62 protein-coding genes, 1 tRNA gene and 5 pseudogenes (1 of these 68 running past the window's edge) are annotated in these 57671 nt (G+C 37.7%); 39 read left to right on the plus strand and 29 right to left on the minus strand.

Going from position 1 to position 57671, the window contains the following annotated elements; genetic code table 11:
• Nucleotides 1-133: 133 nt before the first annotated feature.
• Together GN217_RS19410 and GN217_RS13405 are read left to right on the plus strand one after the other, a co-directional pair.
• Nucleotides 134-685, plus strand: a pseudogene (locus GN217_RS19410) (condensation domain-containing protein); the annotation flags it as partial.
• Between the two features lie 66 nt (nucleotides 686-751).
• Nucleotides 752-6283, plus strand: coding sequence for an amino acid adenylation domain-containing protein (locus GN217_RS13405; RefSeq protein ID WP_370459789.1), 5532 nt, complete (start codon nucleotides 752-754; stop codon nucleotides 6281-6283).
• Nucleotides 6284-6449: 166 nt separating this feature from the next.
• Here the strand turns inward: GN217_RS13405 and GN217_RS13410 are convergent, their stop codons facing one another.
• The 6 genes and pseudogenes from GN217_RS13410 to GN217_RS19415 all read right to left on the minus strand — a co-directional run bounded on the left by GN217_RS13410 (nucleotide 6450) and on the right by GN217_RS19415 (nucleotide 10171).
• Nucleotides 6450-6689: a hypothetical protein gene (locus GN217_RS13410; RefSeq protein ID WP_156857175.1), complete on the minus strand. Its 240-nt coding sequence runs from the start codon at nucleotides 6687-6689 to the stop codon at nucleotides 6450-6452.
• Between the two features lie 553 nt (nucleotides 6690-7242).
• Nucleotides 7243-7656, minus strand: a pseudogene (locus tag GN217_RS13415) (C40 family peptidase); the annotation flags it as partial.
• A gap of 127 nt (nucleotides 7657-7783) precedes the next feature.
• Nucleotides 7784-8110, minus strand: a complete 327-nt coding sequence (locus GN217_RS18725) for an HNH endonuclease signature motif containing protein (protein ID WP_198042661.1) — start codon at nucleotides 8108-8110, stop codon at nucleotides 7784-7786.
• A gap of 683 nt (nucleotides 8111-8793) precedes the next feature.
• On the minus strand, nucleotides 8794-8928 hold the full coding sequence (locus tag GN217_RS19250) for a hypothetical protein (RefSeq protein WP_255454400.1): 135 nt from the start codon (nucleotides 8926-8928) through the stop codon (nucleotides 8794-8796).
• A gap of 5 nt (nucleotides 8929-8933) precedes the next feature.
• Complete coding sequence (locus tag GN217_RS19030; RefSeq protein WP_232334445.1) at nucleotides 8934-9461, minus strand: reverse transcriptase domain-containing protein; 528 nt, start codon at nucleotides 9459-9461, stop codon at nucleotides 8934-8936.
• Nucleotides 9462-9799: 338 nt separating this feature from the next.
• Complete coding sequence (locus tag GN217_RS19415) at nucleotides 9800-10171, minus strand: UPF0715 family protein (protein WP_156857176.1); 372 nt, start codon at nucleotides 10169-10171, stop codon at nucleotides 9800-9802.
• A 144-nt stretch (nucleotides 10172-10315) separates the two neighbouring features.
• Here GN217_RS19415 and GN217_RS13430 point away from each other — a divergent pair, with 144 nt between their 5' ends.
• Entirely contained in the window at nucleotides 10316-11653 is a 1338-nt protein-coding gene (locus tag GN217_RS13430) for a hypothetical protein (RefSeq protein WP_156857177.1), read from the plus strand.
• A gap of 231 nt (nucleotides 11654-11884) precedes the next feature.
• On the opposite strand, the gene GN217_RS19420 is transcribed toward GN217_RS13430, so the two are convergent.
• Complete coding sequence (locus GN217_RS19420) at nucleotides 11885-12028, minus strand: response regulator (protein WP_156857178.1); 144 nt, start codon at nucleotides 12026-12028, stop codon at nucleotides 11885-11887.
• Between the two features lie 367 nt (nucleotides 12029-12395).
• Between GN217_RS19420 and GN217_RS13440 the strand changes: the two genes are divergently transcribed.
• Nucleotides 12396-13655, plus strand: coding sequence for a cation:dicarboxylate symporter family transporter (locus GN217_RS13440; RefSeq protein ID WP_370459790.1), 1260 nt, complete (start codon nucleotides 12396-12398; stop codon nucleotides 13653-13655).
• Between the two features lie 218 nt (nucleotides 13656-13873).
• Here GN217_RS13440 and GN217_RS13445 read toward each other — a convergent pair whose 3' ends face one another.
• Nucleotides 13874-14368 carry a DUF4306 domain-containing protein gene (locus GN217_RS13445; RefSeq protein ID WP_198042662.1) on the minus strand — a complete coding sequence of 165 codons (495 nt, stop codon included), beginning with the start codon at nucleotides 14366-14368 and terminating at the stop codon, nucleotides 13874-13876.
• A gap of 152 nt (nucleotides 14369-14520) precedes the next feature.
• Nucleotides 14521-14844, minus strand: coding sequence for a hypothetical protein (locus GN217_RS13450; protein ID WP_156857181.1), 324 nt, complete (start codon nucleotides 14842-14844; stop codon nucleotides 14521-14523).
• Between the two features lie 791 nt (nucleotides 14845-15635).
• Here GN217_RS13450 and GN217_RS13455 point away from each other — a divergent pair.
• The 3 genes from GN217_RS13455 to GN217_RS13465 all read left to right on the plus strand — a co-directional run bounded on the left by GN217_RS13455 (nucleotide 15636) and on the right by GN217_RS13465 (nucleotide 17281).
• Nucleotides 15636-16142 (plus strand): reverse transcriptase domain-containing protein, encoded by a 507-nt coding sequence (locus GN217_RS13455; protein WP_232334446.1) that lies wholly within the window; start codon nucleotides 15636-15638, stop codon nucleotides 16140-16142.
• A gap of 30 nt (nucleotides 16143-16172) precedes the next feature.
• The gene (locus tag GN217_RS19035; protein ID WP_255454403.1) at nucleotides 16173-16403 is read left to right on the plus strand and encodes a reverse transcriptase domain-containing protein; all 231 of its coding nucleotides are present in this window, start codon (nucleotides 16173-16175) and stop codon (nucleotides 16401-16403) included.
• A gap of 590 nt (nucleotides 16404-16993) precedes the next feature.
• Nucleotides 16994-17281: a YolC/YozM family protein gene (locus GN217_RS13465; protein WP_156857182.1), complete on the plus strand. Its 288-nt coding sequence runs from the start codon at nucleotides 16994-16996 to the stop codon at nucleotides 17279-17281.
• Between the two features lie 117 nt (nucleotides 17282-17398).
• On the opposite strand, the gene GN217_RS13470 is transcribed toward GN217_RS13465, so the two are convergent.
• The 5 genes and pseudogenes from GN217_RS13470 to GN217_RS13490 form a co-directional block, all read right to left on the minus strand.
• Complete coding sequence (locus GN217_RS13470; RefSeq protein ID WP_156857183.1) at nucleotides 17399-17710, minus strand: hypothetical protein; 312 nt, start codon at nucleotides 17708-17710, stop codon at nucleotides 17399-17401.
• A 199-nt stretch (nucleotides 17711-17909) separates the two neighbouring features.
• Nucleotides 17910-18029, minus strand: a complete 120-nt coding sequence (locus GN217_RS13475; RefSeq protein ID WP_370459784.1) for a YvrJ family protein — start codon at nucleotides 18027-18029, stop codon at nucleotides 17910-17912.
• Nucleotides 18030-18107: 78 nt separating this feature from the next.
• Nucleotides 18108-18177: transfer RNA gene (locus GN217_RS13480), tRNA-Cys, on the minus strand.
• A 167-nt stretch (nucleotides 18178-18344) separates the two neighbouring features.
• Nucleotides 18345-18993: pseudogene (locus GN217_RS13485) on the minus strand (IS66 family transposase); the annotation flags it as partial.
• 513 nt (nucleotides 18994-19506) lie between these two features.
• Nucleotides 19507-19686: a hypothetical protein gene (locus GN217_RS13490; protein WP_156857184.1), complete on the minus strand. Its 180-nt coding sequence runs from the start codon at nucleotides 19684-19686 to the stop codon at nucleotides 19507-19509.
• A 199-nt stretch (nucleotides 19687-19885) separates the two neighbouring features.
• Here GN217_RS13490 and GN217_RS13495 point away from each other — a divergent pair, with 199 nt between their 5' ends.
• Nucleotides 19886-20407 carry a hypothetical protein gene (locus GN217_RS13495; RefSeq protein ID WP_156857185.1) on the plus strand — a complete coding sequence of 174 codons (522 nt, stop codon included), beginning with the start codon at nucleotides 19886-19888 and terminating at the stop codon, nucleotides 20405-20407.
• A 68-nt stretch (nucleotides 20408-20475) separates the two neighbouring features.
• Here GN217_RS13495 and GN217_RS13500 read toward each other — a convergent pair whose 3' ends face one another.
• Both GN217_RS13500 and GN217_RS19430 read right to left on the minus strand, forming a co-directional pair.
• Nucleotides 20476-21534 (minus strand): glycoside hydrolase domain-containing protein, encoded by a 1059-nt coding sequence (locus GN217_RS13500; protein ID WP_198042663.1) that lies wholly within the window; start codon nucleotides 21532-21534, stop codon nucleotides 20476-20478.
• Nucleotides 21518-21664: a glycoside hydrolase domain-containing protein gene (locus GN217_RS19430; protein ID WP_370459792.1), complete on the minus strand. Its 147-nt coding sequence runs from the start codon at nucleotides 21662-21664 to the stop codon at nucleotides 21518-21520. The genes GN217_RS13500 and GN217_RS19430 overlap by 17 nt, the downstream gene beginning before the upstream one ends.
• A 144-nt stretch (nucleotides 21665-21808) precedes the next feature.
• On the opposite strand from GN217_RS19430, the pseudogene istA reads away from it, so the two are divergent.
• A pseudogene (gene istA, locus GN217_RS13505) lies at nucleotides 21809-23315 on the plus strand (IS21 family transposase).
• Nucleotides 23315-24037: an IS21-like element helper ATPase IstB gene (istB, locus tag GN217_RS13510; protein WP_156857187.1), complete on the plus strand. Its 723-nt coding sequence runs from the start codon at nucleotides 23315-23317 to the stop codon at nucleotides 24035-24037. The pseudogene istA and the gene istB overlap by 1 nt, the downstream one beginning before the upstream one ends.
• Here istB and GN217_RS13515 read toward each other — a convergent pair.
• Nucleotides 24018-25091, minus strand: a complete 1074-nt coding sequence (locus GN217_RS13515; protein ID WP_198042665.1) for a peptidoglycan-binding protein — start codon at nucleotides 25089-25091, stop codon at nucleotides 24018-24020. The two genes, istB and GN217_RS13515, sit on opposite strands and share 20 nt — an antisense overlap.
• Before the next feature lie 310 nt (nucleotides 25092-25401).
• On the opposite strand from GN217_RS13515, the gene GN217_RS13520 reads away from it, so the two are divergent.
• Both GN217_RS13520 and GN217_RS13525 read left to right on the plus strand, forming a co-directional pair.
• Nucleotides 25402-26190 (plus strand): hypothetical protein, encoded by a 789-nt coding sequence (locus tag GN217_RS13520; protein ID WP_156857189.1) that lies wholly within the window; start codon nucleotides 25402-25404, stop codon nucleotides 26188-26190.
• A 250-nt stretch (nucleotides 26191-26440) separates the two neighbouring features.
• Nucleotides 26441-26956, plus strand: a complete 516-nt coding sequence (locus tag GN217_RS13525; protein WP_156857190.1) for a hypothetical protein — start codon at nucleotides 26441-26443, stop codon at nucleotides 26954-26956.
• A 293-nt stretch (nucleotides 26957-27249) separates the two neighbouring features.
• Here GN217_RS13525 and GN217_RS13530 read toward each other — a convergent pair whose 3' ends face one another.
• Together GN217_RS13530 and GN217_RS13535 are read right to left on the minus strand one after the other, a co-directional pair.
• Entirely contained in the window at nucleotides 27250-27768 is a 519-nt protein-coding gene (locus GN217_RS13530; protein ID WP_156857191.1) for a hypothetical protein, read from the minus strand.
• A 445-nt stretch (nucleotides 27769-28213) separates the two neighbouring features.
• The gene (locus tag GN217_RS13535; protein WP_370459785.1) at nucleotides 28214-28438 is read right to left on the minus strand and encodes a YvrJ family protein; all 225 of its coding nucleotides are present in this window, start codon (nucleotides 28436-28438) and stop codon (nucleotides 28214-28216) included.
• Between the two features lie 94 nt (nucleotides 28439-28532).
• Here GN217_RS13535 and GN217_RS13540 point away from each other — a divergent pair, with 94 nt between their 5' ends.
• Both GN217_RS13540 and GN217_RS13545 read left to right on the plus strand, forming a co-directional pair.
• Nucleotides 28533-29114: an RNA polymerase sigma factor gene (locus GN217_RS13540; RefSeq protein ID WP_156857192.1), complete on the plus strand. Its 582-nt coding sequence runs from the start codon at nucleotides 28533-28535 to the stop codon at nucleotides 29112-29114.
• Between the two features lie 14 nt (nucleotides 29115-29128).
• Nucleotides 29129-29332 carry a hypothetical protein gene (locus GN217_RS13545; protein WP_156857193.1) on the plus strand — a complete coding sequence of 68 codons (204 nt, stop codon included), beginning with the start codon at nucleotides 29129-29131 and terminating at the stop codon, nucleotides 29330-29332.
• 135 nt (nucleotides 29333-29467) lie between these two features.
• Here the strand turns inward: GN217_RS13545 and GN217_RS13550 are convergent, their stop codons facing one another.
• Nucleotides 29468-29794: a four-helix bundle copper-binding protein gene (locus GN217_RS13550; protein ID WP_156857194.1), complete on the minus strand. Its 327-nt coding sequence runs from the start codon at nucleotides 29792-29794 to the stop codon at nucleotides 29468-29470.
• Between the two features lie 162 nt (nucleotides 29795-29956).
• Between GN217_RS13550 and GN217_RS13555 the strand changes: the two genes are divergently transcribed.
• The 10 genes from GN217_RS13555 to GN217_RS13600 all read left to right on the plus strand — a co-directional run bounded on the left by GN217_RS13555 (nucleotide 29957) and on the right by GN217_RS13600 (nucleotide 40925).
• Nucleotides 29957-30889 (plus strand): ABC transporter permease, encoded by a 933-nt coding sequence (locus GN217_RS13555; RefSeq protein ID WP_156857195.1) that lies wholly within the window; start codon nucleotides 29957-29959, stop codon nucleotides 30887-30889.
• Between the two features lie 4 nt (nucleotides 30890-30893).
• On the plus strand, nucleotides 30894-31844 hold the full coding sequence (locus GN217_RS13560) for an ABC transporter permease (protein WP_156857196.1): 951 nt from the start codon (nucleotides 30894-30896) through the stop codon (nucleotides 31842-31844).
• A gap of 8 nt (nucleotides 31845-31852) precedes the next feature.
• A complete protein-coding gene (locus GN217_RS13565) occupies nucleotides 31853-32857 on the plus strand; it encodes an ABC transporter ATP-binding protein (protein WP_156857197.1) in 1005 nt (334 codons plus the stop codon).
• Between the two features lie 18 nt (nucleotides 32858-32875).
• Complete coding sequence (locus GN217_RS13570; protein WP_156857198.1) at nucleotides 32876-34558, plus strand: peptide ABC transporter substrate-binding protein; 1683 nt, start codon at nucleotides 32876-32878, stop codon at nucleotides 34556-34558.
• An 803-nt stretch (nucleotides 34559-35361) separates the two neighbouring features.
• The gene (locus GN217_RS13575; protein WP_156857199.1) at nucleotides 35362-36282 is read left to right on the plus strand and encodes a S66 peptidase family protein; all 921 of its coding nucleotides are present in this window, start codon (nucleotides 35362-35364) and stop codon (nucleotides 36280-36282) included.
• Nucleotides 36283-36453: 171 nt separating this feature from the next.
• Nucleotides 36454-37464, plus strand: a complete 1011-nt coding sequence (locus GN217_RS13580; protein WP_156857200.1) for an ABC transporter ATP-binding protein — start codon at nucleotides 36454-36456, stop codon at nucleotides 37462-37464.
• 625 nt (nucleotides 37465-38089) lie between these two features.
• The gene (locus tag GN217_RS13585) at nucleotides 38090-38635 is read left to right on the plus strand and encodes a histidine phosphatase family protein (protein ID WP_156857201.1); all 546 of its coding nucleotides are present in this window, start codon (nucleotides 38090-38092) and stop codon (nucleotides 38633-38635) included.
• A 32-nt stretch (nucleotides 38636-38667) separates the two neighbouring features.
• On the plus strand, nucleotides 38668-39507 hold the full coding sequence (locus GN217_RS13590; protein WP_198042666.1) for an ABC transporter ATP-binding protein: 840 nt from the start codon (nucleotides 38668-38670) through the stop codon (nucleotides 39505-39507).
• Nucleotides 39508-39540: 33 nt separating this feature from the next.
• Nucleotides 39541-40245 carry a hypothetical protein gene (locus GN217_RS13595; RefSeq protein WP_156857203.1) on the plus strand — a complete coding sequence of 235 codons (705 nt, stop codon included), beginning with the start codon at nucleotides 39541-39543 and terminating at the stop codon, nucleotides 40243-40245.
• A gap of 107 nt (nucleotides 40246-40352) precedes the next feature.
• Nucleotides 40353-40925: a DUF6434 domain-containing protein gene (locus tag GN217_RS13600; protein WP_156857204.1), complete on the plus strand. Its 573-nt coding sequence runs from the start codon at nucleotides 40353-40355 to the stop codon at nucleotides 40923-40925.
• 66 nt (nucleotides 40926-40991) lie between these two features.
• On the opposite strand, the gene GN217_RS13605 is transcribed toward GN217_RS13600, so the two are convergent.
• The 3 genes from GN217_RS13605 to GN217_RS13615 form a co-directional block, all read right to left on the minus strand.
• Entirely contained in the window at nucleotides 40992-41240 is a 249-nt protein-coding gene (locus GN217_RS13605) for a hexameric tyrosine-coordinated heme protein (protein ID WP_156857205.1), read from the minus strand.
• 75 nt (nucleotides 41241-41315) lie between these two features.
• Nucleotides 41316-41630 carry a DMT family transporter gene (locus GN217_RS13610; protein ID WP_156857206.1) on the minus strand — a complete coding sequence of 105 codons (315 nt, stop codon included), beginning with the start codon at nucleotides 41628-41630 and terminating at the stop codon, nucleotides 41316-41318.
• Nucleotide 41631: 1 nt separating this feature from the next.
• Nucleotides 41632-41988 carry a DMT family transporter gene (locus tag GN217_RS13615; RefSeq protein WP_156857207.1) on the minus strand — a complete coding sequence of 119 codons (357 nt, stop codon included), beginning with the start codon at nucleotides 41986-41988 and terminating at the stop codon, nucleotides 41632-41634.
• A 109-nt stretch (nucleotides 41989-42097) separates the two neighbouring features.
• Here GN217_RS13615 and GN217_RS13620 point away from each other — a divergent pair, with 109 nt between their 5' ends.
• The 6 genes and pseudogenes from GN217_RS13620 to nadX all read left to right on the plus strand — a co-directional run bounded on the left by GN217_RS13620 (nucleotide 42098) and on the right by nadX (nucleotide 45125).
• On the plus strand, nucleotides 42098-42664 hold the full coding sequence (locus GN217_RS13620) for a DUF4256 domain-containing protein (RefSeq protein WP_156857208.1): 567 nt from the start codon (nucleotides 42098-42100) through the stop codon (nucleotides 42662-42664).
• A gap of 7 nt (nucleotides 42665-42671) precedes the next feature.
• Nucleotides 42672-42888 (plus strand): annotated as a pseudogene (locus tag GN217_RS19545) (IS91 family transposase); the annotation flags it as partial.
• On the plus strand, nucleotides 42878-43054 hold the full coding sequence (locus GN217_RS19550; protein ID WP_483310468.1) for a hypothetical protein: 177 nt from the start codon (nucleotides 42878-42880) through the stop codon (nucleotides 43052-43054). The pseudogene GN217_RS19545 and the gene GN217_RS19550, both read left to right, overlap by 11 nt.
• A gap of 138 nt (nucleotides 43055-43192) precedes the next feature.
• Nucleotides 43193-43522, plus strand: coding sequence for a PadR family transcriptional regulator (locus tag GN217_RS13630; protein WP_198042670.1), 330 nt, complete (start codon nucleotides 43193-43195; stop codon nucleotides 43520-43522).
• Nucleotides 43506-44261, plus strand: a complete 756-nt coding sequence (locus GN217_RS13635; protein WP_198042667.1) for a DUF1129 family protein — start codon at nucleotides 43506-43508, stop codon at nucleotides 44259-44261. The genes GN217_RS13630 and GN217_RS13635 overlap by 17 nt, the downstream gene beginning before the upstream one ends.
• A gap of 87 nt (nucleotides 44262-44348) precedes the next feature.
• A complete protein-coding gene (gene nadX / locus GN217_RS13640) occupies nucleotides 44349-45125 on the plus strand; it encodes an aspartate dehydrogenase (protein WP_156857212.1) in 777 nt (258 codons plus the stop codon).
• A 466-nt stretch (nucleotides 45126-45591) separates the two neighbouring features.
• Here the strand turns inward: nadX and GN217_RS13645 are convergent, their stop codons facing one another.
• Entirely contained in the window at nucleotides 45592-45933 is a 342-nt protein-coding gene (locus tag GN217_RS13645; protein WP_156857213.1) for a hypothetical protein, read from the minus strand.
• Between the two features lie 169 nt (nucleotides 45934-46102).
• Here GN217_RS13645 and GN217_RS13650 point away from each other — a divergent pair, with 169 nt between their 5' ends.
• The 5 genes from GN217_RS13650 to GN217_RS13670 all read left to right on the plus strand — a co-directional run bounded on the left by GN217_RS13650 (nucleotide 46103) and on the right by GN217_RS13670 (nucleotide 51685).
• Nucleotides 46103-46615, plus strand: a complete 513-nt coding sequence (locus tag GN217_RS13650; RefSeq protein ID WP_198042668.1) for a GNAT family N-acetyltransferase — start codon at nucleotides 46103-46105, stop codon at nucleotides 46613-46615.
• 117 nt (nucleotides 46616-46732) lie between these two features.
• Nucleotides 46733-47482 (plus strand): DeoR/GlpR family DNA-binding transcription regulator, encoded by a 750-nt coding sequence (locus tag GN217_RS13655; protein ID WP_156857214.1) that lies wholly within the window; start codon nucleotides 46733-46735, stop codon nucleotides 47480-47482.
• Nucleotides 47479-48381: a 1-phosphofructokinase gene (pfkB, locus tag GN217_RS13660; RefSeq protein WP_156857215.1), complete on the plus strand. Its 903-nt coding sequence runs from the start codon at nucleotides 47479-47481 to the stop codon at nucleotides 48379-48381. The genes GN217_RS13655 and pfkB overlap by 4 nt, the downstream gene beginning before the upstream one ends.
• A gap of 15 nt (nucleotides 48382-48396) precedes the next feature.
• Nucleotides 48397-50292, plus strand: coding sequence for a PTS fructose transporter subunit IIABC (locus GN217_RS13665; protein ID WP_156857216.1), 1896 nt, complete (start codon nucleotides 48397-48399; stop codon nucleotides 50290-50292).
• A gap of 880 nt (nucleotides 50293-51172) precedes the next feature.
• Nucleotides 51173-51685, plus strand: a complete 513-nt coding sequence (locus tag GN217_RS13670) for a DUF6944 family repetitive protein (protein WP_156857217.1) — start codon at nucleotides 51173-51175, stop codon at nucleotides 51683-51685.
• 4 nt (nucleotides 51686-51689) lie between these two features.
• Here the strand turns inward: GN217_RS13670 and GN217_RS13675 are convergent, their stop codons facing one another.
• From GN217_RS13675 to GN217_RS13685, 3 genes are all read right to left on the minus strand, one after another.
• A complete protein-coding gene (locus GN217_RS13675; RefSeq protein WP_370459786.1) occupies nucleotides 51690-52403 on the minus strand; it encodes a class I SAM-dependent methyltransferase in 714 nt (237 codons plus the stop codon).
• 17 nt (nucleotides 52404-52420) lie between these two features.
• Complete coding sequence (locus GN217_RS19435) at nucleotides 52421-52645, minus strand: YppG family protein (RefSeq protein WP_156857219.1); 225 nt, start codon at nucleotides 52643-52645, stop codon at nucleotides 52421-52423.
• A gap of 90 nt (nucleotides 52646-52735) precedes the next feature.
• Nucleotides 52736-52993 carry a hypothetical protein gene (locus GN217_RS13685; protein WP_156857220.1) on the minus strand — a complete coding sequence of 86 codons (258 nt, stop codon included), beginning with the start codon at nucleotides 52991-52993 and terminating at the stop codon, nucleotides 52736-52738.
• Between the two features lie 417 nt (nucleotides 52994-53410).
• On the opposite strand from GN217_RS13685, the gene GN217_RS13690 reads away from it, so the two are divergent.
• The 4 genes from GN217_RS13690 to GN217_RS19320 all read left to right on the plus strand — a co-directional run bounded on the left by GN217_RS13690 (nucleotide 53411) and on the right by GN217_RS19320 (nucleotide 55932).
• Nucleotides 53411-53521, plus strand: coding sequence for a YjcZ family sporulation protein (locus tag GN217_RS13690; RefSeq protein WP_156857221.1), 111 nt, complete (start codon nucleotides 53411-53413; stop codon nucleotides 53519-53521).
• 261 nt (nucleotides 53522-53782) lie between these two features.
• Nucleotides 53783-55129, plus strand: coding sequence for an alpha/beta hydrolase (locus GN217_RS13695; protein WP_198042669.1), 1347 nt, complete (start codon nucleotides 53783-53785; stop codon nucleotides 55127-55129).
• A 21-nt stretch (nucleotides 55130-55150) separates the two neighbouring features.
• Nucleotides 55151-55612 carry a DUF3887 domain-containing protein gene (locus GN217_RS13700; protein WP_156857223.1) on the plus strand — a complete coding sequence of 154 codons (462 nt, stop codon included), beginning with the start codon at nucleotides 55151-55153 and terminating at the stop codon, nucleotides 55610-55612.
• Between the two features lie 203 nt (nucleotides 55613-55815).
• A complete protein-coding gene (locus GN217_RS19320; RefSeq protein WP_156857232.1) occupies nucleotides 55816-55932 on the plus strand; it encodes a GntR family transcriptional regulator in 117 nt (38 codons plus the stop codon).
• Between the two features lie 610 nt (nucleotides 55933-56542).
• On the opposite strand, the gene GN217_RS13710 is transcribed toward GN217_RS19320, so the two are convergent.
• Nucleotides 56543-57445, minus strand: a complete 903-nt coding sequence (locus GN217_RS13710; RefSeq protein WP_156857224.1) for a glycine betaine ABC transporter substrate-binding protein — start codon at nucleotides 57443-57445, stop codon at nucleotides 56543-56545.
• Nucleotides 57446-57512: 67 nt separating this feature from the next.
• Nucleotides 57513-57671: the final stretch of an ABC transporter permease gene (locus GN217_RS13715; RefSeq protein ID WP_156857225.1), read on the minus strand. It continues 705 nt past the right edge of the window; the window shows 159 of its 864 coding nt (coding positions 706-864); its start codon lies off the right edge, out of view — the gene reads right to left on this strand; its stop codon occupies nucleotides 57513-57515.

Raw genomic sequence — 57671 nt, forward strand, 5'->3', positions numbered from 1 at the left:
ATAGTAGAGAAATAGCGTGCATATTCTTTTTCACATATGAAATAAAGTGAAAATAATAGCACATTACCCCAGATAAACAGCTGAATTAGTTTGAAATAGATGACCTGGAATAATGTGCTAGTTTACATTATTACTACAAAAATATAATAATAGTGAAGATGTCGTATTTGGTAGTATAGTATCCGGGAGGACAGAAGAAATTCCTGATATTGAAAGCATGATTGGTTTATTTATAAATACGGTTCCGGTACGTGTCCAGAGTGAAGAAGGAATGACATTCACTGAGTTAACGAAAAAGATGAAAGAATTAGCAATTTCATCAACTTCCCATAGTACTTATCCATTATATGAAATTCAAGCGCAAACAGAACAGAAACAGGACTTAATTAATCATATTATGGTATTCGAAAATTATCCAATTAAGCAAATCACTAATAGGGAACAATCTGATGAGAAAATCTTAGAGATTGCTAACTTCCGTGGGATTGAGCAAACCAACTATGATTTTAATGTCATAGTAATACCTGGAGATAACTTAGAAATACGTTTCCAATTTAACCAAAACGTGTATGATAAAATAAATGTTGAACAAATAAGTAGTCATTTTTACAATTTTGTAAAACAAGTAGTATTAAATCCAGATATATCATTAGAAAAACTTAGTTTGATTTCAGTTGAGGAAAAAACTAAAATTCTTACAGATTTTAACGATACGAAAACAGACTATCCGAGTGCTAAGACGATTCAAGAATTGTTTGAAGAACAAGTTGAACTGGTTCCTAATCAAATAGCCGTGATATATAAAGGTCAACAATTAACGTACAAAAAGTTGAACGAGCGAGCAAATAAATTAGCACGTATGTTGAAATCAGAGGGAATAGGCTCTGATCAATTAGTCGGTATTATAGTGGAGCGCTCTCTAGACATGATTGTCGGGATATTAGGCATTCTCAAGGCGGGTGGAGCATATCTGCCGATTGATACAGACTATCCGGAAGAACGGATCCGTTATATGCTAGAGGATTCAGGCGCGGAATTGTTATTAAGTCAGAGTCATTTACAGAAAAATATACCGCAAGGGAGAAAAGTGTTCTATTTAGACGAACAGTCTAGCTATTATCAAGATGGGTCAAATCTGGAAAGTAAGGCAGAACCTACTCATTTGGCATATGTAATTTATACGTCTGGAACAACTGGTAAACCAAAAGGTGTAATGACTTTTCACCGTAATATAGTCAGAGTCGTTAAAAACACTAATTATATTGATATAACTAAATCTGACAATGTTTTGCAACTGTCTAGTTATGCATTTGATGGGGCAACATTTGATATATTCGGAGCGTTATTAAATGGTGCGAAATTGATAATTGCTCCTAAAGAAACAATGTTAAACATCCACCTGCTAGCTGATTTAATAAAAAGTCACCGTATATCAGTTATGTTTATCACGACGGCGTTTTTTAATGTTCTTGTTGATATTGATGTAAGTTGTCTAAGTAGTGTTAGAAAAATTCTATTTGGTGGAGAGCAAGTTTCGGTGAAACATGTTCGTAAAGCATTTCAAGTTCTCGGTCCAAACAAAATAAAGCATGTATACGGTCCGACAGAGAGTACTGTATTTGCGACATATTATGATGTGAATGAAATGCAGGATGGAGCGCTTAACATTCCAATTGGAAAACCTCTTAGTAATACAGCGATATATATTGTTGATAAAGCCAATCATTTACTTCCTGTTGGCGTAGCAGGAGAACTTTGTATAAGTGGTGATGGTTTAGCGCGTGGATATCTAAATCGTCCTGATGTTACAGAGGAAAAATTCGTAGAAAACCCATACATTTCAGGAGATCGTATGTATCGAACGGGTGATTTGGCACGTTGGCTACCAGATGGGAATATCGAATACCTAGGTAGGATTGACCATCAAGTAAAAATACGTGGCTATCGTATTGAAATTGGGGAAGTTGAAACTACCTTGTTAAATATAAAAGAGGTACAGGAGGCCATTGTCATTGCGAATGAGGACGGAAATGGTGATAAAGCACTTTGTGCCTATTTCGTTGCAGAGCGTTCTTATCCAATAAGTGAGATAAAAGAACAACTATCAGATCAGTTGCCTAGTTATATGGTTCCTTCCTATTTTGTACAGTTGGAACAGATGCCTTTAACACCGAATGGAAAAATAGACCGTAATTCGCTTTCTAAACCTAAAGGAGAACTACATACAGGAAATGAGTTTGTAGTTCCTCGCAATCCAGTCGAGGAAGAATTATCTAAGATTTGGCAAGAGGTTCTTGGTATAGAGCGAGTTGGAGTGAAAGATAATTTCTTTGATATCGGTGGTCATTCTCTTAGAGCAACGAACTTAGTTGCGAAAATTTATAAAAAGTTGAAGATAGATATATCGCTTAGGGAAATATTTAGCAGTCCAACGATAGAGCAATTAGCAACAATTATTGAAAATAGGGAAGATGAGAACTATGTTTTTATCCCAGCTGTAGAAGAGAAAGAGTACTATCCTGTATCGTCCGCACAAAAAAGAATGTATATCTTAAATCAACGAGAAGGCGGCAAGCTTAGTTATAATATACCCACTATGTTAGTAATTGATGGGGATTTAGATGTTACAAAATTACAGTCTGGATTGGTAAAGCTAATTGAACATCATGAGTCATTACGAACATCTTTTGAAATAATACAGGGAGAGCTCTTACAACGTATTAACCCTAATATCAACTTTACATTAAGTGTTAAAAAAATTAACCAGGAAGAAATAGATGAATATACTCGCAACTTCATCCGTCCATTTAATTTAATGCAAGCCCCTCTTTTTAGGGTTGAACTATTAAAGATAGAATCCAAAAAGCATATTTTATTGATTGATATTCACCATATTATTTCAGACGGAATATCAATGAATGTATTCATGCAGGATTTGTTTAAATTATATGAAGAAGGAGAGTTATCAGTACTACCAATACAATATAAAGATTATGCGGTTTGGCAGCAAAAGGAATTAAACCAACAATATATTATGCAGCAAAAAACGTATTGGTTAGAAACGTTAAGTGGAGAAATTCCTGTCCTGCAAATGCCGATTGACTTTGCAAGACCAGTCATGCAAGATTTCAATGGAGATATACTCGAATTTGTAATTGATGAGCATACGAGTAATGCATTAAGAGATTTAGCTGCGCAAACAGGTACTACACTTTACATGGTGCTGTTGGCAATCTATTCAATGATGTTATCAAAGTATAGTAATCAAACAGATATTATTGTGGGTAGTCCAATTGCAGGGAGGTCAAATCCCGATTTAGACCGTATTGTTGGTATGTTTGTTAATACGTTAGCAATGCGTAATTATCCAGAAGAAGAAAAAACATTTATCAATTATTTAATGGAAGTGAAAGAAAACACTTTAAATGCTTTTGAAAATCAAGATTATCCATATGAAGAGTTGGTAGATAATTTAAATATTCCAAGAGATATGAGTAGAAGTGCAATATTTAGTACGATGTTTGCACTGCAAAATATGGAACAAGATTTTGGAACAATAGAAAACTTGGATATCACTCCAAGTAAACTTGATTATAAAATTTCAAAATTTGATTTAACTTTAACCGTAATCGAACAAGATAAGAAAATTCACTGTATGTTTGAATATGCGACCTCGCTATTTAAAGAACAAAGCATAGAATTAATGGGAAAACGCTTTAAGCAATTAGTAAATGAGGTTATTTTGAGTCCGCATAAGAAACTTGGATATATATCGATGATTGTAAAGGAAGAGAGCGAGCAAATTCTTGAGAAATTTAACGATACGACAAACGATTATCCGAGAGAAAAGGTGATTCAAGAATTGTTCGAAGAACAAGTAGAACTTATGCCTGACCGAATAGCATTAGTATATGAGGACCAACAACTGACATATAGAGAACTGAATAAACAGGCAAATCAGTTAGCTCGAACTCTACGAATAGAGGGAATAGGTCCTGATCAGATGGTAGGAATTATGGTAGAACGCTCTCTAGACTTGATTATTGGGGTACTTGGTATTATCAAGGCAGGCGGAGCTTATGTACCGATTGATCCTGAATATCCAGAGGAACGGATTCACTATATGTTAAAGGACTCGGGTGCAGAACTATTTCTAAGTCAGAGTCATTTACAGAAAAATATACCACCGCAAGGGACAAAGGTATTCTATTTAGATGAACAGTCTAGTTATCAGCAAGATGGAACCAACCTTGGAAAATCCGTGGACCCAACCCATTTGGCATACGTGCTTTATACGTCAGGGACAACTGGTAAACCGAAAGGGGTTATGATAGAACATCGCAATGTTATACGATTAGTCAAACAGACAGATTATGTGACGTTAAACGAAGGGACACGTATACTTCAGACCGGAAACATTGTCTTCGATGCCTCTACATTTGAATTCTGGGGGTCTCTTCTAAATGGTGGTCAGCTTTATTTGACGCAAAATGAACAGATACTAGATGTTGACAGCTTAAAGCAATTAATTGAGCGTTACCATATTAATACCATGTGGTTAACATCGCCTTTGTTTAATCAACTTACAGAACAAGATGGTCATTTGTTTGAGCATTTAGAGACATTAATTATAGGTGGCGATGTACTATCAGTATCTTATGTCAATGAGATAAAACGAAATTATCCAAGATTAAAATTGGTTAATGGCTATGGTCCAACGGAAAACACTACATTCTCTACTACATTTCCTATACACGGTGAGCAGATTGATTCAGTGCCGATTGGAAGACCTATCGCCAACTCCAAAGCTTATATATTGGATCGTTCCATGAATTTACAGCCCATTGGAGTATGGGGTGAATTAGTAGTGGCAGGCGACGGGGTGGCCCGAGGATATTTAAATCGCCCCGACTTAACAGCTGAGAAGTTCCTAGAAAGTCCGTATGTTTCAGGAGATAGGATGTATCGAACGGGGGATTTAGCCCGGTGGCTGCCGGATGGGAATATCGAGTACTTAGGAAGGATTGACCACCAAGTAAAAATACGTGGCTATCGTATTGAAATCGGTGAAGTTGAAACTGCCTTATTAAACATAAAAGAGGTACAAGAGGCAATTGTCATTGCGAATGATGATGGAAATGGTGATAAAGCACTTTGTGCCTACTTTGTCGCAGGTCGTTCATATCCAATAAGTGAGATAAAACAAGCATTAGCAAAACAGTTACCTAACTATATGATTCCGTCCTTTTTTGTACAGATGGAACAAATGCCTTTAACACCAAATGGGAAAATAGACCGTAATTCTCTTCCTGAACCTAAAGGTGAACTTCAAATAGGAAATGAGTTTGTAGTTCCTCGCAATCCAGTCGAGGAAGAGTTATCTAAGATTTGGCAAGAGGTTCTTGGTATAGAGCGAGTTGGAGTAAAGGACAATTTCTTTGATATCGGTGGGGATTCAATCAAAATACTAAAATTAATTAAATTTACTAATGACCAAATGAATGTTGAACTGAACTTCCAAACAGTTTTTAAGCATCCCACAATAGAATTAATGGCATTGCAATTGATGAATGAAAATTCAAATAATTGCAGGAATATAGGATTTGTTCCTTTAAATCAATATGGAGAGATAAATGTGTTCTGTTTTCCACCTCCAACTGGACTCGGAATGATTTATTTTGAGATGGCTAAGTTGTTGGAAAATGAGTGTCTTGTGTATGTAACTGATTTTATTGATGATTATGATAACCATGATGAGATGTTAAACAGATATGTAGATCATATTACAACTGTTCAAAAAGAAGGTCCATACATTCTCTTAGGATATTCTGGTGGAGGTAATTTAGCCTTTGAAGTCACTAAAACAATGAAAAAAAGAGGTAAACAGGTATCCGACATTGTAATGTTAGATACGACACCTTGGAACGAGGAAGTCCAAGAAATAGCCTCTCAAATACTTAGTGACCCTGTGAATATAAAGCACTTAGATATGTTACAATGGACGACAACTCCTTACGCTAAAAACAAACGTACTAATTTTCTGATGTACATGCAGACTTTAGTAAATTCAGGATTAGTAGAAGCAAATATTCATAATATAGTTGTTGATACTGTAACAACGTTATTTAAGAAAAATTGGAAAAATAATACTACTCAAACATATGTTGAGTATGAAGGATTTGGTAAACATGATGATTTATTAAATTCCGGTTATATTCAAGAAAACGTAAAGGTCATTCAAGAAATTTTAAATAAGGTCAAAGATAAAGAAATTTTTTTCTAGAGTTATAGATAATATACTGTGTAAGAAAGAACAGGTCGCATGCTTGCTCATACAGTTAACATTAAAAGGAGATAATGTAGTAACACACAAATATCGTGAAGGAGTTATTCACTTGTGTGGAAGAGAATTCTCTTTTTTATATTCTAAAGGTATTTACCGATAATGTTTATATCGAAATTATGGTGTTCGTGAAAGTGTGTATAATACAATAGAAAGAAACTCGGTCATCATTTAAAAATGGTGGCCGTTTTTTATATAAAAAAGCTTTATTACAATCAATCAGTTCAACAAATCTTGTAATAATTCCTAGTGGCCCCGTTTCTCTTACCGGATTACAGCCATCCGATTGAACCATGTGTACCATCTGAGCCATCCGTGCCAAGAAATTGAAGTGCCTAATAGACATTATTTGCACCTCACGTGTGATAAATCCACTACACGGACAAAAGTTAAGTCAATGGTGACGTACTAGCTTATTAATACTATATTATTTAGCTTACTATCACCGTGGTGGCACTCAGGCTGAACAAACCGTCCGCAATACTCATGACCGCCGTGCAACTTCATAAGTGATCGTTGAAAGAGGCCGAGGCCCACCAGCGAAACTTGGAAGTGATTGTCATGGAAGACTGCTGATGCGAATGCTAAGGCTAAACTTCTTCCATTCGCCATCAAAACCGCCACAAACACAAATAAGGTCAAGGCTGGCGAGGTTGTTGCTCTATCAATATTTAGTATAATGGATCCATTTTTGGTAGCGGTTGATCAAAAACCTGTCATAAGTGGATCAAAAAGATGACAAGGATGGCTTACTATGAATGCTAAACTAAGACTAGCCATAAAATAGTCACTGTTTTTTTGCGTGTAACAACAGTCCGTACTTTCGTTTTTTTAGGTTTTGTTTTCAGTGTTTGTTTTTCTTTTTTCTTAAAAAAGCTTTTCACCTGCTTCAATCCTTTCTATTGTTTAATATGTCCAGCTCCAATGAGGTGTTTTTGCCAGTATGAAGAAGTCAAATCGGCATAACCAATCGGATCTCCTGCGTTATACATTTGGTTGTTTCCAAGGTAGATTCCATCATGGGTGACATATGTTCCTGCATTATAAGTAGAATGAAAGAACACTAAATCCCCTGGTTTAGCTTCAGATAAAGATATATGCTCGGTCGCATCATACTGCTGTTGCGCTGTTCGGGGTAAGTTAACCCCTGCTTTCTGGTAACTCCATTGTGTCAGTCCACTACAATCAAACTAGGTGCTTGAATTGTCTCCGCCAAAAACATAGGGATATCCCTCATGCTTTAAAGCTTCATCCATAACTCTCTGAACTAATTCATTATCAAATTGTGGTGAGATAAAATATTGACTCACTAAATCGAATAGCGATAGGTAACTCTTTGAAACTATCTCCAAGTTTTCCCTTGCTTCACATCGTGCATGCAACTTTCACCGCACACGGCGTTCCATCAATCTTTTTCTTACTTGCTATATATTTTTTAAGTTAAACTGCAATAACACCATTTTTGACCTTTATTCTTAATTCATTTGTTTTTTCAAACTGTTTTTGAGTAGGTTGAAATTGTTTAATAACTCTATTGATTACTTCATGCGACGTCTCATGAATCAGTCTATGAATGTCTTTATGGACAATAATTAGGTTTTGAAACTTATCTGTACCGCCATCTGCACTTGGTTTGATATGATGGCAATGGATTTCTCCACATGAAAGTATTTTTCCTGTGACCGCACATTTTCCTAATTGTGCAGTATATTCGGAAATTCGATTGTCATTGTATTCAATCGATCTATCCTGTACAGGATTTCTCATAAGTTGGGTGAGCACACCTACATCTAAGTTAAGTGAATTGTGTATAAGTTGTCTGCTCTGTGAATTAAATTTACAAATACCTTTTTTAAGGATATGGCTCTGCTGCGTTTTACATATCCAATGATTATGATAGGACAGTTATTCAGCCATCGTATTTGCTTGCTTTTCCCATACTTTTTCGATAAATACTTGTTATAAATTACTCCTTGTTTCGTTATATTCAACCTATTATCTATCCAGTTACTTATAGTGTAATTGATTTTTGAGCAATCAAATGCTATGAGCGTTGCCTTACTATAATAATTGTGAATACCAACTACCATTGAGTTGTAAATTCCGATTTCCTTGGCTTGTTCTTTGTCAGTAGCGGGATGATTGTATTCTTTTAATCAATCTGTTCTTTCAGAGTATTTTCCACCTTTTTCATTACCTTTTTACTCATGTGAGATTCCACTACATCCTTATCTGATTTCCGAACTAATTTCATTTCAAATCCAAGAAATTCAGATTTATGTTTTTTCAGATTTACAATCTTCGATTTTTCTTTACTAATCAAGCAAAAGCCTTTCTTTTAGCCATTGAGTGACTGCATGAAAAATCTTATTTGCGTCATTGCGTTTTCGACAAAATATTTTGAAGTCATCAGCGTATCTGACTATATAGATTTCTTTGAGATTAGATTTTCACAGTTCCTTGTATTTATTGCCTTTGTCAATGCCCTTTCCTTTATCTCGCCTGTCAATTACTCGTGCCGATTTACTTTTTGCTGGTAGCTCTTCCCATTGGGAAGCAATCCACCAATCCAGTTCGTTAAGCACAATATTTAATAACAATGGTGAGAGAATTCCACCTTATGCAAAGCTTTGCATAACCCTCCTTGTGGAGTTCCTCTCTTTGGATGTTCCACATTTCCATCTGGCAAGATTATCGGTGCATGAAGCATGGCACGTATAATACCTAATAAATGCTTATCTCTAATTCCTAAAGCCCACATTTGTTGAATCAGCTTTGCATGATTTACATTGTCAAAGAAAGACTTAATATCTATATCTACAACATAATGTAATTTGCTTCGATTCATCAATCTGTAACATTGTGCAATGGCATGATGAGCCGAGCGATTTGGACTGAAACCATAACTGTTGGTATGAAACTTCGCTTCACAAATCGGTTCTAATACTTGAAGAATACACTGTTGAATAATTCTATCCCATATAGACGGTATCCCTAGAGGTCTTTGTTTTCCATTGGGTTTAGGAATGTTTACTCGTTTGACTGCTCTAGGTTTATAACAACAGAACATTTCCTTAATAATGTAAACTAGCACATTATTCCAGGCTCTGTATTTCAAATTAATCCATCCTATTATCTGGAATAATGTACGATTATTTTCACTTTATTTCATATATGAAAAAGAATATGCACGTTATTTCTCTACTTTTTCAAGAAAAAAGGGGCTGTTGCACAATCAGTTATCTGATTGTGCAACAGCCCCATTTCATTCCGCGTATGTTTTTTTAGGATGTACTCTTGTTTCCCGACTAAAGCTTCTCTTCTTCTCACCAGTTCGAATAGATTACGTCATTTGAACCGTATGAGAAACAACATGAGCATACTTTTCTTTGTCTGGGGTACGAAGCTCTGGTAATTGGTTTATATTTGAGTTTACGTTTTCCTTTATTTAAATATTTATTCTTTTTGAAGTAGAATTGAATCAAAAAACCAAAATAAAATGGCGGCTAGAGTACTAAATATATAATGAGATAACATACTAAAAGGCTTTTCTCCCAAAAGTATCATAGCGAATGCTGTAGCAATGAACGCGACAGTTGCATAGATTAAGAGGTAAAGTATATTGAATCTCTTAGGTTTTACGTTCAATACAAATTGAACTGGTGCTGTAAAAATCAAGGAAAAGATCAAATAAAAAAAAGTTAAGTACAGAGTACCAATCAAAGAAAAGGTAGATAGCGAAAGAGTTATAATACTTAAAATTATAGATGTACATAAAGCACACAATATAGCAAAACATAAGTACCGCAAAGTAAATATTCTCTTCATAAAAACACGACCCTCTAACTAGATTTAACTCTAATACTAAAACAATAATAAGAAAAATAAAAGTAATATGGTTAAATGTAAATTATTTTGAAAAGAGGGAATTATTGTGTTACCCTAGACGTAAATAAATGGGAGGGATGTAAAATGAAACAGATTAAAAAGTTTTGTACTTTAGCTATTTTCTTTGTAGCATTGTTTCTTCTACTACCAATTAGTGTTTTTGGGTTTGATGGAAACGATGATGTAAAGATTACTAAAGGCAATGGCGAAGTGACTCTTGAAGTTTTAGAAACAGGGGACAAGTATGAAATTTTTAAAGATGAGGAACTAGTTTATGAGGGGAAGGAAAATGTTTTTAAGGAGACTATGGATTACGATATACAGAAATATAGAATAGGAGTTTATAGTGGAAAAGAACTTATAAAAGTTATTTCCATGAAGGTGACAAACGATGAAGAGACAAAATCTATTAATGTTGAGAAGAAAAGTAAAGAAGAGTTTATTAAAGAAACAATACAAAACACTAAACTTGAAGCTGTAATAGGGGATAGTTATGTTTCACTAAAATGGCCGGAACTTCCCGATGAAGATAAGAAGTATATCCTTTATAGAGATGGGGAAAAAATAGCGGAGACTAAAGAACTAAGCTTTATTGATGAGACAGTTGAACCTGGGACAATATATAAATATACAGTAAGGGTAGATAATGTCTTATCGGATAATGCGAAAAGGGAAATAATGAAAATGTCAAATGATGGTAGTATAGATTTAAATGATATAGAGCAGACCTATAGTGGTACAATTTCAACATTGGTTATTACGCCAGATAATACTAAGGAGTCGTTGGAAAAGGATCAAATTATGAGTCCCTTAGTAGAGAATGATAATAATTCAAATGAGGCATTAGCTAACGTACCACCATTTTTTGATATGGTCTATAGAACATTTATACCGTTTAAATCAGTTAAAAACCCTGTAAATTGGTTCAGCAAACACAAGTATTTAAAAGGTGATGACAGGACACAATATCTACCGTATACAGATAGATATAGAACAGAGTCGGTAGTTTATGGTCAATTTGATTTCCCGCCAGCTTTAGCACATACCCCTGACGTTAGCGGAACTTATGCATGTAATGCTTCGTCATGTGCAAGTCCTATATATATTGATACTGCAAGTACTTCGGGGATTCAATTTAATATAATAAATGCTAGTAAAAATAATTTACATTGGCAAGTTAGACATTCCGTTGGAATTCCAATAAATAGTTTGTACCCAAATATAGACTATAATTATGTTGTTAAAGCAACACCAAGTTCTTTACATGCGTTCGGATCACATGACGGAGCGCCCAGTCAAGAAATGTGGTTACGTCATCCCGCGGGAGAAATTAGAATACATGAATATATGGTAACAAAAGAAATCGATTTTTGGAAATTATTCCCTGGCATTGGATATGAATCATGGACGTATGACATGTAAATTTTCTAGAATATTAGTTAGATAATATACTTTAAGACTTAGATAGTTCACGCCTGAAATATGGGAGTGGACTATTTTGTTGCATTTATATATTTAGGGGGCAATGGGATACGTAAGAGTGATTAGATCTGTATCCCCGCCTTTCGAACTGATGAAAAGGATTGGAATATCTGTCTCTTTTCGTACCATTTGACATAATTCAAAGCCATCTATATGGGGCAGAAGTTACATCTAATATGATATTAAATCGGGTTGTTTATTTTTAATAATTTCTATCTTCGAGCGGCCATGACGAGTCGTCGCCACTATAAACCCTTCTTTTTTCAGGTAAAGACCGAGAACCCCTAACATATCAAGATCATCGTCTACTATCATAATTTTTCATTACCCATTCTATCCCACCCTTTAAGGAGAATCCACTTTCTGAAGATTAATTATCTAAATGTATTAGATCATAATATACATGCTTTATATACTTCTTGAAATCAAAATTTCCTAACATCTTGACAAGCAAACTTCATTTTTATATTTTTTCAATAAAACTAAAAAATGGAAAAAATGGTACATCGCAAACCTACATGAAAAATGTTGATAATTGACTAAAATTGTAGTATATTTACAAAGTATATTTTTTTATCTTCTTTCTCTAATATGGTATAAAGGGCTAGTTTAACGTTTTTTAATTGCTGCTAATACGGTCTAGTGGGTTTAACAGAAATAAAGAGGTGAATATATGAAAAGAATAATAAAAATTCCTTTAGCATATCAAATTCTGATTGGATTAGTCCTTGGGATTATTGTAGGGGCTATTTTTTATGGAAATCCTGCGGTGGAAACTTATTTACAGCCGCTTGGAACAATATTTCTTAATATGATCCGCATGATTGTCGTTCCGATTATTATTTCTACACTAATCGTCGGTGTGGCGGGAACAGGAGACTTAAAACAATTAGGAAAACTTGGAGCAAAAACGATGATTTATTTCCAAGTTGTTTCCCTTGTTGCTATTGTAGTCGGACTGGCAGCAGCAAACATTTTTCAGCCTGGTAAAGGGATCGATATGTCTTCTCTTGCTAAAACTGAAATCAATGAGTATGTTGAGACATCTGAAAGTGTGCAGAATGAAGGGATTATGGATGTCATTGTAGGTATTGTGCCTAGTAACATTATCCAATCAATGGCAGAAGGGGATATGTTGCCCGTTATTTTCTTCTCTGTATTGTTTGGATTAGGTGTGGCGGCAATTGGTGAAAGAGGTAAACCTGTACTTGCATTTTTCCAAGGCACGGCAGACGCGATGTTCTGGGTGACAAATTTCATTATGAAATTTGCTCCAGTTGGTGTATTTGGATTAATCGGTGTATCTGTTTCTAAATTCGGTTTAGAATCATTAATTCCCTTAGGTAAGTTAATGCTCCTTGTATACGGGGCAATGATTTTCTTTGTTTTAGTTGTCCTAGGGACAATTGCGAAAGTGGTAGGTTCGAGCATTATTAATATTATAAAAGTATTGAAAGAAGAACTGCTTTTGGCATATTCTACTTCAAGTTCCGAGACTGTTTTACCAAAACTGATGGAGAAACTGGAGAAGACAGGATGTCCAAAAGACATTGTTTCTTTTGTTATTCCAACCGGTTATTCGTTTAACTTGGATGGTTCTACATTATATCAGGCGATTGCGGCTATCTTTATAGCGCAGTTATATGGAATAGATTTAAGTATCATAGAACAAGTTACATTAGTCTTAGTATTAATGATTACCTCTAACGGAATTGCTGGTGTCCCAGGTGTTTCGTTTGTTGTTCTCTTGGCAACACTTGGAACAGTTGGAATTCCGCTAGAAGGACTTGCTTTCATTGCTGGTGTGGACAGACTGCTTGATATGGGACGTACTGTGGTGAATGTTCTTGGAAATGCGTTGGCTGCGGTAGTTATGTCGAAGTCTAGCGGCAGATTTGAAGTGAATAAACGGGATGCATATCTGGCAGCACTTCGGAAGTAGCATTCAATTTAATAGTTGCAGAAATAAAAAAGCTGGAGGATAGGTTTCATACCTGTCTTCCAGTATTTTTTGTCTATGCAAACATTTTTGTTTGCGAGTGATGAAATCCATAAATTGCTTCCGAGATTGTTTTGGTAATTTGTGTTCGGAACGGAGCTTTTTCAAAAGGCGTGGGATCTACACTTTTTAGTGTAAGCTCCAACGCCTTAATATTTTATTTACTGGAGTTTTGTCCCAGCGTCCTTTTTTGTAACGTTCTTTTTCTTTATTAGCCAGAGAATTAAAGCAATGGTTATGTATAAAATACTCATCGATAATGATGTTTTAAAAAAAGTAATTCCCCCTATTGTAACCGAATTAGAAAGCAATAAAGAGAAAACGAAGAGCATTGAACCAATAAAAAATAAAAAGTAATTAAACCACTTACAGTTATGTTTAAATATTACATATCCGATTAATGTTAACAAATATACAATACTTATTAAAGCAAGTATCGGAAAAAATGGTTTGAATTTAGCAGCAAACACAAGATAATCAAGGTGCAAAATATCCTCAGGAAATATTACTTCACCTTTAAATAAATGAGTGAAAGGTGTCGAATATGCCCATTCATCTGTATAAATGATGATTTCACTTCCTTCATACAATGTTGAGAAAATAGAAACTAACAATAGGATGATTCCAAGCCCAAATAGTAGAATTAGTCTATTCAAAATAAATCCCCACCTTTTTAACAACATTTTCTTATAAAGATTGAAATATTATAAGCTAATGATTTTCTCTTATAAGTTTAACATATACAATCATGTATTTATAAAAAAGGTTGGAAAAGATTTAAAGTCTTTTCCAACCTTCTAATAATCATCTAAGCTGCTGTTAAAAGTTGTTCATAAGCAAGCTGACCTTGTAGAAGTTGTACTGTTCCGCTACCGGAATTAATTAATTTTAATTTATATCGTTTACCACGAGGTAGCCCAGAAAGATTGGCACTTTGCCAATGGTAGCCTTTAGGAAATGAACGTTTACCTTGGTATTTGTCTTGAGAATCATAGATTTCTAAAGTCATTGGTTGGTTAGTTATTTTTTCAATGTCAATATGACGCGGGTTGAAAAAAGCAAACCCTCCACTAATCCAAATATAATTTGAAAAAGTTGTTCTTCCGAAATCGTAAAATGCTTGTCTGCTCATTTTAAATTCCTCCTAATAATTATTCCAACCGGCTGGTAGTATATAAAGAGAGGAAGATCTAAAAAAACAACTAAATAAGTTATTCTTTCTATTTTTTTATGGTTGATTTACGGTTGATTAAAATGAAAAATACACTTATTTTCTTAATTGAATAAGAAAAAATAGGGAGAACCCCATTCTATGTTGATCTAGTGCATAACTAGATCAACATAGAATGTACATAGAATGGGTTTTTTGTATTTAGCGTGCCCAGCAAGCCGTTAATTGCTAGTTGGTAGAAGTCCAATCTGGTAAGTACCAAGACGCTCAGTAGCTGACTGGCAACTGGTGGAGAAATCCTAAGGTTGAAGCCCTGTGACAAAGTAACTCAAAGTTGAGTGCGGGCAACCTAGCAGGTCGTAACATAAAGTGAATCCTGCCGCCTTGTCAATTACAACCCTCGTTGAGGACAAAGGGAAGTTGAGCCTGGTGAATATGGGCGAAAACCACGGAAGGTATGAGGAACTTGGAATTCAGCACCGAAGAATCCCTTGGGGTATGGGGAGAACGACATGTTAGGAAAGTAGTTAACGGAACTGGGGATACCCTCCTCGGTCACTTTCTTATGAAAGTAAAACAGAAACTTATAAGCCCCAAGTGAGGTGGTGGATGGACTGAGAGGGAGTCGAAGGGGTCATAGTACCAATGATGACAAAGACAACACAACATTGTCTAGGGAAGGACGGCAAAAAGCCAATACCCTACTTCGTTCATATGTTTGGAAGGAGGTAAGAGTCAGTGAATGCAAGAAAATGGCTAACTACACCAATCATGCAAAAGCTCAAGAACTCTGGAAAACATTATACCTTTGTGCCAAGGAAAGCAAGACACGTCGATTTCATGCCTTATATGATAAGATTTATCGACCTGATATCTTGTGGGAATCATGGCAAAGGGTAAAAAGAAAGCGAGGGAGTGGCGGGGTAGACTATCAGACGCTGGAGGATATTGCGTCCTATAGCAAGAAAAGATTTCTTAATGAGATCTATCTGGAGTTAAAGGAAAGTCGATATCATCCTCGACCGGTCCTACGCACGTACATTCCGAAAGATGATGGAAAGAAACGTCCATTGGGAATCCCAACTATCAAGGATAGGATTGTACAAATGGCAACCAAGTTGGTCATAGAACCTATTTTTGAAGCTGACTTTAAAGATTGTTCTTATGGTTTCCGTCCCAAAAGGAATGAACATCAAGCCATAGCGAAAATCAGAAAAGAGAGTAAGAAAAGTTATTTGAATGTAATGGATTCCATCTGAGAAAAGAAATTCAGCCGTCTAGGCTCTCTTATACGTTATGCGGATGACTTTGTCATCTTGTGTAGGACAAAACCGCAAGCGCTAGAAAGTATACGAGTAATCCAAGCAATCATGGGAAAATTTGACCTCTCCCTACATAAGGAGAAATCAAGACTCGTCAACATCTGGGATGACAGTGACGGATTTGACTTTCTTGAACATGCATACCTTCAAGATACAGTAAAAGAAGTTAAATTCTTATTGGTGAAATTGGCGAATTAACCGTAAAGCCAAAGGAAGAAGAACGTCGGACAGATTGAACTTGATTATGGAAAAAGCCTTGATGAACTAAAAAACAAAATGAATCTGTACCTGAAGAATCACCCGAGGAAAGTGAGACGGAATCCTTTGGGGTTGTTATCAAAGAAATTCTCGTTACGTCTGTTACTGTTACAGCAAAAAAACAAGTTGAAGCCGAGGAAAAAGTTAATATTATGTACGATAATGAAGAAATTATTTAGGAGTGGGAAGACTTAATCCGAGTTGTAATAGGGGAAGAAAACTGTTAAAACTAAATCTGTAAGGCTTTTCAAAGTTTGAAACCCTCTTTGAAAAGCCTACGCGTGGTAATAAAAACAAAGATCGTGTTTTTATTCTGATTAACATATCCACGATTAATTTTCAATTAGTCGTGGCGCAGCAATCTTTTTTTATTCCTTTTATAGATTATACTGTTAAAAAAATAGACATTGTCGATGTTTATTAAACATTTGCATTGAGCATGAAGTAAGTTTACAATGTACATGATGGTGTATATAAATGAATGTATGATTATGATAAATAGTAATTTAAAGAGCGCTGGGGGTGAAAAAGTGAGGAAAATTGTAGCAATAGTGTTGATTGGTGCTGCATTGTTTCTGGGTGCGTTTTCATTTCAAAATTTGGCAAAAGAAAAAACTGCAGATGATGTAATGTCGACTGTCATTGATAAATATGGTGTGCAAGGATATATTATTGGGGAGGAATCAGCTACAATCGATGTAGATGTATATAAAGAAGAGGATATAGAAAAAGTAGAAGAATACATTCGTAGTAATTTGTCAGATGAAGACTTAAAACATTATGATCTTAAGGTGTTTTCTGGGTGGGATATAAATTAGTAGAAAGGAAAATGGTTCCAATTATCTAGAGAATGATAATCGGAACCATTTTATTTGTTTTTACGAATAAAAATTTGAATCTCACCTAATGAGTATTATTCATTTATTTTAGCAAAATTAAGTGTAATATAATTGTCCATTTGTAACATTTACTTGGGTATTGTATCTATTATTGACTAATCGTATTCTGTAAACTCCCCCACCCTGCGTTAAGTGGTCAATTGGGAAATTGATTGCACCTTCAAAATCACCCGTATTTAATCTACCTGCATCTACATAACCACCAGTAACTGCTTTTTGTAGAACAATACCGACATTCGCTTTCCCTTGCACTCCCAACATAACACTTAAAGGTTTGTTAAAGTTTCTACCACCGTTAATCCAAATATTATTAGAAAAACTAGCTGTAAAATTATATACCTTAGCCATCATCTCATCTCCTTTTTAAAATAAAATTCAACAGCTGCGGTTGCAACCAAATGCTGTATGTTATATAAAGTGTTGTTGTTAGTATAAAAACAACTACTTTTTAAAAAATCCCTTCGTAATCAATATATAAAATGCTTGGGTTTCTCTAAATTCACTGTAACAAGCCATTTTATCTTCAATTTTAATAGTTATCGCTCCCTCATTTTTTATTAGTTACTTTTATGACCTTGGATAGATGGTGAATGACAGCTTCTAAATTATCCAATTTGCGTTCAAATCGAACGAACATGTAGATGATTACGGCTATTGGAAATCCCAAATTGCCGACTAGGGATATCCATACCGGTATCGTTTCAGGAGTAATTCGGCCTCCTCTCCATTCTTTGTATTATTTTTAAGGTGATAGCCGGATTCGAACCGAGACTAAAGATTTTGCAGACCTCGCCTTACTGTTTATCTATATCACCATGTGGTGTCGTATATAATTAATAAAGGGGTCGAGTCCTCACAAAAGTAAACCTGACCATATCGTTTCGCAGTGTAATTAATAATCGTAAGTTTGAACTAAGGAAAATAAAATAGAAACGACAAATAACCGTGAATCTGAATAATTTTAAGCAGATTTACGGTTATTTTATATTTTTGCACATGTTGCTTGGATCGTTTTCGACCAAGGCATGTACTGATTTAATATTTCTGGCGTTTGATGGATATCCAGATTTGGTAACTCCGTTAGTAATTTTACCAAATTTTGATAAAAATCCACACCATTTCCTTTTGCGGTCTTCTGCCATGCTCAAACAAATCGCATTTTCAGTTGGATTATTATCCATTTCAATCCGTCCATCATTGAGAAATGCACGAAGTCCATCTGCCAATTTTAGTTTATATGCAGTTGCTTTTCCGATTCCGCTATTTCCGTAAAAAGGAGATTCCTCCACCCACTTAAGAAATGCTTCCACGATTGGCTTCGAACGATTTTGACGTCTTTTTCTTCGTTTACTCGGGGGTAAATGTTTAAATTCCCTTTCCAAACGATATAGCTCGTCGCAAAAATCCACATCAATCTTGCCGTTTTTACTGTTCGCTTTCAATCAATATCGGCGAACATGTGCCCAACAATTTGCAAAGTTTACTCCTGGAATTTTATCGTACGCAGAATAGCCGGCATAAATAATTGTGCCAGTAAATTTCTCCACAACTCCTTCGAGAACGGATCGAGCATGTGACAACGCATTTTAAAAAAGAACGATAATCGGTCCTTGACTCTCTTTCAATCGATATTTCTATTTTAACAGGAGGTGCTTGATTCTTGTATGCGTTGTTTGATTACAAGTTTACTAATAATCTGGTATAAGTCTGAATAAATAGCTGACTTGATAAACAGCTGATATAAAACAGTACTAATTCTTTCACTTTTACAGAGCATTTGTTCTTATCAGTTTATAATATAAGAGAAGCATCTCTTTAGTATATAAGGAAAAAGCTCAAATAAGCGAAGGGGTGATTTATATTGCATAACGGGCAAGAAAAAAATTATAGATGAATTTTTCTATCGAAATCGAGAAAATATAGAAAACCCAATCATAAAGAGCTTTTTAAAAAGCAAAGAAAACTATCAACTGATGTTAAATGCGATTTTGGAACCTACAAAGATAAATATGGATATAGTTGATCGCTCGTTTCATGCCCATTATATGAAGGTCATCAAGATAATCAAATATCTCAGCAATCTGATTCACTTTTTATTATTGATTATGATAAATGTCACTTGGCAGGTGCTCTTTATAACCTCATTATCCATTTATACCGACAAAAGCACCTTCTGAAGCCCAGCCTATACTATCCCTTGTATTTTCCAGCATCACTCCTATTACACTTCCACCTTTTGTTCTCTGTGCAACAAAATGGTCAGGTTTGTGAAAAAGTGTTGGCAGAGAAAGACTAAAAGTACCTCTTGAGTAAACCTTTGGCATAGATATATCCTCCGTAATTTAATTATTTATTTTTACTATTTGATGGACATTTACTAAGACAAAGAGATTATTATTTTATGAAAGGACAAATCATACTAATTAATAGGTTATATATACAACTTTTAGACTATTTTCCTATATGATTTGATAGCATTATATAGTATCATTTTGATTAATTCATTCTAAGGAGGTTCTTTAGTTGATTGCCAAATTTAAGATAGATTTGGACGATTTGGTAGCAGCTCAATCCTTTCTCGCCAACAACTCAAAGTTTCATAAAAGAAATAAATTAATACTTAGTTTCCTCGCTGCTATAGGTATGATAATTTTGAATATGTTAATATACAAAGTCAATATCATAATAATTCTGATCGTATCAGCTGCTTTGTTTTATGTTTCATACAACTATATCTATAAAAAATCAATTGTAGATCAAACTAAAAGAATAGCGAAGAATGATCCAGCTCTACTTAATGCGGAATGTACGTTAACAATTTCAAAAAGTGGATTATATAGGGAGTTAAAAAATTCCACTAATAAAATAGAATGGCAAGAGATAAAATTAGTAAGCGAGGATGTGGAGAGGTATTTAATAATGATATCGGACATCCATGTTATCGTTATTAAAAAGAACCCAGATAATATGTCGGAAGGAGAAACCCAAGAATATAATAAATTACTTCGCAATTATTTCGATCAGCATAATATAGTAGTGGAGTAGAAAGTAGATATTTGAGATTCGAGTAAATATAAAAAAGTGTAGAGATTATAATTCTCTACACTTTTTTACTAAGCATCAGGATTAAATGCACCTACTAAGAGCGAAACGATTGTTGCTATAGCCGTGGCACCACTTAAAGCTGGAATGGTAAGGTATACAAGGGCTCCTAATGCTACAGCCCCTACTGCAATTCCAGCAGCTACTAGAACAGGTCTATAGTCTATTGCCAATGGATTTTTGAAAGTATAGGTAACAGTAATTGCTAAACTAATATCATTTCCACCTTCCACTTCAATTTTATCTTTGTATGCAGATACTGTTATTATAAATTCGTCGGCATTTTGAGTGAATGTCATACTCACAAACCCATTCCCTATCGTTGCTGATAAGTTATCTATTGCTTTTTGGTAATCTGCCAGTCTATCAGAACTGAATTCTCCAAACATTTCTCCTAGCGCTTCACGCAGAGTTGCTTTAGGTTGGAAATTTTCAACCTCGATTACTACCGAATCTACATCTCCTGGTATGCTATAAGTAGCGGAAGTAGTAACGTCAACGTCAACAAGAGTTGTTCGAATCACTTCATGTGATGTATTAAAGGTAAAGCTTTTAGTGAATAAACCGGAATCTTTCAAGATTGGGAATAGTGTTCCGATATCTGTCCAAGCTTTATGACGTGCTTCGTATACAGGATCATCTATTGGTTGGCGCGGCTGAATATATTGCGCTCCTTGATCCAATCCGGAATAGTCATTTTTATCGATTCGTAGGGACACGTTCGTTCCATTTATATTCGAGTAAATATCTGTCTCGTAAAATTGACCAAATGACCAGTTTGTAGGCATTGGAAATCCTAAGTTTCCGCTAAAACCAGTGGACATGTTTGCGACAAAACTATGGTCTGCACGAACGCTGGAATGGGTCATGCACTGGATACACGTATTCCGGGCGCCGTATACCCCTACTTTATAATCACGACCCGTCGCTCGGTGAGCATCGAAAACCCTTCTTATAGAAGCCATATATGGGATAATGTTATTCTGTACTTCAAAATCATAAGCATCATAATCAACAGCGAAATAAATCGTTGTTCCAGGGGGAAATCCTAGCTCATATGCTTTGTTCATTGCGATGATTGATGATTGCGTCTTTTTCACCTTGGGCTGCATTAAAGTAGCTCGCATACCATCCGCCATCTTGGTAAATCGGAAATACCCGCAATCCATAGTGATTGATTACAGCTATTTCTTTGTTTATGGCAAACTAAAAATGTAGGTTATGGCACTTCTTTTATGCATGTCCTATAGGGCTATGCATAAAAGAAAAAGCCACTTGCTAACAACTCAATAATTAACTACACTTCCTGTTGGACCCATTATTCTGGCAGGAGGTAGATTAGGAGTGTTAGAAGTGACTGAAATTAATTATATCAGACAACAAGTGAACGGAAAAGGGCATACATATGCAGAGGTTGCGAGAAGAACAAATAGAGACCCAAGAACCGTACAGAAATATGCGGATCTAGATGAATTCCAACCTGAATTGAAAGGAAGGAAACATCAACCCTCTCCGGTTATGGATCCGGTGAAAGAGATTGTGGATCAGTGGTTGAGGGAAGATTTGAAGAAGAAAAAGAAATATCGGAGAACTGCGAAGCGTATTTGGGAGTTATTAAAGGAAGAGTGTGGATTTAAAGGTTCAGACCGAACGGTGAGAGCATATGTCTCTAAGCGGAAAATAGAATTACTTGAAGAGATGGAAGCAAACGATGAGGCAGCTCTTCCGTTAGAAGCAAGTCCAGGGGATGCCCAGGTAGACTTTGGGGAGGCACCGTTTAAGGTAGAGGGAGAAGTCATAGAACTTCCGTATCTGGTTATATCTTTCCCGTACAGTAATGCATTTCTGGTTCAGGTGTTTGAGTCCCAGAATCAAGACTGTTTCTTGGAAGGCATGAAACGATTCTTTCATCACCTTGGGGGTGTACCTAGAAGAGTTCGTTTTGATAACTTATCACCTGCGGTGAAAAAGATTCTTCCTCATGGAAGACGTGAACTGACAGAGGGATTTGAAAGGTTTGTCTTACACTACGGTTTCGAATATGAATTTTGTAATCCAGGTTCAGGGAATGAAAAAGGTCATGTGGAAGCAATGGTTAAGTATGTTCGTAATAATTTCTTTTTACCAGAACGAAGAGTATTTCAATTAGACGAATTCAATACCAAGTTGTGGGGAGAAGCTGAAAAAGATCGTCATCGTCAACATTATGAGAAAAAGGAAGAAATCAGTAAATTATTCGAAGAAGATAAGCATGCATTTTTCCAAGGAGTATAGTTGTGTACGCTATGAAACTTTGAAAGCTGATAAATATGGGTTTGTCCAAGTGGATACAAAAAAATACTCCACTTCCCCACGTTACGCAAAACAAAAAGTCTTGGTGGCAATCACATATGATCAAGTTACTATCCTTTCGGATAGATACGAAAAAATTGTAAGACATAACCGAATCTACGGAAATGCATCAAAATCAATGGTATGGCAACCCTACCTATCTCTTATGGCCACAAGGCCAACAGCTTTGAAATATACGACGTTCTATGGCCAATTACCGGAACGCTGGCGAAGCTATTTGAATGAATGCACCATTGAGGAGAAGAAAGAAGCTCTCAAACTATTATCAACATTACTGAAAGAACATAGTTTAGAAAAGGCAACAGAAGCGTTGGAGATAGCTTCTAAAAGGAGCCATCCATCTTCCGAATCAATCAAACAGGTTTTCCATCAACTTATTCACGGGCGAGGTTATCGTGATACGTTGGAGATGGAGCCTAGCATCCCAGTCATGCCAGTCGCTGAGCGAGGGATTAAGAAATATGATGTCTTCTTTTCCTCTGAAAGGAGGCAGGCATAATGCATGAAATGATTCAGGAGTACGCAAAGCGATTAAAACTCAGCTGGATTCGTGAGAATTTCCATACGGTGAACATAGAAGATCCTCAACAATACTTATTAACACTTTTTGAAAAGGAAGTGGAACAGCGTGAGGAGCGTAAGATAAACCTATTATTCAAAACGGCAACGCTGCCGAACGTGTCTGGCAATCCTTTTGATTGGACAGATATTCAATTGGGTCAGGGGTTAAGTCAAGAATCGGTATTAGAAGGAGAATTTATCGAGGCAAAGGAAAATATGATTTTTTATGGTGGAGTAGGTGCAGGTAAAACCTACCTCTCTACGCTCATAGGAATCAATGCCATACAGAAGTATGGCAAGCGAGTGAAGTTCTATACCGTTGCTTCATTGGCAAATGAGCTGTTGGAAGCGAATGAAAAAGGTACGTTGACCAGGCTGTTTAACAGAATAGATAAACTTGATCTATTAATATTAGATGAGCTAGGCTATATTCCATTGCATAAGCAAGGTGCAGAACTACTGTTTCAAGTGATATCTATGTGTTATGAAAAACGGAGCATTATCATTACTACCAATCTTCAATTCGGACAGTGGAACCATGTCTTTGGCGATCCAATTCTAACGGAAGCCGTAGTGGATCGCCTAATCCACCACTCCCACCTCATTCTGTTTGGGGGTGAAAGTAAACGAATGAAAGAGTCTATGATGATGAAAAATTAGAGGTTGGCAAGTGGTTTACAAAAAGGGCTGCCGTTTCATACATTTTATACTTGCCAAATACAATTTCTTGACGTGTCATTGCTTTTGAGCGGACGCCGCCTACCGTACCTGTTAAGTAACGCCCGATAATGCCATATCCATTATCGCGGAGGACCTCTGCGGTTCGCATATCAAGGATGGTTGACGCATCAGCTGCAATGGCTATCCTGCCGGTATAACCATTACTGGTTAGTAATTGTTTGATTGTAGGCATATCTGCAATTCCTGTATCCGGCAATCTCATAAATTGTTGAAATTTGGATACTTTGGTTTGAACTAGGCTAGTGTACCGTCCATCATACGGGTACGTATCATATTCTGTTCCATTACAGACTAGTGCATACTGCAGAACAGCTGTCAGCGCTTGAGGTGCATAATCAGGGCTTAAGGTAGGGGTATTTGCAATCGTAGACGGCCCATAATTACCGTTTGCAATAGACCCAAGACCAATTTCATGCTGTAGCGCATAAATTAAGGCCCTATTGGTCTGTCTCTCAAAGATTCCGTTGGTAGGAATATAATCGAAATAGTTGTTGTATCTATAATTTAAAACTTGTTGCACCGTACGAACTCTTTCTCGACCGTTTGGGCGAGCGAGTTCAAACCCATCTGTATTTAAAATGGCCTTCATTAACTTTCCGTCAACCACTCCACTCGGATCAATACCTACATCGCGTTGAAATCTTTTAACTCCATCTTCTGTTTCTTCGAAAAAGTTTCCACTAAATCCGCCTGGGTCATAACCTTTACACCAAAAACCACCTTGCAAAATATAGTTTAGATTGGTCGGTTCAGCTCCCGGCTCTTGTCTTCGTAAACCCGGAAACCTTCGCATCGTCTCTGGCCCAAAATTATCAGAAGTCGGATAGATATCCAATTCTATTTGTAATGCACGTATTAAAGCCCGTACGGTTTGCTGACCCGTATAACCATCTTCCGTAATATCATTATAGCCTGGAACACCACTATAATTATGATTCAACCACTTTTTCGTTTGTAGTACCATTTCGTCCATCATTATCTCTCCTATCGTTAAAATTTAGTGTCCACTAATGTTTTAAATTAGATGTACACTCTCTAATAGAAAGAGGAAATAAAATAAATAAATAAACCATATCTATAAAAAACTTAAATCATTGCTCACAACCCCTATTGGATTTGTAACGTATTCATCTGTGTATGGAATTATTTCGGATAATTTTCATAAGAAAAAAGTGTGTTTTAATTTATTAAAGGGAAAAATATTGAAGCAGTGGTATATAAGTAATATAATTATACTTAATTCTTTTTACCGCAAGGATATTTTCAAATGAGGAGTTGATAGATTGAAAATAAATAAAATAAGTAGATTATTTCTGCTTTTTGTTTTAACAGTCTTATCATTTGGTGTAATAGCTTGTGAAGAAGAAACACAAAAAAGTCTAGATGGTGAGTCTGAAGCCGAAGGAACTAATGATATAACTAACACTGAACAAAAACAGGGGTCACAAGAACATCCAGATGACGAATCTGAGACTGAGGAAATAAATACTGTTCAAAATCAAGTAACATTTCAGAAAGAAACTCAACCGGAATTATCGGAAGACGACATTGTTAAACTAGTCGAATCCATTGACCCTTTTAAATTGAAACCCTCTATGACATTGGAGGAAAGATATGATTTGAGAAAAGAGATGTATGAGAATCTATCCAACGATGGAATACACGAATTGAGTGACACAATCACAGATTTATCGCTATTGTTGACAGGCACCGTTGCGGATGACTTATATAAGAATTTAATTAACAAAAGCGATCCAAAATGGGATGCTTTAGAAGTAAGCAATTGTTATTATGCTCGTGAAAAGTTAGAAAGTATAACACACCTAGTCAATTACCAGCCCTTGCTTGATGACTTAAATATGGTAATTGAACTTTGTGAAGAAGGGGTAGAACATAGAGATATTCTAAAAATAGTGGACACTCATCGCATATTATATGATATTTCTAACCACCTATTCAATGTCCCTTTTGCTGGTCCTGGAGAGGAGACTGTTAATTATTACGGTATCCACGATATGTATTTTAATGCTTCGACAACCTTGGAAGAAAGCTATAACTTAATAAGTAATTAAAACGCTCAGAGAATTCTTAATCATTTTCTGAGCGTTAATTTTATTTAATTCTTGAAAGAGAATATTTTATAAAAAAGTAAACCGCATTTTAAAAGTTAATTATTGTCTATTAGTCAATGTTTTAATTGTCTCAGATAGATTAGTTATAACCGTTGCCAGTTGCACATCTTCAAATAGAAGTTTGAAATAAAAAATTGTATTTTAAATTAGAATATGGTAAGTTTTAAATAAGATATACGAGGGGGGTAACATGAAAACAATATTAAAATTTGTAAAAAAACCTATATTAGTACTGTTTGGAATGTCTTTCTGTTTTATTAGTGTCTATTTTCTTATTACAGAAGTACTTCTTAATGATAATAACAGTAATGTATCTGCAGAACAGCATGGGAAAATAGTGCAGGATCATTTTGAGCTGGCAATTAAAAATAGGAACAAAAAGGAGATAATTAAAACAGACACAGATACTAATGAGTATATCTTGGCAGCACCCGAGTATTATAATGTTAATGAGTATATAAAAGATCTTCTAAACAACTTACAGAGTGATTCATTAGGTGGAGCTGCTTCTAAATATGATTATGACTTTCATTTGCTAACAAGTTCAGCAGCTTATGCAAAACATTTCGCAGCCTTATCTAATAATGAAGAAGAGGTCAATAAATTAAATGAAATAGCCGAAATTGGAGAATTAACATTTTCAGCTGATCCAGAAACAGTAGAAGAAAGAAAACAAAGAATGATAAAGGCGTTGTCTAACTTTTAAAGTCTTGACGAATAGAATGAAGTGACAAAGGTAAAGAAAAAATACCAATATGATGAAAAAAATAAATCAAAACAACGACAAGTTAAACTTAATTAGGAGGCAATCGCCTACCTTTTTTATTTAAACAATAGTAAGTTAGAATTTGTTTATACTTAATCCCCCATGAGAATAACTCAATTAATTTCCACGGTCAGTCAAACCTTTTCACTAGTAATTAAGCTATTAATTATCAATAAAACCGGAAGGAACGTCTTGTAAACGCTCTTTCCAGTTTATATCAATATTATTATTCATCAAGGCATTTTTGATGAATAAACAGTTGGCACGGTAGGGTATCCAAACAAAATGTCAGTATCACACCATAAATTACTTTTTACAAACCATTGACCATTTTTTCTGTATGACCTTATTGATAGTCGGTCTGGATAAGTCATACCAGCATAAGAAAGACCGCTCGTATTTATGCGATCACCGTTAGCCCCGTAAATACTATCAATCCATATCGTACCTTGATAAATTCTGCACCTTCTACCTGACCTGATTAAAAATGTTGCCCCGCTACTTGATGTTGCCTCTGCGTTAGCTATGCTATACGCATTATTTGCGGAAGTGTCTTCATATGAAACTTGCCCAGTTTTCCATCCTCCTGCCGCTGCATTATAATAATAAATATCTGTGCTCCATGTACCATCTATGTCTCCACGAGTTACATAGCATTCATTATTTAAAATCCTTCCTCCAATATTACCGCTGTAATTATACACATTGATTGTTCGTCCCATACGATTTACAACAAATCTAGGTTGTGCCATTTTTTATCTTCCCTTTCTGAATTTTTAACATTTACACTATAGGTTTTATCGTTTTCTAAGAAGAATTCTATTATGATATTGAAATTGTTAGGGGGGCTTAATTTAAAAGAATCATTCACTACCTTTAGTGTGTTATACGCTCAAATTTCGTTGCTATATACACCCATCCAAAAATAGTTTTGGGTTGTAGGTGACTAATAGCACCGTCATGACCAGATGCTCGAAAACTCCTTTTCACTACAAATAAACCATCAACGAACCTTTCAACTTGAACAATATACGAACCAGTTGCTGTTGTTACGTAATAAGCCTGTGTGCCGGTCTTATGAATACAGGTAAACTATGAGCCTGTTTACATCTCTCCTTTTTGAATATTTATTAGATGTACATCTGTTAATAGAAAGAGAATATTTTATAAAAAAGTAAACCACATTTTAAAAGTTAATTATTGTCTGTTAGTCAATGTTTTAATTGTCTCAGATAGATTAGTTATAACCTTTTCTAAATCCCCAAGTTTCCGCTCAAATCGCATAAATAAATATACAGTTATTGCAATTGGGAAGCCGAAGTTCCCAATTATAGATACCCAAACAGGTACATCTGCAGGTGTCATCATGCCTTTTCTCCTTTCGATATTGTCTATTACTGTATAAAGTGATAAAAATTTCAAAAAACAAACTAGAACATTCGTTCTTTTTGGTTTATAATATGAATTATAAATCTCTTTGTATAGATATAGGAAAAAATATGAAGGGGGTTTTATTTTGAAGAAAGAAGATTGCAAAACACAGGATTCCCGTATGTTAGAGTATTATGAACGCCTATTAGAAAGTTTTCTATCTCATGGTGCAAATTACAAGCTCGTACAAAAAGCTTTAGACAACCCGACAGAAAGAAATAAAAAAGAAGTTAACAATGCATTTAAAGAACATTGCAAAAAAGTAAAGGTAATTAAATATACTAGTAATTTAATTCACTTCTATAGTATCGATTATGACAAAAGGATAAACAGATATAAAAATAACTCCTTATTAATTCTTGATAATCCTGTTTCATATGGTGATAGCAGTAATTCAATAGTTGGAAAAGACCTCATAGAATCAACCACTCATAAAGATTTTGACTCCATTTATGGTTTTACATTGAAAGATCAAGTAGGAAATGAATGTTTAATTTCAGCATTAGAAAAAATTACATCTAAACAACTGCAAATACTAGAGTTAATTTATTTGAATGGACTTTCATTACAAGAAATCTCATCTCTATTCAAAACAAGTCCTCAAAACATTTCGAACCAACATAGAAAAGCACTCAAGAGACTCAAGGAAATATTAAGAAATCAGTGAAGAGGAGTGTTATTATGTTTAATAATGAGGAAATAGAAAACGTAATAAATAATTTTGAATTTAAAATAAAGAAAGCTTTAAGGAATACTACTTATCAAGAACGCGAGGATCTAGAGCAAGAAATTAAAACAAAAATAACAGAAAAACTCAAAACAATTGAGTTTGAGGAACCACCTAACTTTTGGTGCTTAATAAAACAGGTGAAAAATAAAACTTAGTATAATCGCTCAACCTTCGCAGCCTGAAACAGTTAGCCATCCTTTGGTGTAATAAACATTTTAAATATATAAGAACTAAAAAGATAAAATAACTGGAGGACAGGTTTAGTGCCTATACCTCCAGTATTTTTTTGCTTATGCAACCTTTTTACAAGCTTCTGCACATTTGAAACAAGCTTCCGCACATTTCTGACAGTGTTCGTGATCATGCTTCTTGCACTCATTTCCACAAGCTTCACACACTTGCGCGCATAGGGTAGCGAGTTTAGCTACGAACGGCGTGTTTCGCGCCAAAGCTTTTTCAAAGTAAGCGCAGATTTCCGAGCATTCCCTGTCCAAGCGGATGCACTCCGCCATCATTTTCACGTCTTCTTCCTTTAAGCATGCATCAAAACAATGGTTACATGCCATCACACATTCATGCAGTGTCGCGATCAATTCTTGATGTTGTACATGTGACATTTTTATACCCTCCTAAAAGTCTATAGTTATATTTTTCCCAAAAACGCTCTTGATAAACGGAATTGCTGGCTCGTTTGAAACAAGCATTCATTTATATGAAAGTACAAGCATATAGTGTATTAGATAAAACTAGAGCCTAGCATTTTTACAGGAGTTGGAGCCATGTTCAAATACATTTTAAAGAAATTGCTCATCATGCTATTCACGTTATGGATCATCATTACTTTAACCTTTGTATTAATGGTGTCAGTTCCAGGTTCCCCGTTCAACAGTGAAAGCAGCTCGAATGAAATCGTCCAGCAAAACTTGGAAAAACATTATAACCTCGATCAGCCTATACCTATTCAGTATGTCCTTTATTTAAAATCAATCATCACCTTAGAATTCGGTCCGTCCATCAAGCAGCCGAATCAGACGGTAAATGACTTATTAGGAAGGGGGTTTCCTATCTCTGCAGAACTCGGACTTGTGACAATTATTGTTGCACTTATTTCCGGAATTGCAATCGGGATACTGGCGGCCCTCCGGCATAATCGGATTATCGATTATGTTGTGATGGGGATTGCCGTTCTCGGAATCTCTATCCCGAACTTCATTCTCGCTACCCTATTAATCCAGCAGCTAGCAGTTAACTGGGACATTTTCCCTGTCGCGACTTGGCAAGGACCAATGTATATGATTCTTCCAGTATTGGCACTTGCAACTGGTCCGATGGCAATTATCGCAAGACTTACGAGATCAACCATGTTAGAGGTATTGACACAGGATTATATAAAAATGGCAAAAGCCAAAGGATTGGCACCCTGGAAAATTATCGTGAAACATGCACTACGGAATGCACTCATGCCGGTTATTACGATTATGGGAACATTACTCGTTGGGATCATGACCGGATCCTTTGTTATTGAACAAATCTTTGCCATTCCGGGAATGGGAAAGTATTTCGTGGAAAGCATCAACCATCGTGACTTTCCCGTCATTATGGGTACGACTGTATTTTACAGTTCATTTCTTATCATTATGCTATTTCTCGTCGATATCGCCTATGGAATACTAGATCCAAGAATCAAAGTAAACAAGAAGGAAGGGGAGTAGTAAGATGCACAACCAATATCCCCGTGATTTTACAAACGATCAAGTACCAGATGAATGGTTTACCTGGCGCAAAAAGAATATAAAGGAACAAGAACAATTGGCGAGACCCTCCCTTTCCTATTGGAAAGATGCCTGGCGAAGATTAAGAAAAAATTATTTAGCTATGTCTGGTATGGCATTTATTATCGTCTTGGTGTCCTTAGCGATTTTTGGTCCAATTCTTTCTCCTTATGAAGCAAATATGGGCGTGTTAGCAGAGCAGTACCAGCCGCCGTCTGCTAAGCATTGGTTTGGGACAGACAATGCGGGTCGGGATATATTCACGCGAACTTGGCAAGGGGCAAGGATTTCTTTATTCGTGGGGTTTATGGCGGCTTTAATTGACGTCACGATAGGCATTATTTGGGGAGGTATATCTGGCTATAAGGGTGGGCGCACAGATAATATTATGATGCGCATTATTGAAATCCTTTACGGGATCCCGTATTTATTAGTTGTTATTTTATTACTCGTTGTAATGGGGCCAAGTTTAACGACGATTATTATTGCCCTTACCGTCACTGGTTGGGTCGGGATGGCGCGGATCGTGCGAGGACAGGTCATGCAGATTAAGAATTATGAGTATATCCTTGCCTCCCAATCATTCGGTACGAAGCAATCTAGAATCATCCGGCGAGGTCTCTTGCCGAACACGATGGGGCCGATTATCGTGCAAATGACATTGACGGTACCGTCCGCCATATTTGCAGAAGCGTTCTTAAGTTTTATCGGGCTTGGCATATCTTCACCGAATGCGAGCTGGGGCGTGATGGCAAGTGATTCCCTCGGTGCTATCCTTTCCGGGAATTGGTGGACTTTATTTTTCCCTGCATTTTTCATTTCGCTTACAATGTTTGCTTTTAACGTATTAGGTGACGGATTACAAGATGCCTTAGACCCGAAATTGAGAAAGTAGGTGAAGGGATGGAAAAAATTCTCGAAGTCCATAATCTGCACGTCACCTTCACAACTTACGGTGGTACCGTGCAAGCTGTAAGGGGCGTAGACTTTCATCTGAATAAAGGGGAAACGCTCGCGATTGTCGGAGAATCGGGCTGTGGAAAAAGTGTTACCGTGAATGCCGTGATGGGACTCATTCCAAATCCTCCTGGCAAAATTACCGGCGGAAGGATTTTGTTTAAAAATAAAGATTTAACGAGATTAAGAGAAAAGAAAATGCGGGCTATTCGCGGTGTGGATATATCGATGATTTTTCAAGATCCGATGACCGCTTTGAATCCGACCTTAACAATTGGCACCCAGTTGAAAGAGGGAGTGAAACAGCATCATCGTATATCGGACAAGGAAGCGGAAAAGCGAGCATTAGAGATGTTGCAGCTTGTCGGGATTCCGAATCCGGAAGAACGACTGAAACAATACCCACACCAATTCAGCGGTGGCATGCGGCAGCGGATTGTTATTGCGATTGCCCTCATCTGTGAACCGGAGCTTCTTATTGCCGACGAACCGACAACAGCCCTTGATGTAACGATTCAAGCGCAGATCTTAGAGCTGTTTGAAAAAATACAGGAAGTAACCGGTATTTCAATTATTCTCATTACCCATGACCTTGGTGTTGTTGCAAAAATTGCTGACAGGGTTGCTGTTATGTATGCTGGTAAGATTATCGAGACAGGTACAAAGCGGGAAGTGTTTTATAACCCGAAACATCCGTATACGAAAGGGTTGCTCCACTCGGTTCCACGCCTGGATGCCAAAGAGAAATTGCAGCCCATTGAAGGAACACCACCAGATCTTTTCTCACCTCCGCGGGGATGTCCTTTTACAGCAAGGTGTCCGTTTGCCATGGAAGTGTGTGATAAAGTATACCCGAAAACTGCGAGGCTAAGTGATTCCCATGTGGTAGATTGCTGGCTGCAGGATGTTCGGGCGAAGAAATTGCTGGCCGCTACTGCCAAGAATAAATAAACATTTAGGGGGATATGAATGAAAAAGCTACTCATCTTTCTATCAGCGGTATTTATTGTGTTTTTCCTAGCAGCTTGTACGGCGACAGAGGATCCGGAAGGGGAAGCTGAGCCAAAGGAACAGGTAGATGAAGAGGGAGAAACAGGGGAACAAGAGGAGGAACAGGAGACTACGGAAGAGGAAATAACCCTTGGTGAAAATGTGTTGCGATTGAATAACGGAACGGAGCCAGCTTCATTAGATCCATCGATTGGCTTTGACGAGGTATCTTGGGACCCGCTTAATAACTTAATGGAAGGGTTGACCCGCTTAGATGAGGAACACCTACCAGGCCCTGGGACAGCAGAAAGCTGGGATATTTCGGATGATGGTCTGACATACACGTTCTATTTACGAGAAGAAGCGAGTTGGTCGAATGGTGACCCAGTTGTCGCAGCGGATTTCGAATATGCATGGAAATATATGCTTGATCCAGAAACTGCTTCACCGGCCGCATTTTTAGCCTATTTCATTGAAGGAGCTGAAGAATATAACAGTGGGGAAGGATCGGTAGACGATGTAAAAGTTAGCGCGGTCGATGAAAAGACACTTGAAGTCGTGCTCGCGCAACCGACAGGTTTTTTTCTTGATTTACTGACGAATCCGGCATTTTTCCCAATCAACCAGCAGGTGGCTGAGTCTGATCCGAATTGGCATGCCGAGGCGGAAACCTTTGTAGGAAATGGTCCGTTTACATTAGAAGAATGGAATCATGATGAAGAAATGCTATTTGCAAAAAATGAATATTATTGGGATGCCGCCGCAGTGAAGTTGGATCAAATCCATTTCGCGATGGTGAATGATACAAATACCCAATATCAGATGTTTGAAGCAGGTGAGCTGGATACGGCGAGCATTCCACCAGAACTATCCGATGAGTTGATAGACGGGGATAATGTATTTATCGGACCGAGTGGTGGGCTAGAATTTTTTAGATTTAATGTAGAAATGGAACCATTCCAAAATAAGAAAATCCGCCAAGCATTTTCCCATGCAATTAATCGCGATGATATTGCAGAATTTGTAGTGAAAAACGGGGTGGAGCCAGCTTTCGGGTTTATTAACCCAGGTCACCAAAGTCCAACAGGCGAAGATTTCCGTGATGTAAATGGTGACCTTGTTACTTTTGATCCTGAGTTGGCAGAGCAGTTACTCGAGGAAGGGATGGCTGAGGAAGGATATGAAGAATTGCCGGAGATTACGTTAAGTTATAATACAAGTGACACAAATAAAGCAGTGGCAGAAGCATTGCACGGGATGTTTAAGGAACACTTGGGTGTTGAAGTTACCCTGGAGAACCTCGAATGGAATGTTTTTGTAGACGCACAGCAGGCACTCGAACTGCAGTTTTCCCGCAGTTCATTCATTAACGATTACAATGACCCGATTAACTTCCTTGAGAGTTTCATCACAGATTCTTATATGAACCGTACTGGCTTTTCCAATCCCGAATATGATGATTTGATTGTGAAAGGTAAGTCGGAAGCAGATGAAGAAAAGCGCTGGGAGTATTTATATGAAGCAGAGAAAATGTTAGCTGACGAAATGATTGCTGCACCTTTACGCTATTACAATACGGTAGTACTTGAAGCAGATGGAGTGGAGGGAATTCTGCGCCATCCGGTCGGATATTTTGACCTGAAATATGCGGAGAAGAAATAAAGTACACTTAATTGAAAGGATGAGACTGGGACATAACGATTCTAATATGAATTAATCCGAACAAAACTGCTAACTAGCTCTGGGAATATGCGGAGACTCCAGCAGGAGGCCGGCTAAGTACGGTCACGTCCTGTGACCAACGCCGGCACTAGAACCTCCTGTTCGTCGGGCATCGGTGAAATCCCCATAGTGCTTAGCCTGAGGCAGACTAAGAACGCTCTCGTATGTGGCAACGTCTGACATTAACTTCCTATGCGTCGAGGTTCACCAGCCGCCAAAGGATGCGCGAAGTATATTCCCGGAGCGATTGTTGATGCCCTTTCTTATCATTCGTTCGGATTTATAACTATACTAAGAAGTTATGTCCCAGACTCGCTCTTATTTTATAAGTTGGAAGTGCACTTAAAGCTTGAGTCGTCAGCGTTTTGCTCATTTTTATTGATGAAAGACGCTCTAATCGTTTGAATCGTTAGTGTTGAGCTTGCTTTGGTGGATGAGGGGTCTTCTAATCGCTTGAATCGTTAAAGTTAAAGCTTTCTTCGGCCAATAAGGGCTGTTCTAATTGCTTAAACTATTGGCGTTCAACTATCTTCAGTTGATGAGAAGCGCTTTAATTACCTGAAGTATTTGTATTCTGATTGCTACAGTTGATTGGGACACTCTAATTACTCGTATCAGTATTCCTCTATCACTTTTCACGGTATGAAAACGCATTCCTACCCTGAAATCGATATCCTACAAGACAATAGAAATGTTTTAAATAAATAAAATCCGCCCTTAATTCTATAGAAAGAAGGTATACTATGCTACGGCCAAAAGCGTTACAAAAAGGTGATACCATTGGAATTATCGCCCCGGCAAGTCCGCCAAATATGAAGCGCCTAGGAAAAGCGATCCCTTTTTTCACAAATCTCGGTCTTCGGGTGAAGGTAGGGAGAAATATTGCAAAAGTATCCGGTTATTTAGCTGGAACAGATGAGGAGCGGTTAGCTGACTTTCATGACATGACAGCCGATGAGGAAGTAAAAGCAATTATCTTTGCCCGCGGTGGCTATGGTACTCCAAGACTTGCTTCATCCCTTGACTATGATTTACTAGCACAACATCCTAAAATTATCTGGGGCTACAGTGATATTACGTACTTACATGTAGCGATCCAACAAAAAACGGGACTCATCACATTTCATGGTCCAATGCCTGCTTCTGATTTAGCATCACCAGATATTGATGAGCAAACCCTTGCATCCTTGTCACAGCTATTTGAACCGACCAGCCTGCAATATAGCGAGGAAGTCTCACCGCTAGAAGTTCTCGCAGAAGGGGAGGCAAGTGGGAATTTGGTCGGTGGGAACCTAACGCTACTCACCAGCACCTTAGGGACCCCTTATGAAATCGATACAGCTGGGAAAATTTTACTTATAGAAGATGTGAATGAACCGCCCTACCGGATTGACTCCATGCTGAATCAATTAAAAGTCGCTGGTAAACTCACCCAAGCTGCTGGAGTGGTTGTTGGCTCCTTTACTCAAGTAAAATCAAATACGAAACCATCTTGCAATCTAGAAGACATTCTCTCCCATTATTTAAGTGATTTGTCCGCCCCAGTAATGAGTGGATTTGCAATAGGGCATTGTTCCCCGAACATTGGTATTCCGCTAGGTGTTCCAGCAACGATGAATACCCAAACGAAAACATTATCAATGATGCCCGGAGTCATAAAGTGAACCTTCATTCAGTGGGGGATTCTTTCCCTCCCCACTAAATGTTAGTTCAACAGAATCAGGTATTTACGGACTGTATATCCCCCACCTTGACATCTTGGTTTACCCTCTTGTTTAAAGGCGGGAGTATTACAGACCGTTAATACGTGAAAAAAATTGAGAGGGGGAGTAGCGATGGCAGAAGAGAAAATATTAGAAATTAAAAATTTGAAGAAACATTTCAGCCTCGGTAAAAATCGCATTCTGAAAGCAGTTGATGATGTAACTTTTCATATAAATAAAGGAGAAACATTTGGACTAGTCGGTGAATCGGGCTGTGGGAAATCAACAATCGGGCGGACAATTATGGGACTTTATCAGAAGACGGCAGGCGATGTATTATTCGGTAATAGCAATGTACATGAATTAACGGAAAAAGAATTATTTATACTGCGCCGGCAAATGCAAATGATATTCCAAGATCCTTATGCATCCTTAAACCCACGCTCAACCGTGCGGGAAATTATCTCTGAACCGATGGAAGTCCATCAATTGTATAAAAGAAAGAGAGAACAAAATGAAAAGGTGTATCAATTGCTGGAAGTGGTTGGCTTGAACCGTGAGCATGCCAATCGTTACCCCCATGAGTTTAGTGGTGGACAGCGCCAACGAATTGGTATCGCTCGGGCTCTTGCATTAGATCCAGACTTCATTATCGCTGATGAGCCGATTTCAGCACTTGATGTTTCTGTGCAAGCTCAAGTTGTGAATCTGTTAAAACAACTGCAGGAAGAGAAAGGGCTTACTTTCCTGTTTATCGCCCACGACCTTTCCATGGTGAAGCAAATTTCTGACCGGATTGGGGTCATGTATTTAGGACGTTTAGTAGAACTGACAAGTAGTAAAACACTTTATGAACAACCGCTTCATCCTTATACACAAGCTTTATTATCCGCTATTCCTATACCCGACCCGGATGTAGAAGCGTCCCGAGAACGAATTATTTTGCGGGGAGAACTTCCGAGTCCGATTAACCCTCCAAGTGGCTGTGTTTTCCGTACGCGTTGTCCGTTTGCAATGGAGATTTGCAAAAAGAAAAAGCCAAGTTGGAAGGAAGTGGACGATAACCATTTTGTTGCATGTCACTTGTTCAATAATGAGATGAAAAATGAAAAGGCGAAGGTGCCGACTGTGAATATACAATAGATTTTTGGGTGGAGATGGAACAACCCCCCTGTGAACCCAGGGGGTTTGTTTTCCTTTCAATTCATCTCTTTTATGTTTTTCTTCATTTCAATCACTTGGTTTCTAGAAATCACCATTCATCCCAGTTGCTAAAAGCTTATGAGCTATTTTGGTTGATGCCTCTTTGGTTTTATTATTTTCCTGTCCGCTTCCTTCGTTCTCCGCTCAAGCTGATGCTCTCTTTGTTCTACTTCTTGTTTTATCCGATCTACTTCATGCTTGGTCTTCTCTATCCCCTTTTTGGTCTGTTCTACCTCATTTTTTCCCGCTGAGTAGCTTCTTCACCTAAAATATTGTTTGAATCGCGATTCATATGCAAGCGATTCTTCCGGGGTCATACTTAGCGCCTCCCAGTTTTGAAATGCATGGTTTAAAGTGTCAACTCTTGTCTGTCTAGCAATAGGATATCACATCCAAACGATTGCAACGGGCTTCCCATTAAGGATTTCATTTTTCTCTGTTTGACCCACTTTTAATATTCGTGTAGAGTTATTGGAAAATAGAAACATACCATTGATCGTAGGAAGGGGAGCAGGTGACATTCATTGTTCATGTGCTCGAGGATTCTCATGAAAGGTGAACCACGATGAATAAAAATATTTATGTCATAAGGCACTGTGAAGCAACCGGACAGGAGCCTGATGCAAGCTTAACGGAAAAGGGTTTCTTGCAGGCGGAAGAATTGTGTAACTTTTTAACGGATATAAGAGTAGATAAAATAGTTTCCAGTCCCTATTTACGAGCTGTTCAAACAATCGAGCCGTTTGCGGAAAATCATCAATTAAAAATCGAGACAGATCATCGGTTAAAAGAACGAGTATTGAGTTCGCAGTTTTTTCCCGATTGGCAAGTTAAACTTGAAGCCGCGTACCAAAACATGGATTTGAAATATGAAGGGGGAGAGTCTGGAAATGAAGCGATGCGCCGGATTGTAGAGGTTGTAGAAGAAATGCTTAGCAGTAACTTTGAAAATATGGTACTTGTGGGGCACGGTGGTATTATCTCTTTGCTATTGCATTATTACGATGAAACATTCGGTTTTGAACAATGGAAAGAACTCTCAAATCCTGATGTATTTCTCTTAAGTATAATGAAAGATAAACTCCAATACAAGCGCATATGGAATGAATAGAGAAGGTGATGGAATTGGATGAGGGAAGTAATATGCTAGTTGAACTTAGAAATATCGGTAAAACCTATGATAGGAAAAATGTTTTACATGATATTTCATTAACTATCGATAAACAACAGATTATTGCTATACTAGGTGGAAATGGGGTTGGAAAGAGTACGCTATTACGAATCATGGCGGGAATTGAAAGGCCTTCTACAGGGAAGATAATTTTTCAAAACAAAAAAGTTAACATTGGGTATGGCCCTGAGAGATTTCCAAAGAATATTCGTTTTACTCCTGGAGAGTATTTAAATTATGTTGGCAAGATTAGTGGAATGCCTGAATCCATTATCAAAAAGTCTATACCGGAATTGCTTGAACGTTTTAAACTGGAACAATTCAATAGTCAATGGGTGATGAGTTTATCGAAAGGGAACATTCAAAAAGTTGGAATTATCCAAGTCATTATGCAACGACCGGACCTGTTGATTCTTGATGAACCACTTTCAGGACTTGATTCCCTCGCTCAGCAAGAATTACTCAAGATCATCAAAGAGTTTAAAAAGGAAGGTACTACGATTCTACTTACCTATCATGAATCCAATTTATTTGAGAAAGTGATTGATACTACATACCATGTGAAAAATGGATTGCTTACAAAAGCGATCGAAATTACAAACGAGCCTATCAAGCTAGTGGAAGTAGAATACCTGGATAATTCTCATGTGAAAAAGTGGAAGGAAGTAATTAACGTAGAGAAAAAGGAAGATAAACTGTTACTCTATGTCCATGCGAAAGACAGTGATAAAGTGTTGTATCGAATACTTCAATTACAAGCAAGTATTCAACGTGTCGTACCGGTACAAACGCAAGAAAATGCTGAACGATGACATTTGCTTCCGTCAATTTAAGGAGAGGTTCGGTTGAAAAATTTAATAAAATATACGTTACATGATTATATTCGGTCTCATAAATACTTCCCGCCTATTTCAACTTTTATGATTTTAATTTTTGTGTTTTATACCTATACACCTAATCCGATTATCGACAGTTATGCAGTAACAGCAGTAATTCTATATATCATATCTGCATGGGTTTGTTTAAGCATTTTACAACTTGATCCACCTGTTCAAAGACAATTGATGGCCATTCAAGTAAGAAGTTGGAATCGTTATTATGTATCAAAGCTAATCTCTGCTGTTATAATTTCCAGCATCCTTTCGGTTTATGCTTTGTTATATCCAATTGTCTTTAACATGTTTAGTGAACCGGTAACCTTAACAATTGGGCTAGTTTCTTTTGCTAATTACCTTATTTTGGGTATTTTAGGGGTTAGTCTTGCAAGCCTATTTAGTAAAGTAATTATGAAAAGCGCAATTAATTCTTTTGGTGGGCTTACTCTAACTATCGTATTATCTCTAGCAGCTATTGGAGTTGAGCGTGTCTTACCTTCATTTTTGAAAAATGTTCTATGGGTTATGCCTCCTGCAACGATTACACAAACACCATTATTGAAGTGGGATGGCGGTTATATCTATGATCTTGCACGATTTCCTTTTATTTGGGTTATTATTTATTCATTTATAATCATTTTCTTATTTTTGCAGTTAGCAAAGCGGTTGCGCTAGGGCGACCTAATATATTAAACACTCCAAATTAAAAAGGAAATTATGAAATTTGACTAACGGGAACGTATGCTCTAATATGTTGTTAAGCATATTTGGAGGTGATGTTTTTGAAGCCCAGTTTAACGAAAGAGATTAGTGTCCAAAGCTTTAAAGATTTCTATTGGTTAAAAGAAGAATTACAAATATTTTGTAGAGAGAATGGATTAAGTCCTTCTGGTTCCAAAATAGAGATTTCTGATAGAATCGAAACCTATCTTTTAACAGGAAAGAAAATAAAACCTGCTAAGAGTTCAAAAACTACTAAGAAAGTGGCATCGCAAGTGGAATTAAGTCTTGATACAGTCATTACAGAAAACCATCGTTGTAGTCAACATGTGCGAACTTTTTTTAAAACTGTTATACCAACGTTTCACTTTTCAACTTACATACAAAACTATTTTAAGAACAATGTTGGAAAAACGTATCGGGATGCAGTAAATGCTTGGTATGAGGAAGAAGAACGAAAGAAAGACCCTGCGTACAAGAAAAAAATCGCACCTCAATTTGAGTATAATCAATTTATCCGTGACTTTTTTGCTGATCCGAATAATAAAGGAAAAAGCCGTAAAAAAGCGGTTGAAGCCTGGAATAAAATTAAGAGACTTCCTGGAAGCAACAAGTATAAGCCAAAAAATTATTAGATTCATATCTCAATATAAAAAGGAAGTACCTCCAAACAAAAGAGAAACTTCCTTTAAAATAACCCTCTAAAAATGTACCTTTGTACTTGATTTCCAGTAGTCATTCGCAGCGGCAACCGTTTGATAATGAATCGCAATCACCTCGGAAGCGGCGATAAGATTATCTGGATTTCTTGAATACTTTGGACGTATCTTTTTTCGGATGCTTTCAGATGGCTGGGTATATTCAATCCCTTTTTGGGCCAGTAAGATTGCTAATTCGAACCCTTCCTGGGGCGTGTTTGTTTTTAAGCTTTTTAGCCATTTCTTCTTCATAAGCTCCCAACTCCTATTCTCGTGATAATTACCCAATATAGCTTATTAAGTTGAGAAGCTCTTTGTTCCTACCATTTAAGAAACCAACCTTAAACCGACAGCGCCACTAATAATGCATAGTAGAAAAAGAACCCGCTTTAAATTCATCGCTTCTTTAAAAAACGTAACCCCCATGATTACTGCACCTGTTGCCCCAAGTCCCGTCAAAATCGCATAGGCTGTTCCGAGTGGAATGTCACGCATGGCAAGTCCGAGGAAATAAAAGCCAAGGGAAAAGCACACAACTAGTACGAGGAGCCAACTCCATGCTCTCTTTTTTAAATACATATTAATACTTGCCACTCCGAAGATTTCACCGAAGCTTGCAAGAAATAAATAAAACCAAGCCATTTTACACGTCACCTTCCTTTGCTGCAAGCGAATCATCGGATCGATCCTTTTCATCTGTCGTTAATTGAATACCGACAACACCAATGATGATGAGTAAAATAAAGAAACCTTTTCCTAGTGTAAATGCCTCTCCCAAAAAGGAGAAGTCAATGATTGCAATCGCGGCAGCCCCGGAACCTGTAAAGGTGGCGTAGACCGAACCTGACGGTAGCACTTCACACGCTTTGATCACAAAGTAAAAGCTAAAAATAATTGCAATCACTGTCCCTGTCCACATCCAGAAGTTATCCGAGTACTTTAAACCAAGCACCCATACTACTTCAATAATTGCAGCGAATAAAACATATATCCATCCCATGCTAGGGAACCTCCTTTAATCAAAAGCAATTACTACTATCTTAACGACAGAATAGGGGAAAAGTCTATCAAATCAGTTTCTAGTCGGATATAATGTTTTATAAAGAAGGATGAGCGAAAGGAGTATGAACATGGTGAACAACGAAAAAGAACAGCTTCTCCATACATTGGAAGAACGTTTTAAAGCGAATATGCATCGACACGAGAATTTAGATTGGGAAGAAATAGCTGCAAAGTTGCAGAAGCTACCTGAAAAATTAAAATCCCTAGAGCAAATGGAAGCGACAGGGGGAGAGCCGGATGTCATGGGGTACGATGAGACTACAGAGGAGTTTATTTTCTGCGATTTCTCGAAAGAAAGCCCTAAAGGTCGCAGGAGTGTTTGTTATGATCGCGAGGCACTGGAATCCCGGAAAAAGTACCCACCAAAAACGAGTGTTATGGACATGGCAGAAGAGATGGGCATTGAGTTATTAACTGAAGAGCAATACCGCCAATTACAAGAGCTTGAGGCAGTTGATCAGAAAACATCAAGTTGGGTGAAGACCCCAGCATCGATTCGTGAACGTGGTGGGGCGATATTTTGTGATTACCGGTATGGTCAAGTGTTTGTTTACCATAATGGAGCAGATTCTTATTATGGATCTCGCGGGTTTCGAGGATTGCTCCGCGTCTGATTGAAACGATCCGCTTGTGTGCCCTCATTCATTGCGGCAATTCCTAATAGATAGAAGAAGTGTGTCTCGATAGCATTGAGAAAAGAAGCAAGGAGTTATTTAGAAAGGTTGTTTCACTATCGCACAGACCAACAAACGACGCAAAAAAGGAAGAAGAAAAAAGGAACCGACCACTTACGTCCGAAGAAGACATACGTCAACTATCATTGTTTAATGTGTCATGAAGAAGAAAAGATTCCGTATAACGTAGTAGAAGAGTTTGATTTGATGGATGGTGGAGATCCAACTACTCCATCAAGATTCAACTGTGAAAAATGTGGTGGAGAGATGTATCCAGAGTACTATAGAGGGATGCATGGATATGAATATAAATTATCTGATGCTCTCTAGCCATGGCAAATGGAAAAGGACCGGGCGTGGTTTTCGCCCGGTTTTTCTTATAAAAACTATCTTGCAATACACTATATTGTATAGTAATATAGTGATAACAAATCAATTGAGGTGACGTTATTGTCTACTACAACACAAATGTTGAAGGGATTATTGGAGGGGAGTCTGCTTGCTTTAATCGCAAAAGGGGAGACTTATGGTTATGAAATGACGGAGAAATTGCAGGAACATAACTTTGCTGTAGTAAGTGAAGGCAGTATTTATCCGGTTCTCATGCGGCTGCAGAAAAATAATTTTGTGACTTCTGTTTTAAGAAAGTCGCCTAACGGGCCAAAACGAAAGTATTATTCGATTACGGACGAAGGGTTGGAAGAGTTGGAACGATTTAAGGAACATTGGGAAAGGCTTTCCATGGGGGTCTTTTCGTTACTTAAAGAAGGGGAGGATGGGAATGACGATGTTGTCTAAGGAAGCTGAGCAATTTATTATCGAACTGAGAATGTATTTGCTCTCAAAAGGAAAAAATGAAAAGGAAATGGATGAAATTATCGTTGAGCTGGAAGATCACCTTGTGCAAGCTGAAGCTGAAGGGAAAAGTGTCAAGGACATTACAGGGGATTCGCCAAAGGAATATATGAAAAGTATTGGAGAGGAATTAGGTTTTGATGCCAGGCAATTTATCATATTAGCACCAATGTCAGTTTTACTGATCCTTGCTTTTCTTATGTTTACACCAGCCTTATGGGGAGATTTTACATTATCCAAGATTGGGCTATGGGGGATGGGGATTGCTACAATTCTGTCATTCGCTCTTTATGGATTTTTATTTGTAAAGGTTTTACCGAGATTTTTTCATTCAAAAGGATTTTACATTATTGCTGGACTTGCTTATCTGATTGTATTTGGTATCTTTATCATCGTAGAGTTTCTGGATAAAAATCCTTTTTTCATCGCAACGCCAATGCAAAATAATTTAATCGTAATCGGTTGCATCATTATCTTCATCAGTTGGGCTTTCTATGCAAAAACATGGATTACCATTCTTGTTCCATTCTTTTTGTCATGGGGGCCAATCGCAGAGCGACTCATTCCAGCGCATATGAACAAAGATCCCGTTTTTATTACACTCGCAATTACTCTATTTGTCATCATCACAGCAGCAGTAATGTATTTCATCTACCGCAGCAGCAAGAAGAAGGAAATGTAGGTGGGACAGGGGGAGCAGAGCAACTGTCCCAGATAAAAAAGAATGTCAGTGACAGAAATTATCGTATCCCATTAAAGGAGGAGCTCCATGAATATCGGTTTAATTGGTGCCGGGGCCATTGCGAACTTTTTATTAAAAGAAATCAATCATGCTAGTCATGAGGAACACAGAATAACGAGTGTTTACGTGCGAGACAGAGAAAAATATCAGAGATTGGAAGCTGAATTTGACGTGAAGCTTTATACCGATTTTGATACTTTCTTGGAATCGGGCATTGATCTAGTTGTGGAAGCGGCGAACGTGGAGGCTGTACGAAATCTGATCCCAGCAACGATACGAAAGAAGGATGCTGTCTTAATCAGTATTGGCGCACTTGTTGATGAAGCACTCTTAACCGAACTTACCAAGCTTGCGAGTAAGCATAATCATGTCATCCACTTACCATCTGGTGCAATCGGCGGTCTTGATTTACTGCAAAATGCTAGCGCTCTGGAAACGGTGAAGAATATTTCGCTAACGACAAGAAAGCCAGCCCATTCCCTAATAGATGGGGTCATAACAGAGGAAAAGACAGTCTTTGAAGGGCAAGCAGCAGATGCAATCAAACAATTTCCTAAAAATATCAATGTCTCGATTGTTCTCTCCCTTGCCGGTTTAGGAATAGAGCAGACGATGGTGCGCATTATTGCTGATCCACATATTGATAAAAATATCCACCAGATCGAAATGGCCGGGGACTTTGGGGAGGCAACCTTTACTATTCATAACAAGCCACTACCATCCAATCCGAAAACGAGTTATTTGGCAGCGCTGAGTATATTAGGGACCTTGGAAAGGCTCGGTAAGAATATAAGAATTGGTTGAGTGCACGTATGAATCAACATTCATTGAGGGAATAAAAGTACCCTCAATGAATGAAATTTCATTTATCTCGGTGGACGATTCTGCGGATATTTTTTGTCATCTTTCATCGCGTTTAATTCCTCTTTACTCTTGTTCTTTTTCTTTTTACCTTTACTCATTTGAATCACTCCTTTTATCATTTATTTTGCGCTAATACAAACTTTCAATTCATGTGAAAAAATACTGCAGTTTAAAATTTTTTTCAGCATAAACTTAAACGAGAAAATGAAATAAATGAGGAAACAAAAAATATATAAGCACGAGCGCGGATTGAAAATGAGGATTATAGTGCCATAAAGTAAATGTTCATCCAAACGGTCATTTTTTAATTAGAAAAATTACAGACCCCTTCCCATCTCCACTGTTTTGTAAAACTGAGGAAATAGGAGGGGACTGCTTATTATAGGGATTGTGCAGCATGAGTGGCTTATATCTGTTGCTGCTCGAAGATTTGACGTAGTTTCTTTTCGTGTTGGGCATTTTTGCTTAATAGATAGTCCACGTTTTCATTTGTTTCATTTAATTCTGTACGGATTCCATCTACCTTTTTTCCAAGCTCGGTAATTTGATGGTCAACACGTGAAAAGCCTTTGTCCATCTTAGATTCCAGCTCTATTTTCATGTTATCCATTTTGGACTCAAGCTCTGTTTTCATGTTATCCATTTTAGAATCAAGCTCTGTTTTCAAGCCATCCATTTTTTCATCAATATGTTGTGCATGAAGCTTGAATGCATGTAGTATTTCTTTTAAAACAGTTTCTTGTTCCATCCTTTTTTCACCTCCCTTGTACGATAATTATAGAGGATTTCTAGTTATTTTGAAAGAGTTGATATTTGTTTCGAAGCTGTCTCATAAAGCGAATATAATTTGATTGTAATGCTTATGTAGTTGTATATACTTAAGGAAAATATTTAATTATAAAGGGAGGAAGGGTTCATTGTCATTCACCATCCGCAAAATGAAGCTATCTGATATTTCAAGCGTTCAAGCAATCGCGAAAAAGACATGGAATGCAACCTATGAAGAAATTATTCCATCGGCAATTCAGGAAAAATTCTTAAATGCTGCCTATAGTGATGCAAGTATGGAGCACCGTGTGATTAATTCCTTGTTGCTCGTAGCTGAAGTAGAAGGGAAAGTAGTTGGATTTGCCAATTATTCTCCAGCAGACTCAGATGGTAAAGCTGAACTTGGAGCAATTTATATTGATCCCGCAAATCAAGGATCAGGAATCGGAACGGCTTTCCTGAAAGAAGGGATTAGTCGGTTGGAAGGGGTAAAAGAAGTCTACATAAATGTAGAAAGAGATAATGAAATCGGACACACATTTTATAATGCAAAAGGTTTTCAAGTAGTCGATGTGTTCGATGATGATTTTGACGGGCATATATTAAAGACTCTTCGCATGGTACTAGATACGGAATTATTTTTAGCAGATGGTGCATCTTAAATAATAGAACATGAATTATAGGTGTTAAAAAGTCATTCCATCATACATGATGAATGGCTTTTTATGATTGATTATGACTGTTTTTGATGGTATTATAAGGGTGATGGAGGGATTGTTATGTTAACCGAGGAGAGGCATTCTTTTATACTGAAACAACTAAAGGAAAATAATATTGTAAAGTCCCAAGCGTTAATGAATGAACTCCAATGTTCAGAATCAACGATCAGAAGAGACTTAAGCGAGTTGGAAAGTAAAGGGCTTCTTACACGTATTCATGGGGGAGCAAGAAGTACCTATCAGTTGGAGGAAGAGTTATCTGTTTCGGAAAAATCATCCAAAAACATTCAAGAAAAACAAACCATTTCCAAATTGGCTGCCTCACTCGTGAAAGAAAATGATGTGATTTATATAGATGCAGGTACAACAACACTAGCAATGATTAACTTTTTAACAGCTAAAAACATTACCGTCGTGACGAATGGGGTTGCCCATGCTTCCCTGCTTGCGGATAAAGAAATACAGGCTTTCTTGCTTGGCGGAAGAGTAAAATATTCTACTAAAGCGGTTATCGGGACTGATAGCTTGCGGGATTTGAAAAGCTATCAATTTAACAAAGCCTTTCTAGGCACGAATGGAATACATTTGGAATATGGCTACACGACACCAGACCCGGATGAGGCTGCACTCAAAAAAACCGCTATAACTCAATCCGCAATGGCTTATATGTTAGCGGACGATTCAAAGTGGGAGAAGGTGACATTCTCCAAGGTCGGTGATATCGAGGAAGCAACTATTATTACAAATAGGACGGATCGTTCTTTAACAAATTATCAGGAAAAAACAACTATATTGGAGGCGGAGCAATGATCTATACGGTGACGTTGAATCCATCCATTGATTATATCGTGCAATTGGAGCAAGTGAATATAGGCGAATTGAATTATATGGATGGGGATTTCAAGCTTCCCGGTGGAAAAGGAATCAATGTGTCGCGCATATTACATGAATTAAACATGGACACAAAGGCACTTGGATTTATAGGTGGTTTTACAGGTGATTTTATTTCGGAATGGCTTAAACGTGACGGGATTGCCGCAGACTTTACAAAAATTGCAGGCGATACACGGATTAATATCAAATTAAAAACGAATCCGGAAACAGAAATTAATGGCAAAGGGCCCGTCATTCAACCCGAAGAGGCTGAAAAATTAATGGCAAAGCTTAAAGCGATTTCTTCTGATGATATCGTTATTTTATCGGGAAGCAAGTCCCCCTCTCTGCCGGATGACTTTTATGAAAAAATCATTCGAGAAATCAATGCCCAATTTGTAATCGATACAACTGGAGATGATTTGCAAAAGTCTTTAGCTTACAATCCACTGCTCGTTAAACCGAATTTACAAGAGTTGGAGCAATTATATTCCGTTAAGTTGACGGAGGAGCAGGACATAATTGAAACAGGGAAAAAATTAATCGATGCAGGTGCTCGTCATGCAATCGTTTCTATGGGTGCAGATGGAGCATTATTATTTACAGAAGATGCGGTTTATAAAGGAATCAGTCCCAAAGGGGAATTGAAAAACTCTGTTGGGGCGGGAGATTCCATGGTTGCAGGCTTCATCGGAGAAAATGTAAAGACAAATGATATCGTTCAAGCCTTTAAAATGGGACTTGCTGCTGGAAGTGCAACAGCGTTTTCCTATGATTTAGCGAAAGCAGATGAAATAAATGCTTTAATTAATCAAACTACTGTAACAAAACTTTAAAAAGGAGTGAGGAAGATGCAAGTGATCGATTTGCTGCGAAAAGATATTATGATTATGGACTTGCAGGCACAGGAAAAGGAATCCGTCATTGATGAAATGATAAAGAGCCTGGAAGCTCACGGGGTCGTAAATGATTTTGCTTCTTTTAAAGAGGCTATTTTAGCAAGAGAAGCTCAAACATCTACTGGACTCGGTGATGGGATTGCAATGCCTCATGCCCGGCATCAAGCGGTGAAAGAACCGACCGTATTATTTGCGAAAAGCAAATCAGGGGTTGAATTTGAATCGTTGGACGGCCAGCCGACGTATCTATTTTTTATGATAGCGGTGCCGGATGGCGAGGACGATACGCATTTGCAAACATTAGCAGCCCTTTCCCGGAAGTTAATTGACCCGGATTTTGTGGAAAAGCTAAAGCAAGTTACAACACCAGATGAAGTTCAAGATCTCTTTAGCAAAGCAGAGGGTGATGAAGCGGAAGAAAAAGAGGAAACTACAGAATCTGATAAAACAGAAGTCACCCAGGAAGAAAAACCATTCATCGTAGCGGTTACGGCTTGTCCGACTGGAATAGCCCATACGTACATGGCAGAGGATGCGCTGAAACAAAAAGCGGCCGAAATGAATGTAAATATTCGGGTAGAGACAAACGGTTCGGACGGTGCAAAACATAAATTGACGGATGAGGAAATCGAGCGGGCGGATGCGGTGATTATCGCTGCTAGTAAAAAAGTGGAGATGGACCGATTCCACGGAAAACCGCTACTCGACCGATCTGTCAGTGACGGAATTAGTAAAGCAGAAGAACTGATTACAAAAGCGGTTAAGAAGGATGCTCCGATTTATCATTCATCCGATGGAGGAGAAAAAGCTGAAAATAACACAGCCAAGACATCAGCGGGATCTATCTGGAATAAGATCTACAAGGACTTGATGAACGGAATTTCCCACATGCTTCCATTTGTTGTTGGCGGCGGAATTTTGATGGCAATTTCCTTTTTAGTTGAACGTTTTGTTGGGGATGAAAGTCAGATATTCCTATTCTTAAATGGAGTCGGTGGAAGTGCTTTTGACTTCCTCATCCCGATCTTTGCCGGATTTATCGCAATGAGTATTGCAGACCGGCCTGGATTAATGCCAGGTGTTGTCGGCGGATTAATGGCGGTTCAAAGTGATGCCGGGTTTATTGGCGGACTCGTTGCCGGTTTCTTGGCAGGTTATGTAATTGTATTTCTAAAAAGGGCATTCCGAGGATTACCCAAGTCTCTCGACGGATTAAAATCAATTCTTTTTTATCCTGTTGTCGGATTATTTATTACAGGACTTTTAATGTATTTCATCATCGGTCCAGTTTTCTCCACCGTTAATCATGCGATGCTTGATTTTCTGCAAAATCTTGGCACAGGAAATGCTGTTCTGCTTGGTGCCTTGCTCGGTGGAATGATGGCGATTGATATGGGTGGACCGTTTAATAAAGCAGCCTATGCTTTTTCAATTGGAATCTTCACCGATACAGGTGATGGCAGTTTGATGGCTGCTGTCATGGCTGGCGGAATGGTCCCACCACTCGCGATTGCGCTCGCTTCGACGTTCTTTAAAAATAAATTTACCGATCAGGAACGGAAGTCAGGGATGACCAACTATGTAATGGGGATTTCCTTTATTACAGAGGGAGCAATTCCTTTTGCAGCGGCCGATCCCCTACGCGTAATTGGCTCATCTGTTTTAGGTGCGGCAATTGCAGGCGGACTGACTCAAGCTTGGAATAGCGCGATACCTGCCCCACATGGAGGATTATTCGTTGCCCCACTTGCGGAACATCCTTGGTTCTTTATACTGTCGCTTATTATCGGCATGGTTGTTGCGGGAATAGTACTAGGATTATGGAAAAAACCTGTTGAAGAAAAATAAATAGAGACACTTAAAATGTCGATATGCTCCCCATATAGTAGACGGAGAAATAATTATGTTCTCTGTTACTGGATGGGGAGTTTTTTAACCACAAAACGGTTAGAATTCCTAGTCTATTTCAAACAACCAAAGCAAGATTTCAAATAAAATAAGGAGCATAGTATAGAAAACCGAATAATATTCCAACTATCGAAAATAAATACCTATTAGAACTGGATTTAACCTTAACTTAAATACTTTAACTTGATAATCATTGCCTCCTTGATATTTATCCGTGATGCTTTGACTGTTTTGATTATAATTACCGAAATAAGAAAGAATCCATGTTATCGTTAGTATTAAGAAACATGTTACGAAAAGGGTATCAATAAAAGTTAAATGATATATTGCAGTTATCGTCAACACAAATAATAATTGGAGAATCATTGTTATCAATACTGTTATCATTTTTCCTATTTTTGTTTTCACCCTGCTTTTTTCCAATTTACCTGCAATATAGTCCCATAAGAAAGCAATGGAAACAACTAAAATTATAAAAACACCCACTACTCCTATTCTTGTAAGATAATATATGAAAATCACTCCCCTTATTTTGTCTATATGCAGTAAAGCAGAAATAACTGACTGACACATGCCGTTTTCAATAATCTAATTATATCCATCATTGGCATCACTTTCAATATTATTTAAGTTCTTTGTCCCATTTGGTGAAGTAATTTGTAGCGTGAATCTGAAGAAGAATGAAGCGGGTAGTTTAATTAATCCTCACAATTTCTTTTACATCTATATATAATAATTTAAGCACTTTTCTCCGTTTGTTGAGAGAAGTCCCACCCACCTTTCTGATAAGCGTAGAAGTAATTTCGAAAAAGGTGAGCCCATGGTTGTTAATCAAATCGTTATTGGGGCATGGATACAAGCGGTTGGAACGATCATCAATGCAATTGATCCCCCCTTTGTTGAAGATGATGGAAAAGTTATAGCGAAGACCGGAAACATTTTGCAGGCTGTTGGAAGTGCTGTAATGGCGGATGCTACAATTAACCCTGAAAGCAAAATTGCTAATAAGGTACAATCTATTGGAAATCTCTTTGTTATTACAGGGTTATATAAAGAGAATGCCAATCTTGAAATTAGAGGTAATCTTATTCAGGTGGCAGGGGGTGGCCTTGCGTTAGTACCGGCAATAATAGAAAATGATTTTATTGCTTTTCAAGGGGATTTTTTACAGGTTGTCGGCAATAGCATTCAAGCAATCTCTGGAATAAAGGAACAAACGGAAAACGTAGATGCTAGTTTATTAGACGAAGTGGGGGCGTGGACCCAAGCCATCGGGGCGGTGATTTCTGCAATTCAACTTCAAAGAGAATATACTACCTCTAAAAATGAGTAAGTGACTAGCTGCTACATCGGAATATACGATAACCTAAATTATCCTTATAGAAATTTGATAAATACTCATGTTCCTTAAGGATATTAAAATATTCATGGCTTACGTTTTCTGATGGAGAAAATTCAGTAGCATGTTTTAAATCATGTTCATCAAATTTTATTGTAGGTTTTTCGACGCTTACTTGCTCGAACCCTCCTTGCCGTAGTAATCTTACCCACTCATTTTCACTCAGTAATTGTGAAAATCCGTAGAAATCTTTTATTTTCTTCTCTTCTTTTTCAGATAATGGTTGTTCATGTACTATCTCAATCATCAGCAATTTACCGCCCTGTTTTAATAAGCGTTGGCATTCAGAGATGGATAAGGCAATATTGGTAAAGGACAGAACAGATTCGGAAAGAATAAAATCAAAAGAATGATCAGCAAATGGAAGTCTTTCAACATTTCCGTGGATGGTTTCAATAACTGAATTTATCGCAGCAAATCTTTGTTTCGCTTTATCCAGCATTATATTGCTATTATCCAGAGCAACAACATCGCATCCATAATGTTCGGCAATATAAGCAGAGGTTTGACCAGTTCCACATCCAATTTCCAGGATGGATTTACTTTGATCTATCGCTTCCCCGGAAAGAATTTCTTTTGTTAGTTTTAGGCCCCCTGGATGTGCTCCACCAATTCCGAGTACGGCTAAACAATCAAGGTACGTATGACCCAATAGCATTTCCCCCTTATTTATCTTCTTATAAATCTTGTAATATACGGGCTCACCTGATTGTATAAATCCATGGCTTTTCTTCCAGTTTTAATCATTTTGTCAAAATCCCAATCCCCATCGGGAGTCCACATATTTGTAAACAAGCTGGAATCCCTTGGAAACCCGTGTCTATGCCTAGGTGCCCTTCGTTGTTGTCTATATGGATAGAACGGCATAGGTCGTCTTGGTCTTTCTGGAAACATGTATTCGACCCCTCCAATACATAACTTTTAACTTGAAGTGAAAAGGAACAAATGGCTTGAATATTTTTCAAGCCATTGTGGGATAAAGGACTACCAAAAGAATAATGATGCTAAAGCTATACCGGCAATTGCTCCTAATGCTATTCCAAAGCCAAATCCATATCCATATCCATAATATCCATAACCAAAACCACCTAAATTTCTATTTGACCGAATTGGTTCTAAATATACTCTTCTACGGTCAACGTGGCGGATAATTCCATGATGAACCCTTCCATCATGGGTTCTTATTCTTACAGCTCTTCCCATATAATGATTACACAATTTATGATAATGTTCAACGGACACAATGTCACCTCCAAAATATTTAAAGTTCTTAATATTGTATGCAGTAGTAATAAATATTAAAGGGACAGTTATACTGGGGTTTTCGCCAAAATAATAAGCAAAAAAACCATAAAGTGAAACTTCATTCAGTGGGGAATTCCTTCCCTCCCCACTGAATGTTAGTTGAACAGAATCAGGGATTTACGGACTGTATATTCCCCACCCTCACAAGTTGGGGCTTCCCTCATGTATAGAGGTGGGGGAATTACAGACCGTTAATGCGTGAAAAATGTATTACGTGAACAATTGGTATTTCAAATATTCAATAACAAAAATCTCTAGTAATGACTTCCATATTGTCATCACTGGGTTACTAACTATAACCGTTTTTATTTTATTTCATATAGTAATCGTATCAAGGGATAGGAGGTGTTATGAATGAGTGAAGTGAAAGGATATGGTGGATATGGCGGAGGTTTCGCCTTGATTGTTGTGTTATTCATCCTTTTAATTATTGTAGGTACATCCTATGTTGGCTGGGGCTATTAGGATTCGCCTGCAACCATTGATTCTCTCCCCGTCGGAAAAGTGTATACTTTACCACTTATGTGCATTTGGATTAATCAGGTCTATCTGATTAATCCTTTTTGCATTATGGTAACATAGAAGAAAGGAAAAAACGGATCTTATTCAATTTTATTAAGTGAAACAATGAGCAAAAATTGTGATGATTAGTTAAGTAAAGACGAAACCTTTTTCTAATTATTCCGTAATACAAGTGATTGAACATACATAATGGAGGTAACGCCCATGCGTACGAATTGGCTAATGCTGGGGTGCTTGATAATCCTTGTTTTATTAATAGGTTGTGCTAAAGATGATCCGCCGGCACCGACAGTTGAAGAAGCGGGGGAAGAAGTGATAGGTTTATTACAAGCAGGGGAATATGATAAGCTATATGAAATTTGGTTTTCCAATGAATTGCAGGAATCATTGTCTGCGGTTGAACTTGCGCGCGATTGGGAAGAGAAAGTAACAGAGGGAGACTTTGTTGAATTAAGTTCCTTGCAAGCGGACAACCTGACGGAAGATCTGGATGTTGTAGAAGCGAGTCTTGAGTACACAACGGATTACTTTGATATTCGCTTGATTTTTAATAAGGAAACGCGTTTAGTTGGCTTGAGTTTAGCAGACGGATTTACTAAAAGGGAGTTGCCGGAATCGATTAAAGAAGAGGAAATAATTGTTGGCAAGGAAACAGAATATGAGCTAGAAGGACTGCTTACACTTCCTAAAGAAGGCGAAGGAAAATTTCCTGCAGTGGTGCTCGTTCATGGTTCCGGACCATCAGATCGAGATGAGACAGCTTTTGCCTACAAGCCGTTCCGCGACCTTGCTTGGGGACTTGCGGAACAAGGGATTGCTGTTATCCGGTATGATAAGCGCACCCTTGCGTACGGTAACGAGATGGCTAAACATACAGCTCATCTGACGGTTTATGAAGAGACGGTAGAAGATGCGATTCGGGCTGCTGAATTAGTGAAGTCTGATCCCCGTATTGATCCGGAACATGTTTACTTGGCAGGTCACAGTCTTGGCGGAATGCTCGCGCCTCGGATCGATGCAGAAGGCGGTGACTTCGCTGGGCTTATCAGTCTTGCTGGCTCTCCTCGCCCTTTATGGGAGATTATTTATGAACAGAATTTATACCTGATTGAAAAACTCATCGCAAATGAAGAGGAACAGAAGGAACAGCTGGCGTCCGTAGAAGAAGAGTATCAGAAGGCCCAAAACTTACAAAAGCTGACGACAGAGAAGTCCAAAGAAGTTACTGTATTTGGGATAAATGGCTATTATTTAAAAGAAATGGCTGAATATGATGTCCAGTCGTATATCGGAGAATTGGATAAGCCGTTACTAATCTTGCAAGGCGAGGACGATTTCCAAGTTTTCTATGATAAAGATTATGCATATTGGCAAGAATTATTGGAAAATCATGATGACGCAACGTTTATCAGCTATCCCGGATTGAATCATTTTTTCATTGCTTATGAAGGAGCGGGAGAAGGGACGCTTCGGGAATATGAATATCCGAATCAAGTGGATGAAAATGTGATACAAGATATTGGCGAGTGGATTTTGGAAAAATTTAACTAAAATAAGGAGTGGACAGTCTTTATGAAGAAATTACAGGTGGTAAGTTTTTTACTAATAGCAGCAATCTTATTTTTAGCAGGCTGTAGCGGGGGAAAAAACACGGAGGAATCCGTAGAAACTCCAGAAGAAGGTATAGAGCCAGCGGAAGAACAGACGACGGATGAGAATGGAGACGGTACGAGGGATGAAGCAGTTGTCGTCGCGGAAGAATTTATTGACCAATTGAGTGACGGGCAATACGAGGAAGCAACGGAAAATTTTGATGAAACGATGGCTGCACAAGTCGGAGCAGAAGAACTTCAAGAAATATGGGGGAGTCTGGAAGAGCAGCTCGGTGATTTCATTGCTTTTGAATATAAGGAGACGGAGGAAGTGGAAGACCATGAAGTGGTATTAATTAAAGGAGTCTTCAATGACGCGGATATCACCTTCCAGGTAACGGTCAATGAAAATATGGAAATCGCTGGATTTTATATGGTCTAGAGGAGCAGCCTAAAAAAGATTGAAACTCGTGAGGAAAAAACGCTGCTTTCAACTTTTCACTTCATATTCCTTCCTTGCTGCGATACAATTTAGAATAGTGAAGCTCGCGTAAGGAAGACGTTAACATGTCTAAACAAAAGAATCTGCAAATCGGTACTCGGGAAATGTTACATAACCAAGTTTGCAGTATTTGAAGAAGTGCTATTTTAAGAGGAGACTTTGAGCCGAGAAAATGGCTTGTGCAAACGGAACTCGCAGAAATGATCGGGGTAAGCAGAATGCCGATTAGAGAGGCATTACGGACACTTGAAATAGAATGACTCATTACTATGAAGCCACACACAATCAGATCTACTCCTTGTTCTCGCTCGCACAACTCCTTCAGAGAAAGTAAAGAAGAAATCAGACGGAATCAGTCTTTTTCTCGTGGATTTACGCAAAATCAGGGGAAATCAGCCGGATGCTCTTGTCGTCGAACAAATTTAGAGAGACAAGGATGTATCAAGTCGCTCCGGTGAATGATAATATGATTTTGGCTTATCTAGGTCAGCATGTGTTAGGATTGCCACGTTCGTATTAATTGGTTTGGCTGACCGTTAAATTGTTGCTATTCATGCATAAATCGGTTATATTTAAAATAGAATATGGAGGAGGCAAGGGAGTTTATTCCCTTGCCCATAATAGCTGACTATCGCTTGCCCGAGCGATGGTCTTTCTTTTTTCTTGCGTTTAGTAGAGCCGATGTCAGATTAACTACTGCGGTTACCAGTGCAAGGAAAGCTACTATTATTGCCATTGCCTCCATAGGTCCACCCCCTTTCCCGTTGGGGGTAAGGCAATTATATCATAATAGGAACTAGTGTTCTATAGTAAAAACAATCTATTTTTCAAAGTAAAAAGGACTGGTAACTATACCAGTCCTTTTATCAATTATTCTTCAATGCCTTCTGTCCATTCGTCTACTTTATCTTGGTTATTTTCTACCCACTCTGCGGCTGCATCTGCAGGGTTAGCACCATCTGATATTTTAAGCATGACTTCTTCCATATCTTCTGTAGACCAGTGGAAGTTATCAAGAACTTGATAAACTTCCGGAAGGTCCTCTTCTAGACCCTCACGTACCATAGTGTTGATTGTTTCAGCTTCACCGAAAGTACCTTTTGGATCATCTAGATATTTCAGATCAAAAGCTTGGAACTTCCAGTGTGGAGACCAACCAGTTACAATAATATCTTCTTCATTTTCATAAGCAGTTCTTAATTCGGTCGTCATTGCACCACTTGAAGAAGTTTGAACCTCCCAGCCGTCTAAGTTGTCATACTCTTCTACAGCAAGCTCAGAAGCAGCAACTACTCCAGCACCTGGTTCGATGCCGGTGATAATTTTGTTAGCTTCATCCGATAAGTCTTCGATTGAGTCAACATCCATATAGCTTGGAACAACTAAACCAATTTTCGCTCCTTCTAAATTAGGGCCAAGGTCAATCATCTGATCACCATAGTTTTCAAATTGAGCTTCGTGTGTTCCAGGTAACCAAGCAGCAACCATTCCGTCTGCTTCACCGTTAGCAACGGCTTCCCACATAACAGCGTTATCTAGAGGAGTTAATGTAACATCAAATCCTAAGTCTTCTAAAACTTTACCAACAACATGTGTAGAAGCGATCTCTGTATCCCATTCTACATAAGCTAGTTCAACTTCACCATTTAAAGAACCAGCAGCATCGTCGCCTGTTTCAGATGAGCTATCATCTCCGGAGCCACAACCTGCAGCAAATAGTGCCGTAGATAAGCCTAATACAACCCCTAGACGTTTCCAATTGAACTTCTTCATTATATAAATCTCTCCTTTATTAAAACTCATTACTATTTATGGAACATTTTCCGTGGAAAAGATGCCATTAGCTTGATTTCTTCTCTTTACTTAAGTTTTGCGTCATACGGTCAATAACAATTGCAAGAATAACGATTCCTACACCAGATACAAATCCTGGACCTACTTGAGAACGTTGTAAGGCAGATAGTACTTCTCTACCAAGACCTGGTGCTCCAATCATCGA

It is taken from the genome of Oceanobacillus sp. AG (assembly GCF_009746545.1).
Lineage (GTDB): Bacteria > Bacillota > Bacilli > Bacillales > Amphibacillaceae > Oceanobacillus > Oceanobacillus indicireducens.

Bases quoted from the DNA above. Each gene is read 5' to 3' on its own strand.
- GN217_RS13695 (WP_198042669.1), top strand. From the start codon at position 53,783: ATGCGTACGAATTGGCTAATGCTGGGGTGCTTGATAATCCTTGTTTTA.
- GN217_RS13700 (WP_156857223.1), top strand. From the start codon at position 55,151: ATGAAGAAATTACAGGTGGTAAGTTTTTTACTAATAGCAGCAATCTTA.
- GN217_RS13555 (WP_156857195.1), top strand. From the start codon at position 29,957: ATGTTCAAATACATTTTAAAGAAATTGCTCATCATGCTATTCACGTTA.
- GN217_RS13560 (WP_156857196.1), top strand. From the start codon at position 30,894: ATGCACAACCAATATCCCCGTGATTTTACAAACGATCAAGTACCAGAT.
- GN217_RS13590 (WP_198042666.1), top strand. From the start codon at position 38,668: ATGCTAGTTGAACTTAGAAATATCGGTAAAACCTATGATAGGAAAAAT.
- GN217_RS13455 (WP_232334446.1), top strand. From the start codon at position 15,636: ATGGCTAACTACACCAATCATGCAAAAGCTCAAGAACTCTGGAAAACA.
- GN217_RS13550 (WP_156857194.1), bottom strand. From the start codon at position 29,794: ATGTCACATGTACAACATCAAGAATTGATCGCGACACTGCATGAATGT.
- GN217_RS13525 (WP_156857190.1), top strand. From the start codon at position 26,441: ATGAAAACAATATTAAAATTTGTAAAAAAACCTATATTAGTACTGTTT.
- GN217_RS13570 (WP_156857198.1), top strand. From the start codon at position 32,876: ATGAAAAAGCTACTCATCTTTCTATCAGCGGTATTTATTGTGTTTTTC.
- GN217_RS18725 (WP_198042661.1), bottom strand. From the start codon at position 8,110: ATGAGAAATCCTGTACAGGATAGATCGATTGAATACAATGACAATCGA.
- GN217_RS13605 (WP_156857205.1), bottom strand. From the start codon at position 41,240: ATGAAGAAGAAATGGCTAAAAAGCTTAAAAACAAACACGCCCCAGGAA.
- GN217_RS13410 (WP_156857175.1), bottom strand. From the start codon at position 6,689: ATGTCTATTAGGCACTTCAATTTCTTGGCACGGATGGCTCAGATGGTA.
- GN217_RS13490 (WP_156857184.1), bottom strand. From the start codon at position 19,686: ATGCCAAAGGTTTACTCAAGAGGTACTTTTAGTCTTTCTCTGCCAACA.
- GN217_RS13710 (WP_156857224.1), bottom strand. From the start codon at position 57,445: ATGAAGAAGTTCAATTGGAAACGTCTAGGGGTTGTATTAGGCTTATCT.
- GN217_RS13545 (WP_156857193.1), top strand. From the start codon at position 29,129: ATGTTTAATAATGAGGAAATAGAAAACGTAATAAATAATTTTGAATTT.
- GN217_RS13610 (WP_156857206.1), bottom strand. From the start codon at position 41,630: ATGGCTTGGTTTTATTTATTTCTTGCAAGCTTCGGTGAAATCTTCGGA.
- GN217_RS13430 (WP_156857177.1), top strand. From the start codon at position 10,316: ATGAAACAGATTAAAAAGTTTTGTACTTTAGCTATTTTCTTTGTAGCA.
- GN217_RS19420 (WP_156857178.1), bottom strand. From the start codon at position 12,028: ATGATAGTAGACGATGATCTTGATATGTTAGGGGTTCTCGGTCTTTAC.
- GN217_RS13515 (WP_198042665.1), bottom strand. From the start codon at position 25,091: ATGGACGAAATGGTACTACAAACGAAAAAGTGGTTGAATCATAATTAT.
- pfkB (WP_156857215.1), top strand. From the start codon at position 47,479: ATGATCTATACGGTGACGTTGAATCCATCCATTGATTATATCGTGCAA.
- GN217_RS13530 (WP_156857191.1), bottom strand. From the start codon at position 27,768: ATGGCACAACCTAGATTTGTTGTAAATCGTATGGGACGAACAATCAAT.
- GN217_RS19435 (WP_156857219.1), bottom strand. From the start codon at position 52,645: ATGTTTCCAGAAAGACCAAGACGACCTATGCCGTTCTATCCATATAGA.
- GN217_RS13645 (WP_156857213.1), bottom strand. From the start codon at position 45,933: ATGGAACAAGAAACTGTTTTAAAAGAAATACTACATGCATTCAAGCTT.
- nadX (WP_156857212.1), top strand. From the start codon at position 44,349: ATGAATATCGGTTTAATTGGTGCCGGGGCCATTGCGAACTTTTTATTA.
- GN217_RS13620 (WP_156857208.1), top strand. From the start codon at position 42,098: ATGAGCGAAAGGAGTATGAACATGGTGAACAACGAAAAAGAACAGCTT.
- GN217_RS13630 (WP_198042670.1), top strand. From the start codon at position 43,193: ATGTTGAAGGGATTATTGGAGGGGAGTCTGCTTGCTTTAATCGCAAAA.
- GN217_RS13635 (WP_198042667.1), top strand. From the start codon at position 43,506: ATGACGATGTTGTCTAAGGAAGCTGAGCAATTTATTATCGAACTGAGA.
- GN217_RS13655 (WP_156857214.1), top strand. From the start codon at position 46,733: ATGTTAACCGAGGAGAGGCATTCTTTTATACTGAAACAACTAAAGGAA.
- GN217_RS13670 (WP_156857217.1), top strand. From the start codon at position 51,173: ATGGTTGTTAATCAAATCGTTATTGGGGCATGGATACAAGCGGTTGGA.
- GN217_RS13565 (WP_156857197.1), top strand. From the start codon at position 31,853: ATGGAAAAAATTCTCGAAGTCCATAATCTGCACGTCACCTTCACAACT.
- GN217_RS13580 (WP_156857200.1), top strand. From the start codon at position 36,454: ATGGCAGAAGAGAAAATATTAGAAATTAAAAATTTGAAGAAACATTTC.
- GN217_RS13575 (WP_156857199.1), top strand. From the start codon at position 35,362: ATGCTACGGCCAAAAGCGTTACAAAAAGGTGATACCATTGGAATTATC.
- GN217_RS13665 (WP_156857216.1), top strand. From the start codon at position 48,397: ATGCAAGTGATCGATTTGCTGCGAAAAGATATTATGATTATGGACTTG.
- GN217_RS13690 (WP_156857221.1), top strand. From the start codon at position 53,411: ATGAGTGAAGTGAAAGGATATGGTGGATATGGCGGAGGTTTCGCCTTG.
- GN217_RS13585 (WP_156857201.1), top strand. From the start codon at position 38,090: ATGAATAAAAATATTTATGTCATAAGGCACTGTGAAGCAACCGGACAG.
- GN217_RS13615 (WP_156857207.1), bottom strand. From the start codon at position 41,988: ATGGGATGGATATATGTTTTATTCGCTGCAATTATTGAAGTAGTATGG.
- GN217_RS19415 (WP_156857176.1), bottom strand. From the start codon at position 10,171: ATGAAGAGAATATTTACTTTGCGGTACTTATGTTTTGCTATATTGTGT.
- GN217_RS19550 (WP_483310468.1), top strand. From the start codon at position 42,878: ATGTGTCATGAAGAAGAAAAGATTCCGTATAACGTAGTAGAAGAGTTT.
- GN217_RS13450 (WP_156857181.1), bottom strand. From the start codon at position 14,844: ATGAGCAGACAAGCATTTTACGATTTCGGAAGAACAACTTTTTCAAAT.
- GN217_RS13500 (WP_198042663.1), bottom strand. From the start codon at position 21,534: ATGAACAAAGCATATGAGCTAGGATTTCCCCCTGGAACAACGATTTAT.
- GN217_RS13470 (WP_156857183.1), bottom strand. From the start codon at position 17,710: ATGGCTAAGGTATATAATTTTACAGCTAGTTTTTCTAATAATATTTGG.
- istB (WP_156857187.1), top strand. From the start codon at position 23,315: ATGCATGAAATGATTCAGGAGTACGCAAAGCGATTAAAACTCAGCTGG.